The organism is Dinoroseobacter sp. S375, assembly GCF_049800775.1.
Classification (GTDB): domain Bacteria; phylum Pseudomonadota; class Alphaproteobacteria; order Rhodobacterales; family Rhodobacteraceae; genus Dinoroseobacter.
Genome location: NZ_JBNAFR010000007.1, coordinates 168,766 through 225,629 on the forward strand (window position 1 = coordinate 168,766; position 56,864 = coordinate 225,629).

Consider the following 56,864-nt stretch of genomic DNA (forward strand, 5'->3'; position numbering starts at 1 on the left):
GCAAGCCCTGCCTGAGGGCCTCGCGGTGTGGCGGGGCTCAGCCCGCGCGCCGCCGTCCGCCGCGCCGCCCGCCGCGCGCGCCGCCCCCGGCCGCCGCCGCCTTGGCAGCATCGGGGAACGGAGTGCCCGCCTTATGGGCCTCAAGCACCCGGGCGAAATTGATCCACTGGCCGCCATTGGGGTCGTGGTTCATCAGGAAATTCGCGGCGTGGATCGCCTCCATCTCCTGGGCGCGGATCGGGTTCATGATCGCGCTGGTCATGCCCGCGGCAATCGCCATGGGCAAGAAGGCCGCCCCAAGACCGTGCCGGTTCGGCAGGCCGAAGCTGATATTGGAGGCCCCGCAGGTGGTGTTCACGCCCAGCTCGTCGCGCAGCCGCGCCACCAGCGTGAAGACCTGCCGCCCGGCCGTCGCCATGGCACCGACGGGCATGACCAGCGGGTCGACCACGATGTCATGGGCGGGGATGCCGAAATCCGCCGCGCGCTCGACGATCTTCTTGGCGACGGCAAAGCGGACATCCGGATCCTCGGAGATGCCCGTATCATCGTTGGAGATCGCCACCACCGGCACATTGTACTTCTTCACCAGCGGCAGGATCACCTCGAGCCGCTCTTCCTCGCCGGTCACCGAATTCAGGAGCGGTCGCCCCTCGGCCATTTCCAGCCCGTTTTCCAGCGCGCCGGGCACCGAGCTGTCGATGCAGAGCGGCACATCAACCAGGGCCTGCACCCGGCTGACCAGCTCTTTCATCAGCATGGGCTCGACGAAATTGTTGTCCGCATAGCGCGGGTCCTCGGCCATCTTGTTGGTAAAGACCGCGCCGGAATTCACATCCAGCACCATGGCCCCGCAGGCAACCTGTTCCAGCGCGTCCTTCTCGACCGTGCTGAAATCGCCGGCCTCAAGCTCGGCGGCGAGCTTCTTGCGGCCCGTGGGATTGATCCGCTCGCCGATCACGCAGAAGGGCTCGTCAAAGCCGATGGTGACAGTCTTGGATTTGGATTCGATGACAGTGCGCGTCATGCGGCGGCTCCTGATTGGCGGTCGAGCAGGGGCCCGAGCGCAGGGTCTGTGAAATCGGCGAGGGTCGCGGTGGCCCCGGCGGCGCGCAAGGTCGCGTCATCGAGGGTGGAGCGGAGGCCGAGCGTCGGAATGCCCGCCGCGACCGCGGCGCGGATGCCCGAGGGGCTGTCCTCGAAGGCGAGGGCGGTATCGGGCTGCGCGCCGACGCGGCGCAACCCTTCGAGATAGGGGGCGGGGTCGGGCTTGCCCGCGCTGCATTCGTCGCTGACCACCAGCGTGTCAAAGCGTGCGGCGACCCCGATGGACGAGAGCATAAACTCTGCATTCACCCGGGGCGCATTGGTCACCACGGCCTTGGCCCAGCCCGCCCGATCCGCCCGGTCGAGCAGGGCGAGCAGCCCCGGCATGGGCGGCGCGTCATGGCCCAGAAGGTCGCGAAAGGCGGCCTCCTTTTCCTCGGCCATGGCGGCACCATCGGCGCTCGGAAAGAACTCGGCAAAGATCTCGGCATTCAGGCGACCATGGATCCGCGTGTTATAGAACGCCTCGTCGATCTCGCGCCCATGGGCGGCGAACTGGTCCATGAAGGCCCGCGCATGGAGCGGGTCCGACGCGAGCAGGGTCCCGTCGAGATCGAAAAGCAACGCCTGTATCATTCCGGTGGTCTATCCTTGCTGGCTGGCGCTGGCCGCGCCGCCTGACTGTTCGGCGATCCAGGTCGCGGAGGTCTTGATCCCGCCCAGCGGGAAGACATGGACCTGACTGATCAGGCTGGCGGGATTGGCCGCCTTGTAGGCCACCAGATCGCGCAGCACCTCGTCGGGCGTGTAAGGCAGCACAAGCTTGGTCACATCCATGGCGCGCTTTTGCAGCACCTTGAGCGAGGGTCCCACGCCGCAGGCAATGGCGAACTTGATCAGGGTCTGCAGCTTGGCAGGTCCGGCAATCCCGAGATGCACGGGCATCGTGATCCCCTGATCCTGCAACCGCTCGGCCCAGGCGGCAATCGGGTCCATCTCGAAGGCAAACTGCGTGGCAATGGCCATTCGGGCGTCGGTCTGCTCGGCAAATCCCTGCTTCCAAGCGAGGGCCGCGTCCACCTCGGCGGTGCCGCCCTTGGGGTCGATATCGCGGTTGCCCTCGGGGTGGCCGGCCACATGCAGATGGGAGAACCCGGCCTTGTCAAAGAGGCCCGTATCCAGCAGCTGCATCGAGCTGTCATAAGCGCCCACCGGATCGGGACGCCCGCCGGCCAAGATCAGGCCCTGCCGGATATCCGCCTCGCCCTGATAGCGCGCGATCCAGTCGCCCAGCGTGGCCGCATCCGCAATCGAGCGGGCCGGGAAATGGGGCATGACCTCGAAACCGTCGGCGGCCAGACGGGCGGCGGTGCGCACCATGTCCTCAATCGGCGTGCTGTCGATATGGGCGATATAGACCCGGGTCGACCGGGGCAGGAGGGCGGTGAAATCCGCGACCTTCTCGGCGGTGCGCGGCATCACCTCGATGGAGAACCCCGCGAGGATATCCGCCAGCGATCCGTCCGGTCCGGCGGGGCGGCCGGGGCGTTTGAACTGCAAAAGTGCCATCACGGCCTCCGATATGCGGCGGGGAATCAGGCCCAACCGTCCTTGTCGATCAGCGCCTTGATCGCGGCGGTGTCGAATTCGGCCTCGAGCCGGGCCGCTTCGGCCTCGGCGATCTCGGCCTGATCACCATCCACGGGATAGGGCGCTGCTTTCCTCCACTCAGCCAGATAGGCATCGGTTCCCGCGGCGCCCACCTTCATCGCACAGCGATCGATCGCTTGCTCGAAGCGCTCGCTCAGTTGCTTCTTGGCGCCGCGGCGTCCCTTGCCCACGATGACCTGGGCCGGGATGTCGCGCCAATAGACGATGGTCACATCGGGCATACCCGACCTCCTCTGTGGCTATGTCCTGTATGACGCGGGTGCCGCGCCGGGTGCGGTGCATTTTCGACATGCGCCGCGACAAGACCGACCATTTGCAGTGTTCCCATCTTCTAGGAGGCCCGGGGCCCGCGGGCCAGAGCAACGCATCGGAAAAATTCTCATGGTTTTTATGAGGCGCGGGCTCTGCGCGGCCGCCTTGCTCTAAACCCTGCGATTCTATATGATTTTAAACAACCAAGGATTGAACTGATGTCGAAACGATCCCGGAGACGGGCCAGCTCCCATCTTCGTGCCGTGCCCGATCCCGCCGAGCCGGTTCAGGGGATCGTGCCTGCCTCCGCGCGCCGCCCGGGCAAGGGCCCGGCCGCGACCGCCGGATCGAGCCCGGCCATGGACGGGAAACCGGATCCGGCGGATCTCTATGCGGCACTCGATCTGGGGACGAATTCCTGCCGGATGCTGATCGCGCAGCCCAAGGGCAACCAGTTCCACGTGGTCGACAGTTTCTCGAAATCGGTGCAGCTCGGCCATGGGTTGGAAGCGTCGGGTCGGCTCAGCCGGTCGTCCATGGCGCGTACCGTGGGCGCGCTCAAGATCTGTCAACGCAAGCTGACCACCCATAATGTGCAACGCATGCGGCTCGTGGCGACCGAGGCTTGCCGCCGGGCGACCAATGCGCCGGAATTTATCTCGCTGGTCCAGCGCGATACCGGCCTTGCGCTGGAGATCATCGAGCCTGAGCAGGAGGCGCGCCTTGCGGTGGTGTCCTGTGCGCCGCTGGTCTCGACCAAGACCGAGCAGCTTTTGGTCGTGGATATCGGCGGCGGCTCGACGGAGCTGGTCTGGATCGACCTGAGCGGCGTGCCCCGGCTGGAACGCCCCAGCGCGATCATGCGGCTCCATGCGGGGTTCGACGAGGTGACACCGGGGCTCGCGCCCGCGCGGGTGGTGGACTGGATTTCGGTGCCGCTCGGGGTGGCCACGCTCAAGGATCAGTTCCGTGATGTCGATGACGACGCCGCGCGCTTTGCCCTGATGAGCTGGTTCTTCGAGGAAAACCTCGCCGAGTTCTCGCCCTATAACGAGACCGATCAGGTGCGCGAGGGGTTCCAGATCATCGGCACCTCGGGCACGGTCACCACCGTGGCGGCGAGCCATCTGAACCTGCGTCGCTATGATCGCAACAAGGTGGACGGGTTGCGCATGACCTCGGACCAGATCGACACGGTGATCCAGACCTATCTCGCCATGGGCCCCGAGGGTCGCCGCAAGGATCCGCGGATCGGACGCGATCGGCACTCGCTCATCATGTCGGGATCTGCCATTCTGCAGGCGCTCTTGCGGGTCTGGCCCACGGACCGTCTCTCGGTCGCGGATCGGGGCCTGCGCGAGGGGTTGCTCTATGCCCAGATGAGCGCGGATGGCGTGCTCGAAGACGGACCCTACTGACGGATCGTACCAGATGCCAAAGAAAGCCGGAAATTCAGGCCGCGGACAGCGGGACCTGCGCGTGCGGGTCAAGAGCGCGCGGGGCCGCAAGCTGAGCTCGACCCTCTGGCTCGAGCGCCAGCTCAACGACCCCTATGTCCAGCGCGCCAAGCGCGAGGGCTATCGCGGGCGCGCGGCCTTCAAGATCCTCGAGATTGATGACAAGTACCGGTTCCTCCTGCCGGGCGCGCGGATCGTGGATCTCGGCTGTGCCCCGGGCGGCTGGTGCCAGGTGGCGGTCAAACGCACCAACGCGCTGGGGGAGCGGGCCGGCAAGGCGCAGGGGCAGGTCCTCGGCGTCGACCTGCAGGAGGTGGAACCCATCCCCGGGGCCGAGACCCATGTGCTCGACTTCATGGCCGAGGGGGCCGACGAACAGGTCAAGACCTGGCTCGGCGGGCGCGCGGATGTGGTGATGTCGGATATGGCTGCCGCCAGTTCGGGCCATAAACAGACCGATCACTTGCGGATCATGGCTTTGTGCGAGGCAGCGGCCTATCTCGCCTTCGACGTGCTCGAAGAAGGGGGCACCTTCGTCGCCAAGGTTCTGGCGGGCGGGGCGGAGGCGGATCTGCAACGGCTCCTGAAGCAATCCTTCAAGAAGGTCGCGAATGTGAAACCGGGCGCGAGCCGCTCGGACAGTTCCGAGAAATTTGTGGTCGCCACCGGGTTCAAGGGCGTCAACCCGATCCGCCAGGGCGCGGAGGACTAGCTCGCCACGCGCAGGCCCGGCGCCGCAGCGGCCTCGGATTTAGGGTTCCGGACAAAGAGGATCGCCGGGTTCGAGATCCCGGCGCTGGCCAGATCGTCCTCGAGCGTGCCGAGGGTGCTTTGCAGGCAGGTTTCGCTGGCATGGCCAACACTCGCCACCACATCCACCGCGCAGCTGTCACGATGGCCATGGGCGAGCAGGTTGTCCCGGATCTCCGGTGCGCTGCCGACGCCCATATAGATCGCGATGGCGGTCCCAAGCTTGAGGTGGCTGCCCCAATCGGGGCTGCGGTCGCCCTCGCGCAGCTGGCCTGACACGAAGGTCACGCTGTCGATCTCGCCGCGCTGGGTCAGCCCGGTCTCGAGCCGCGCCGAGGCCGCCGAGGCCGCGGTGATGCCCGGCACGATCTCGACCTCGAGCCCGGCGCCCTTGATCGCGGCGACTTCCTCTTCGAGGCGGCCAAAGACCACCGGGTCGCCGCATTTCAGACGGACCACGGTCTTGCCCTCTTTCGCGGCCTGAACCATGACCTGATTGATCCGGTCCTGCGGCCAGCTTTCGGCGCCGGGGGTCTTGCCCACGAGCACCCGTTCCGCGTCGCGGCGGGCCAGTTCCAGCACGCCCGGATCCACCAGCCGGTCGTAGAAGATGATGTCGGCCTCCTGCAGGCGCTGCACTCCGCGCAGGGTCATCAGATCCGCGCCGCCGGGGCCTGCGCCCACCAGGGCGATCCGACCGGGATCAGCGGCGGGGGGGCCCCCTTGGGCGATGGCATCCTTGATCAGGCGCGCGGCCTCCCGCTCGGCCCCGGATTTATGGGCCGCGCGCGGCGCGCCATTGAAAACCCAGCGCCACAAGTCGCGCCGCTTGCGCGGTTGCAGCCGTGCCGCCGCCGCCGGGCGCAGCCGCCCCGCAAGCGCCGCGAGCCCCCCGAGCCCGGGCTCCAGCAGCTCCTCCATCCGCGATTTGATCTGGCGGGCGAGCACCGGGGCCGTGCCCTCGGTTCCGATGGCCACCACAACCGGGTCGCGATCCACGATCGACGGGGTATAGGCCTCGCAAAGATCCGGTTGATCGACCACATTCACCAGCACGCGCGCGGCCTCGGCCAGTCCGTGCAGACTGGCATCGGTGCCCGGGCAGCCCGTGGCGATGAAGCAGAGCGACACGCCCTCCAACGCGGCAACGCTCGGGATCTGGCGGTTCCAGGTGATCCTGCCGCTTTTGGCGAGCTCGGCCAGCTCCGGGTCGAGCTCGGGCCAATAAAGCGTCACCCGGGCTTCGGATTTCAGGATCAGTCGGCATTTCTGCGCGGCCTGCTCACCACCGCCGAGGATCGCCACATCGCGATCGCGCATCCGGACGAACATGGGGAAGGTCTTCATGGTCGTGTCTCCTGTCGGTCGCCGGTCAGGCCGCGTGACGGGTTTGCCGCGCGCTCCAGAGGGTTGCTGCCCGGGCTTCCGCCTCGGGCAGGGTTTGGGTCGCGCCAAGGGACCAGAGCGCCAGCGCGGCGGTCCCCAGAACGGTGGCCGTGGCGAAGGGATGGTGCCAGCTGCCCTCCCACAGACCAGTGAGATGGGCCGGATCGTCCGTCACCTCGGTCAGCCGCCGCGTGTCGTCGAGAATGGCGGGCGCGTCGGGCCATGCGCCTGCGGGACCGAAGCCGTGGCAGACCACGGGCTTGCCGGGATAGCGCTCGAACTCGCCGCCGCCGCCCTTGATGATCATGGCCGAATTGTCCCCGAGCCGTTCGCAGGCGGCCTCCTGCAGCTCGCGATAGGGCGGGTGGAACACGCCCTGCACCGTGACCGGCGCTGCCGCCGGGTTGGCCACGCGCAGGCAGGTATTCACGCAAGACCGCAGGCCCAGATGGTCCCGCAAGGCCAGCAGATCCGTCGCCCGGGCCGAGAGCGCCTCCAGCGGGACATAGGCGATGCCCACATCCTCCAAGGCGGTGGCCGCCTCGGTCGGGGTCAGGGACATGGACAGTCCCAGCGGTCCGAGATGGGCGCGCAGGGCCGCATCCGATCCGTTCCGCCCGTGGATCATGATCCGGTAGCCCGCCGCCGCCACCAGCCGCGCGCTGAGCAGGAACCAGGGCAGGCCCCGGGTGCGCCCGGCCGAATAGCTCGGCCAGTCCAGATCCGCCTCAAGCTTGGACCAGCGGCGCAGATGCGCACGAAAGGCGGCCGAGAACCCGGTGATCTCATCCGCCGTCTCTCCGCGCAGCCGCAGGGTCATCAAGAGCGCGCCCACCGCCTCGGGCGCGCCGGTTCCGTCCAGCGCGTGGGTCATCGCCTCTTGCGCCTCGGTCTGGGTCAGCGGGCGCGCGCGGCCGGGACCCCGCGCAACCGTCGCGATATAAGGCGCGAGGCTCATTATTCCGCCGCGAGTTTCAGGGCGGGCGTGCCGGCGATCAGCGCCTGCAGCTCGGGCCGGCAGGAGCCGCAATTGGTGCCGGCCTGGGTGCAGGCTCCAAGCGCCTCGACCGTGCGCGCCCCGCCTTCGATGGCGCGCCGCAGGTCGTTCACGCCGACATCGAAACAGGCGCAGACCGTGGCCCCGGCATCGGGCCGGTCCGCCCCGGGGATGCCCGCCAGCGCGCGGAACGGATCCTCGGTCGCGCCGATCAGCGCCACCGCGTGGCTGCGCGACAGCGCGACGGGGGTCGGGGCCGCGAAGAAGAGGCCGATGATCACGTCCCCCTCGGTGATCGCGACGCGCGCCGTGCCCCGGGCTGGGTCCTCGATCACGCTGGCCGTGCCCCGGGTCAGGCCCAGAACGGCGCGGGCCTCGGCCTCCCAATCGCCGGGGCGCTTGATCCCGGCCACCTCGGCGCGGGTGCCGGATCTTGTCCGGGCGATGGCCGCATAAGGACGGGTCGGGGTCATGGTTTCGGTGCTGGCGGCAAAGCCGTACCAGCCTGCAGCGAACCGGCTCAGCGCAACCGGCGTGCCCTTGGAGGCGGGCTGGCCGGAAACCGGGTCGGTCACCGGTGCGATCACCGCGTTGATCCGTCCGGTGGACGAGACGATATCGGTCCAGTGCATGGGCACAAACACCGCGCCGGTCTGACCGCGATCGGTTACCAGCACCCGCAGGGTCGCCGCGCCATAGGGCGACGAGACCGTGACCAGCTCCGCATCACCCAGCCCGGCCTCTTCGGCGTCCTGAGGATGGATCTCCAGATAGGGCTCAGCCATATGCGCCCCGAGGCGCGGTGCCTTGCCCGTGCGCGTCATGGTGTGCCAGTGATCTCGCACCCGACCGGTATTGAGCCGCACCGGAAAACCGACCTGTGCCACGGGGGCGGCGGGCGGCGTGATGGGCAGCATCTTGGCCCTGCCATCGGCGTGATAGAACCCGCCTTGCGCAAAGAACCGACCGCCGGACGCGCCGGTGGCAGGCACGGGCCAGACGGTAGGGGACAGCGTGTCATAGGCACTGTCGGTGAGGGTCGCGAGGCCAGAAATGTCGAAATCCTTGCCAAAGCGCGGCGCCAGCGCCGAGAGCGCTGCGTATTCCCGGAACACCTCCGCCTCGGAGCGGTAGTCAAAGGCCTTGGTCCAGCCCATGCGACGGCCGACATCGGAAATGATGTCCCAGTCGGGCCGGGCCTCCCCAGGGGCGGCGAGGAACTTGCGCTGCCGCGAGATGCAGCGCTCGGAATTCGTGACCGTGCCGGATTTCTCGCCCCAGCCCGTGGCGGGCAGCAGGACATCGACACAGCGCCCGGTATCGGTGTCGGCCATAATGTCGGTCATGACCGTGAAGGGCACCGCGCGGATCGCAGCGGCGACCTTGTCCGCATCGGGCAGCGAGACCACGGGGTTCGTCGACATGATCCAGAGCGCCTTGATCCGCCCCTCGGCGCAGGCGTCGAACAGATCCACCGCCTTGAGGCCCGGTTTCGGCGCCATGGTGGGCGACGACCACATCTCCTGCACAGCGGCGCGGTGATCCGGGTTTTCGATGTCCAGATGGCAGGCGAGCATATTGGCCAGACCGCCCACCTCGCGCCCGCCCATGGCATTGGGCTGCCCGGTCATGGAAAACGGTCCCATCCCTTCGCGTCCGATCCGCCCGGTGGCCAGATGGCAGTTGAGGATGGCATTGACCTTGTCGGTCCCGCAGGAGGACTGGTTCACCCCCTGGGAATAAAGGGTGACGACTTTTTCGGTGCTGCACCACATCTCGAGAAAGCTGGCGAGCTCTGACGGTGTCAGCCCGGTCTCGGCGGTCTCGGTCTGCCGCGCGGTGTTCAGCGCTGCGTCGTAACCCGCGACGGAGTTGGCGACGAAGGCGGCATCGGTCAGCCCCCGTTTGGCGATCTCCGCCAGCAGCAGGTTGAAGACGGCCGCATCCCCGTCCGGTCGGATCGACAGATGCAAATCCGCGATGTTCGAGGTGGCGGTGCGACGGGGGTCGATGACAACAACCTTCAATCCGGGGCGGGCCTGCTTGGCGGCCTGCAGGCGCTGGAACAGCACCGGATGACACCATGCGAGGTTCGATCCCACCAGCACGACCAGATCGGCTGCCTCGAAATCCGTGTACTGACCCGGGACGGTGTCAGTGCCGAAAGCGCGCTTGTGACCCGCCACCGAGGAGGCCATGCAAAGCCTTGAATTCGTGTCGATATTCGCCGAGCCCATATAGCCTTTCATGAGCTTGTTGGCGACGTAATAGTCCTCGGTCAGCAGCTGACCCGAGACATAAAAGGCCACGCTGTCGGGTCCGTGTTCGGCGATGGCGGCCTTGAACCGGTCGGCAACCAGATCGAGCGCTTCGTCCCAACCCGCGCGCCGTTCGCCGATCTGCGGGGCGAGAAGACGACCCTCGAGATCGAGGGTCTCGCCGAGCGCCGAGCCCTTGGAGCACAGCCGCCCCAGATTGGCCGGATGGGCCGGATCACCGGCAATACTGCCATCCGCCCCGGCCAGAACGCCGCAGCCGACGCCGCAATAGGGGCAGGTGGTGCAGGTCGGGCGCGGGGCTGGGTCTGTCATTCGGCGGCCATCCGGGATTGCAGGAATTGCGTCTCCAGCAGAATCCGACCGGCCTCGACCCGCGCCGGATAGGTAGGCACCGTGCCTTCATCGGCCCCCTGCGCCTCGCCAGTCTCCAGGCTGAACACCCAGTTATGAAGCGGACAGGTCACCTTGTTGCCATGGACGATCCCCTCAGAGAGCGGGCCACCCTTGTGCGGGCAGGAGTTTTCTAGCGCATAGACCTCATCGGATCCGGTGCGGAACACCGCGACGCAGCCCATGGCGGTCTTGACCACCCGCGCGCCGCGGGTCGGAATATCCTCGAGGGCCCCAATATCAATCCAGTCGCTCATTCCGCGGCCTCCAGTTTGAAATCAGCGATCGGCTGATAGTTGTCCGCATTCTCGGCGGCCTCCGCGGCCCAGGGGTCTTTCTGATAGATGGTCTGGGAGAGCTCGAACCGCTCGATCAGCCCGTTGCGGGTGGCCTCGTCAAAGACCTGCTCCTTCACCCAGTCGAGCCCGACCTTCGCGACCCATTTATAGGGCCGGTCCAGATACTTGGCGTTCTCGCGGAAGAGCTGCATGAAGGCGGTGACGTAGTCGATCGCCTCCTCCTCGGTGGCGACATCGGCCAGACGCTCGGTCTCTTTCACATCCATGCCCGCGGCCCCGGCGACGCCGATCTGGTAGCCGCTATCGACACAGACGATCCCGATATCCTTGCAGGTCGCTTCGGCACAGTTGCGCGGGCAACCCGACACGCCGAGCTTGACCTTGTGCGGTGTCCAGGAGCCCCAGAGCTTCTTCTCGAGCTTGATGCCAAGCCCGGTGCTGTCCTGGGTGCCAAAGCGGCAGTGATCCTTGCCGACGCAGGTCTTTACCGTCCGCAGACCTTTGGCATAGGCATGGCCCGAGACCATCCCCGCATCGTTGAGATCCTTCCAGATCGCCGGGAGGTCCTCTCCCTTCACGCCCAGCAGGTCGATCCGCTGGCCGCCGGTCACATGGACCGTGGGCACATTGTACTTGTCGGCGGCATCGGCAATCGCGCGCAGCTCGTCCGGCGTGGTCATCCCGCCCCACATGCGCGGCACGACGGAATAGGTGCCGTCCTTCTGGATATTGGCGTGACGCCGTTCGTTGATGAAGCGGCTCTGCGGGTCATCCTGATATTCCACCGGCCAGTCGGCCAGCAGGTAGAAATTCAGAGCCGGGCGGCAGACATGGCACCCGCAGCTGGTCTTCCAGCCAAGCTCCTGCCAGACGGCGGCCATGGATTTGAGCTCCTGGCTCTTGATCATGCGCCGCACGTCTTCATGGGTCAGATCCGTGCAGCCGCACATGGAGGCCGCGGCGGGGATGACAAAATCGTCGCCGAGTGTGACGCCCAGAACCTGCTCGACCAGTCCCGTGCAGGTCCCGCAGGAGCCGGAGGCCTTGGTCACCGCGCGCACAGCGCCCAGATCGGTTGCACCCGCCTCGATGGCGGCCACGATGTCGCCCTTGGATACGCCGTTACAGCCACAGATTTCCGCATCAAGCGGTAAGGCTGCAACGGCCGCCATAGGGTCCAGCGCGGCCCCCCCCTGATAGGCCGGGCCAAAGATCAGCGTGTCGCGCATCTCGGAGATGTCTTCGCCCGACTGGATCAGGCCGAAAAACCAGTTGCTGTCTGCGGTATCGCCGTAAAACACAGCGCCCACGACCTTGTTCTCCTCGATGACAAGGCGCTTGTAGACGCCGCGCGCCGGGTCGCGGAACACGATATCCTCGCGGCCCTCGCCATCGGCGAAATCGCCTGCGGAGAAGAGATCACACCCCGTGACCTTGAGCTTGGTCGAGAGGGATTTCTGGACAAAGGTCGCCTCTTCGCCGAGCAGCGTCTTGGCCAGCACCTTCGCCTGATCATAGAGCGGGGCGACGAGGCCGAAGATCGCGCCATCATGCTCGACGCATTCGCCCACCGCGAAGATCGACGGATCCGAGGTCAGCATCTGGTCATCCACATGGATGCCCTTGCCAACGGCCAGGCCCGCCTCCTGCGCCAGCGCGGTATTGGGGCGGATGCCCACGGCCATGACCAGCAGATCGCAGGGCAGCTCGGTGCCGTCATCCAGCAGGAGCGCCTTCACATGCCCGTCCTCGCCGAGGATCTCCTTGGAGTTGGCCGAGCATTTCACGGTGATGTTCTTGTCGGTCAGCGCCTTGCGCAGCAGATAGCCGGCCGCCTCGTCGAGCTGCCGTTCCATCAGGTGACCCATGATATGCACCACGGTCACATCCACCCCGCGCGCCGCCATCCCGGCCGCAGCTTCGAGGCCGAGCAGACCGCCGCCGATCACCACGACCTTGTTGTCCGGGCCCATGGACATCATCCGCTCGGTGTCCTCGAGATCGCGATAGGCGATCACGCCTTCGAGGTCATGACCGGGCAGGGGGATGATGAAGGGGTTCGATCCGGTGCCGAAGATCAGTTTGTCATAGGCCACCTCGTCGCCATTCTCGGCGATGACCACCTTGCGCGCCCGGTCGATCCCGGCGACCCGCTCGCCAAAGCGGCATGTGACGCCGTTCTCTTCATACCACTCGGCAGTGTGGGTGACGATCTCGTCATAGGTCTTCTCGCCCGACAGGACGGGGCTGAGCATGATGCGGTTGTAGTTGCCACGGGGCTCTGCATTGAAGAGCGTGACCTCATAGGCGTTCGGGTCTGCGTCCAGCAGGCTCTCAAGGGCACGGCCCGAGGCCATACCTGCGCCAATGATGACGAGTTTTTGCGTCATGGGCTCCCTCCAATCAGGAAGGTCGGTGGGCGCCCCGACGCACGGGGTCAGCCGACCAACAAGGGTTTCAGGTCGTTAACTCCACCCCCGGAGACGCTCCGGCGGCGGCATTGATCATGGTGCGGGAGAGGCGGTCATAGGCCTTGCGCCAGGCCGCCTCCGTGGGCGCGTCGAACGCGTCCCCAAGTGTTTCTGCCAAGCTCCAGAGCAGGGCGTCGCCCATGGTCTGGTAATGCGCTTCGGTCACCCCGTAGCGCCCGTGCCGCGCGGCCATTTCCATGGCTTTGGGTGGCAGGGCCCCGTCGGTGCGCAGCCCGCGCACCACGAGGGCCAGCGCCTGCATGAGCATCTCGGATTGCCGGGCCATGCTCGTCGAGAACATGCCCTTGATCGCGGGCTCCATTTCAAACAGGCGGGTGTAGAACATCATTCCAAACTTGGCTTTTTGCGGGAAAACCTGGGCGAAGGTGGTTTGGATCAGACGGATGTCTTCAGGGGTCATGGCGAGCTCTCCAGATTGAATGAATTGCTCGTCAGAAGATCAGAAATCCGTCTATATCCAGTTGGTGCGATCCTTCGCTTTTGTGACATTTCCCGAGGGTTTTAGGCGTTAACCTTAGGCCCAGATCTTCCACCACGGCTTTTTCGGGGTGTTGGCCGGAGCGGCTGTCTCGATCTTTTCGGACGGGTAGGCCGCATCGATCATCACGCCGGACAAGGTGGTATAGGCACCGAGCCATGCATCCTTGAGTTCGGGGGTGAACTCGTCGCCGAGACCCTTGTCGAGGGTATAGATCAGCGCCTCGCCCACGGGGGCGTAATGCTCGGGTTTGACCCCGTAATCCACATGCTTGACCGCAAGCTGCTGGGCCACGGGCACAATCTTGTCGAGATCGCGCAGACCGTTCACGACCACACCGAGCGTCGCCATGAGCTTGCTGCCCTGGGCCTTCATGTCGCCCTTGAAGAAGGGCTTCACCTGGGGGGCAATCTCGAACAGGCGCGTGTAGAAAATCTCGGCGGCCGCGTCAGAGATCGGCGCAACTTTCTTGAAGCTGTCTTGGATGAGGGTGATTTGATCCGGGGTCATTGTGGCTCACTCCGCTGCAATGGGTTTCGGGGCCGGCGCGGGCTTTTTGGGCTTCGCGCCATGTTCATACTCTTCAAGGAAATCAAGAACTTCTTGGCGGTATGTGTAGTAATCCGGGTGCTCGAGAAGGGCCTTGCGCGTGCGCGGGCGCGGCAGATCCACATTGGTGATCTTGCCGATCGTGGCGCGCGGGCCGTTGGTCATCATGACCACGCGGTCGGCCAGAAGGATCGCTTCGTCCACGTCATGGGTCACGCAGATCGCGGTCACCTTGGTACGCGACCAGACCTCCATCAGCACTTCCTGCAGCTCCCAGCGGGTCAGGCTGTCGAGCATCCCGAAGGGCTCATCGAGCAGCAGAAGCTTGGGGCTGAGGGCAAAGGCCCGGGCGATGCCGACCCGCTGCTTCATGCCGTTGGACAGATCCGAGGCGGCCTTGTCCATGCTGTCGGCCAGACCCACACGCTCGAGGTAATACTCGACCACATCCTGACGCTCGGCCGCAGAGGCGCGGGGGTAAACCCGGTCCACGCCGACGCTGACATTCTCCTTGGCGGTGAGCCACGGGAAGAGGCTGGGCGACTGGAACACCACGGCGCGTTCGGGATCGGCGCCTTCCACATGGCGGCCATCGAGCTTGATCGCGCCCTTGGAGATCTCGTTGAGACCCGCGGCCATGGTCAGCACGGTCGATTTGCCGCAACCGGAATGCCCGATCAGCGAGATGAACTCGCCCTTATTGAGCTTGAGGTTGAAATCCTCGACCACGGTCAACGGACCCTTGGGCGTCGGATAGATCTTGTGGAGCTGGCTGAAATCGAGGAAGCGCTCTTCGATCATGCCGGCCTGGGCCTTGGCTACGGCGGCGGGCACCCCGTGGATCGGCGTGACATCCGGCAGGATCTTGGTGCCTTCGGTCTTGGCGTCGATGCCCACATCCATCAGGTACTTGGTCACATCCGCGCGCAGCTTCTTGAAGCCCGCATGGTGGTTCATCTCGACCCGGTCGCGGGGGCGGGGGATGTTCACGGTGAACTCCTCGCCCAGGGTTCCGTCGGGGTTCAGGGCGATGATGCGGTCGGCGAGCACGATGGCCTCGTCCACGTCATTGGTGATCAGGACGCAGGTCTTCTTCTCTTCTTCCCAGATCCCCTCGATCTCGTCGGCGAGATTGGCGCGGGTCAGGGCGTCGAGCGCTGAGAGCGGCTCGTCAAGCAGCAGCACCTCGGGGTTCATGGCCAGCGCGCGGGCCACGTTGACCCGCTGGCGCATCCCGCCCGACAGCTCTGCGGGGCGGCGCGTGGTGGCGTGGCTCAGCCCGACCATCTTGACGTAGTGATCGACCTTGGCCTGACGCTCCGCCTTGCTGAGGCTGGGGAACATGGTGTCCACTGCGAGGCGCACATTGCCGTTCACCGTCAGCCAGGGCATCAGCGAGTAGTTCTGAAAGATCACGCCGCGCTCGGGGCCGGGGCCGGTGATTGGCTTGCCCTTGTAGCTGACCGTGCCCTTGGTGGGCTGCTCCAGCCCGGCCATGAGGTTGATCAGGGTGGTCTTGCCGGTGCCGGAGAAGCCGAGGAGCACGAGGAACTCGCCCTCCCTGACCGTCAGGTTGATGTCCTTGAGCACGTCCGCGCGGTTTGCGCCTTCGCCGAAGCTCTTGGAGACGTTCTTGAATTCAATCGCGGTCATGTCTGATCACCGGTTATTCGTGAAGGTGAAGAGCGACTGGATGGTGAACATCAGGCGGTCGAGCAGGAAGCCGATGATGCCGATGGTCAGAACCGCAACCATGATCTTGGCCAGCGAGTTGGACGAGCCGTTCTGGAATTCATCCCAGACGAATTTGCCGAGTCCGGGGTTCTGGGCGAGCATCTCGGCCGCGATCAGCACCATCCATCCCACACCGAGCGACAGGCGCAGACCGGTGAAGATCAGGGGCAGGGCCGAGGGCAGAACAAGCTTGGTGATCTTGGTATAGGTGTTCATCTTCAATACCTTGGAGACGTTGACCAGATCCTTATCGATCGAAGCCACACCCAGCGAGGTGTTGATCAGGGTCGGCCAGAGCGAGCAGAGCGTCACGGTGATGGCGGAGACCAGGAAGGACTTGGCAAAGAGCCCGTCATTCGTGGTGTAGACCGCCGAGACCACCATGGTGACGATGGGAAGCCATGCGAGCGGCGAGACCGGCTTGAAGATCTGGATGATCGGGTTCAGCGCGGCATTGGCGGTGACTGACAGACCGGCGGAGATCCCCAGCGGCACGGCAAAGACCGTCGCGATCAGGAAGCCGAAGAACACGGTTTTGATCGAGGTCCAGATCTGGTCGTAATAGGAGGGGGCGCCGGTATAGGCGATGTCCTTGACCTCGTCGGCGCGACCCGCATCGATCAGGCGCTGGTTGCGCTGGTCCACACGTTCGTTGAAGACGCGCTCGCTCTCGGCCTTGGCGGCGGCATCCTGGTGCAGGGCAACAGCCTGCTCCCAGACCTGGGCGGGGCCGGGCACGGCGCCGAGCGAGGTCTGAACCTTGGGCGCCAGCGTGCCCCAGGCCAGCAGGAACAGGGTGATGGCGAGGATCGGCACGCAGAAGAGCTGCCAGATGTCTTTCATCTGCGCCTTGGGGTTGTCCCCGGCCGCGGCCTTGACCATCGGAGTGATCCAGCCGAGGCCAAGCACCTTGAGCCAGGCGTCGGCCTTGTTGATGCGGGTGAACAAGCGCTCGCGGCGGGCCTCTTTGGCCTCTTTCGCAGCGAAATCAGGATCGACGGTTGTCATCGGGTCTGCTCCGGATAGGGGCGGCGCATTCTGCTGAGGGGGGCGCACGCGGGAAGGGCGGGTCGGTTGTGTCTTTTGGGGTGCCCTCCGCGGTCACGAGTGGCGCGGAGGGCGGGGGCGCGCCCGGGAGAAGGGCGCGCGGTCTGTTTGGGGATCAGCCCTGGATTTCGCTGCCCACGACGACCTGTTCGCCTTTCAGGCCGATGGACAGGCTTTCGAGATAGGCGTTGGGCTGCTTGCCATCATAGGCGATGCCGTCGATGATATCCTCGGCCGGGGTCGGGGCCTTGTAGCCATCGCTGTCCCAGGGGAAGTCCGCTTCGTTGGCGAGACCTTCGTCCACCAGCAGGCGGGCCGCTTCGAGATAGATCTCGGGCTTGTAGACCATCTTGGCGACTTCATCATACCAGCTGTCGGATTTCGGCTCGGCGATCTGACCCCAGCGGCGCATCTGGGTCAGGTACCACACGGCGTCCGAATAGAAGGGGTAGGTGGCGTTATAGCGGAAGAACACGTTGAAATCCGGGATCTCGCGCTTGTCGCCCTTCTCGAATTCGAAGGTGCCGGTCATGGAGTTCGCGATCACGTCGTAATCCGCACCCACATAGTTCGGGCGGCTCAGGATCTCGACTGCCGCCGGACGGTTGGCGTTGTCGTTCTCATCCAGCCAGATCGCGGCGCGGATCAGGGCCTTGGTGATGGCCAGCGTGGTGTTCGGGTTCTGCTCGGTGAACTCGGCGGTCAGGCCAAAGACCTTCTCGGGGTTGTTCTTCCAGATCTGGTAATCGGTGATCACCGGAACGCCGATGCCCTTGAACACGGCCTGCTGGTTCCACGGCTCACCGACGCAGTAGCCATAGATGGTGCCGGCCTCGAGGGTTGCGGGCATCTGCGGCGGCGGCGTCACCGAGAGGAACGCCTCGGCGTTGATCTGACCGGAGACATCCTCGGGGGAGTAGAAGCCCGGGTGAATGCCACCCGCGGCGAGCCAGTAGCGCAGCTCGTAGTTGTGGGTCGAGACCGGGAAGACCATGCCCATGTTGAAGGGGCGGCCCGAGGCGTTGTACTCGTCCACGATCGGCTTGAGCGCAGAGGCCGAGACCGGATGCTGCGGACGCCCGTCATCCATGGTCGGAATATTCGGCTTCATCTGCTCCCAGATCTCGTTCGACACGGTGATGCCGTTGCCGTTCAGGTCCATGGAGAAGGGGGTCACGATATGCGCTTCGGTGCCGAAGCCAATGGTCGCTGCCAGGGGCTGACCGGCCAGCATGTGCGCGCCGTCGAGCTGACCCGAGATCACGCCGTCCAGCAGCACCTTCCAGTTGGCCTGAGCTTCGAGCGTCACGAACAGGCCTTCGTCGAAGAAATAGCCGTTCTCATAGGCCACGGCGAGGGGCGCCATGTCGGTCAGCTTGATGAAGCCGAACTTCAGCTCGTCCTTTTCCAGCGGCAGCATCTCGGCCATGGCCGGCGACAGCATCGCGGAGGTTGCAAGCAGGGCAGCAAACGTTTTTCTCATCTCGTTTCCTTAGGTTGATCCCCGGGGAGGATGTCGGGGGTAAAACGCAAAAAAGCCGCGCGAACCTGCCTTGAGACGTCAGTCACAAGTGGTCGAGCGGCTTTGCTCCGGAAGGTCCCCATCCGCGGGGCAAGTGCAGGGCGCGGACGTCCTTGTCCGGCGCGGCTGATCTTTTATTGCGGCGAGTCGCCTCTCAATTGAACTGTTATTTCTGTCGCACCCGGCGAAAATCGCGGCTCATGCTGCAGTTGCACAAGAATTGATCAGCCTTGCGGCGAAGGATCAAAAACAGTGCCGTCAAAAAACGCATCCGGGCCCAGAATGATCGATCCCTTGGCCGAGGCGACGGCGGTCGGCTCGCTCAGGGCGCCCTCCATCTTGGCCGAGGCGCCGGGCATGTCGATGCCCAGATCGGCCAGATTGGCGCGGTAGAGATCGCTGCGGAAACAGCCCATCGCGGTCCGCATCGCCTCGGTTCGGTCCAGCCCCACGCGGGAGGCGATATTGCTCGCGATCCAGGCGGCCTGACTGCGCCATGGGAAGTTCGCGGCGCTCGCATGGAATTCCAGGAATCGCGGCGTGTGCAGGGACAGGGCCCGGGGCTTCGTGATCAGATGACCTGAGAGCGCGCGGTCGAGCACCCCGTCCGGCACATCGATCAGACCCGGTTCGGCCAGCACTTCCGACGCCATGAGCCGGTTTTCCTCGGCGCCCAGCCACTGGGCCGCGCTCACCACCGCCCGCATGAGCGACCGGGTTTCGCCAGGATGCTCCTCAATCCAGTCGCGCCGCGCGCCGAGCACCTTCTCAGGCGCGAAAGCCCAGATCGCCGAGGCGGGCAGGACCAGCTCGCCCGTCCCGTTCTCCACCGCGATGGACCCCCAGGGCTCGCCCACGCAGAAGGCGTCGATCTCATCGGCGGCAATCGCGTCGGACATGAGCGGGGGCGGAATGGTGTGCACGTCCAGCTCGCCGGGCGTCTTGAGACCCAGCGCACCCAGCCAGTAAAACACAAGCTCCGCATGCATGGAAAAGGGGAAGGGCACACCGATGCGCAAACGCCGCCCCGTGGCCCGGATCAGGTGGTTCCCGGTGCCGAGCGGGTCGCGAAAGCTCTCTTGCCAGCCGCCGGCCCGCATCTTGGCCGCGATCTCGTTGGACACGCCGATCACATTGCCATTCACGGACATCACCATCAGCGCGTCCATGGGCGTCGGCAACCCGCCAAGGCCCAGGGACATGGCTACGGGCAGGGGGCTCAGCATCTGGGCCGCGTCCAACGTCCCCAGCGCCACGCCATCCCGCAGCGCCGACCAGGAGGGCTGCTTGTGCAGGTTGAGCGACAGGCCCTCGGCCTCGGCAAACCCCATTTTCTGGGCCACGAGCAGGGGGGCGGCGTCCACCAGCGGCACATAGCCGATATCGAGGATGCTCCGGCTCATCGCAGCAAATCCGAGGCTGTGACCAGGGCTTCGGCGACTTCCGAGACCTTGCGGCCCTGATCCATCGCGGTCTTGCGCAGGATGGCATAGGCCTGATCCTCGCTGATCCCCTTGGCCGTCATCAACAGACCCTTGGCCCGCTCGATCGTCTTGCGCTCGGCAAGCGCGGTCTTGGCCGCGGCCAGTTCCGTGCGCAGCTTGGCGAACATGTTGAACCGGGCAATCGCCGCGTCGAGCACCGGCTTGATCCGGTCCTTGTGCAGACCGTCCACCACATAGGCGCTGACCCCGGCTTCGATGGCGGCACGGGTGGTGGCGTCATCGGTCTGATCCACGAACATCGCGACGGGGCGGTCATTGAACCCCGAGGCCACGCTCAGCGCCTCCAGCGTGTCGCGGGACGGGTTCGACATGGCGATCAGCACCACATCCGGCGCGATCTCGGACATGCGCCGTGCGAGGCCAGTTGCACTGCCCAACACGGTCACGTCGACATTCCCGGCCTCGGCCAGCCCGTCCATGATCATGCGCGCGCGGGGTTCGTCGGGTTCAACGACCAGAATCTTCAAAGCGTCGGCCATGGCGCAGATGTCTTGCCTTTTTCGCGGCTCGGCAAGCCTCGGGCCGTGGGTCGCGGCCAAAAACCACATTTCTGCCGGATATTTAGGCAAAACGCGAAAAGCGTGGCAAGTGGTCTTCTCATTTTGCAAAATGTGAGGCCATTCCGGGCGCGATGCCCTTATTCGCTTGCGGCAAATCGGCTTGCCGCTGCGCTGTGCTTGATCCAAGTCAAAGACAGGTCCTACACTCCACTTAACCCTCGCCTGAGTGCGAATGCCCCGGAAAGGACCTCGGTTCCATGCGCCTGACGACCCGAACCAACCTAGCCATGCGAACCTTGATGTATTGCGCGGTGAATACCGGCCGCAACATCCGGACTTCGGAAGTGGCCAAAGCAACCAACGCCTCCGAGAACCATCTCGGACAGGTGATCAATATGCTCGGCCAGACCGGCTTCATCGAAACCGTGCGCGGGCGCGGGGGCGGTATCCGACTGGCCCGGGGGGCCGAGGACATCACCGTGGGCGGTGTCTTTCGCGTGTTCGAGGCCGGCGCCCCATTTGCCGAGTGCTTCAACGCCGAGGAATGCACCTGTCCGCTGGTCTCCGTCTGCCGGTTGAAGGGCGCCCTGGGGGAGGCTCTGGCCGCCTTCTATCGCTCCCTCGACACGATCACGCTGGAGAGCCTGGTGAAGGACAATACCGGTCTTGAGAAGCTTCTGGGCAATGCACCGGTCAATGCCTGACATCTAAAAGCGTTCTATAACAACGGTCTAGGCCGTTGTTCGAATTTCTGCGTTTACTTTTTGCAAATCATTCTCATATTCATTCCAAACAACTCAATCTCTCGGGGGAGATGATAGATGCTTGGAAGATCTGCGTGTGTACTGGCCCTTGTGGCAACGGTGGCACTGCCCGGCGGGGCGATGGCCGACAAGCTCAAGGCCGTGACCACCTTCACTGTCATAGCCGACATGGCGCAGAATGTTGCGGGCGAGGCGGCCGAAGTCGTCTCGATCACCAAGCCCGGGGCCGAGATCCATGGCTATCAGCCGACGCCCCGCGACCTGTTGCGGGCGCAGGGGGCGGATCTGATCCTGTGGAACGGTCTGAACCTCGAATTGTGGTTCGAGCAGTTCCTCTCGAACCTGCGCGACGTACCGGCCGTGACCTTGACCGACGGGATCGACCCGGTGTCGATCGGTTCGGGCAGCTATGAGGGCAAGCCGAACCCACATGCCTGGATGTCGCTCGATAACGCGTTGATCTACGTTGACAATATCCGGGATGCCTTTGCCGCGCAGGACCCCGAGAATGCCGAGATCTACGCCGCCAATGCCGAGCGCTACAAGGCGGAGATCAGTGCGACCATCGCGCCCCTGCGCGCCCGCGTGCAAGAGGTCCCCGCCGCCCAGCGTTGGCTCGTCTCCTGCGAAGGCGCGTTCAGCTATCTCGCCCGGGATTTCGGGATGAAGGAGCTGTATCTCTGGCCCATGAATGCCGACCAGACCGGCACGCCGCAGCAGGTGCGCAAGGTCATCGACGGCGTGCGCGAGAACAACATCCCCGCGGTCTTCTGCGAAAGCACGGTGAACAACGATCCGGCCGAGCAGGTGGCGCGCGAAACCGGCGCGACTTTTGGCGGGGTGCTCTATGTAGACAGCCTGACCGAGGCGGATGGCCCGGTGCCCACCTATCTCGACCTGCTCAGGGTCACCTCCGAAACTCTGGCCGAGGGCCTGACCACGCCTCTGAACTGAGGCACCGCCCCGAAGGATACGACAATGCGCCCATCGGCCCCGGATGGACAAACGAACACCCCCGGCCTCTGTGCCCGGAACGTCACGGTGACCTATCGCAATGGGATGACGGCGCTCAATGATGCGAGCTTCGACATCCCGCGCGGTACGATCACCGCGCTGGTCGGCGTGAACGGGGCGGGAAAATCCACGCTGTTCAAGGCGATCATGGGATTCGTGCCCACGGCGCGGGGCGAGATCGAAGTGCTGGGCGGCACGGTCGCCGAGGCGCTCAAGGGCAACAAGATCGCCTATGTCCCCCAGAACGAGGAGGTCGACTGGTCCTTCCCGGTGCTGGTCGAGGATGTGGTGATGATGGGCCGTTATGGCCATATGGGGTTTTTGCGGATGCCCGGGGCAAAGGATCGGCAGGCGGTTTCCGAAGCGCTTGAGCGGGTCGGCATGGCCGAATTCCGTCACCGGCAGATTGGCGAGCTGTCGGGCGGGCAGCGCAAGCGGGTCTTCCTGGCGCGGGCGCTGGCGCAGAACGGGCAGGTTATCCTGCTCGATGAGCCCTTCACCGGGGTCGATGTGCAGACCGAGGACGCGATCATCGCGCTTCTGCGGGATCTGCGCGACGAGGGAAGGGTGATGCTGGTTTCGACCCATAACCTTGGCTCGGTGCCGGAATTCTGCGACCGGACCATTCTCGTAAAGGGCACGGTGCTGGGCTTTGGCCCGACCGAGACGACCTTTACCCAGGCCATTCTGGAACGCGCCTTTGGCGGCGTGCTGCGCCATTTCGTGCTCGAGGGCGAAGATCTGCATGACGATGACGACGCCCGCAAGGTCATGATCTTTACCGATGATGAGCGCCCGCTCGTTACCTATGACGAAAAGACCCGGACCCTGGGGACGCCCGAGGCCGAGCCCGAAGAGGAGAAGGCAAGGTGATCGAAACGCTCCTGTCGCCCTTTGCCTATGGCTACATGACCAATGCGATCTGGGTGAGCGCGCTGGTCGGGGCGGTCTGCGCGTTTCTGTCGGCCTATCTGATGCTCAAGGGCTGGTCGCTGATCGGGGACGCCCTGAGCCATGCCATCGTGCCGGGGGTCGCCGGGGCCTATATGCTCGGGCTGCCCTTCGCGCTCGGTGCGTTTCTGTCAGGCGGGTTGGCGGCGGGAGCGATGTTGTTCCTCAACCAGCGGTCCGGCCTGAAAGAGGACGCGATCATCGGTCTGATCTTCACCTCTTTCTTCGGGCTGGGGCTCTTCATGATCTCGATCTCGCCGACCTCGGTGGACATCCAGACCATCATGCTGGGCAATATTCTCGCCATCACGCCCACGGACACGTTGCAACTGGTCCTGATCGGGGGAGTGTCCCTGACGCTGTTGCTGCTCAAATGGAAGGACCTGATGGTCACCTTCTTTGACGAGAGCCATGCTCGGTCTATCGGGCTGCATCCGGTGCGGCTCAAATTCATGTTCTTCGTGCTGCTCTCGGCCTGTACCGTCGCGGCCCTGCAGACTGTGGGCGCTTTTCTCGTCATCGCCATGGTGGTGACCCCGGGGGCGACGGCCTATCTTTTGACGGACCGGTTCCAGAGGCTGCTGATGATCTCGGTGGGGATTGGCGCGGGGACCGCTGCGGTCGGCGCCTACGCGAGCTATTTCCTCGACGGTGCCACGGGCGGGATCATCATCACGCTGCAAACCCTGTTGTTCCTGCTGGCATTTTTCCTTGCACCGAAACATGGCTACCGGGCGGCGCGGCGCCGGGCGGCGGCGGCTTTGCAGGCGAGCGAGAGCCGGGGCGCCCCCCCGGTGAACCCGCTGGAGCCGGCGGAATGATCGAGACCATCCTCGCGCCCTTCCTCTTTCCGTTCATGCAGAGCGCCTTCCTGATCGCGGCGATCATCGCGGTGCCGACGGCGATCCTGTCCTGTTTCGTGGTCCTCAAGGGCTGGAGCCTGATGGGCGATGCGATCAGCCATGCGGTGCTGCCGGGCATCGTGCTGGCCTATGTGGCGGGCATCCCGCTTATCGTCGGCGCCTTCGTGGCGGGCATGGTCTGCGCCCTTGCCACGGGCTACCTGCAGGCCAACAGCCGGATCAAGCAGGACACGGTGATGGGCGTCGTCTTCTCGGGCATGTTCGGGATCGGGCTGGTGATCTACACCAAGATCGAGACGGAGATGCATCTCGACCATATCCTGTTTGGCAACATGCTGGGGATCGGGGCGGCGGATCTCTGGACGGCAGGGGTGATCTCGTTGCTGGTGGCCGGGGTGCTTCTGGTCAAGTGGCGGGACTTCCTGCTCCATGCGTTCGATCCGGCGCAGGCGCGGGCGGTTGGCCTGCCGGTATCGTGGCTCCATTACGGGATGCTGGCGCTGATCTCGCTGACCATCGTGGCGGTGCTCAAGGCGGTGGGGATCATCCTCGCCATCGGCCTTCTGATCGCGCCCGGAGCGATCGCGTTTCTAATCACCAACCGGTTCGACCGAATGCTCTGGATCGCGGTGACGGTGACGGTGCTGGCCTCGGTGGCCGGGGTCTATGCGAGCTTCTGGCTCGACAGCGCGCCCGCGCCGACGATCATCCTGATCCTGACGGGTGTGTTCCTTGTGGCCTTTTGCGTCCGGCTCTGGCGTAACGCGCGGACCGCCCGCCGTATGGGCGAGACGGCGACGGGCTAGGCCGCGCCGCGTTCCTGCAGGTAGCTCGCGCAGCCGATCAGCGCGGCGAAGTCATCCTCGACCAGCCAGATCGGGAAATCGCGCATGAAATCTGCAAATCGTCCTTTGTTCGCAAAGGCTTCGGTAAAGCCCATGGGGCCGAGATAGGGCGCGATATGGCGCGCGACGCCGCCCACCAGATAGACCCCGCCAAAGGGCAGATGGATCAGGCTGAGATTGCCCGCCACCGTGCCCAGCATACCGACAAAAAGTTCCAGCGCGTCGAGCGCCTGACGCTCGCCAGCCTCGGCCGCGGCCATCACCTCGGCCGCCGAGAGACGCGGGGTCTGGTCCGGTGTGGGACCGAGGAAGGTATAGACCCGCTCGAGCCCGCGGCCCGACAGCACATCCTCGACCGCCGGGAAACCATGGGCGGTCTCGACGAAGCGGCACAGGCGCAGCTCCTGATCCGTGCGCACGGGCAAGTTGGAATGGCCCGCCTCGGACGGGGTGACCAGCCGTCCGCCTGGCGCATGCAGTACGCTGGCCGCGTTAAACCCGGTGCCCAGCCCGATCATCAGGCAGGTCTCGGTGTCAGCCACCGCGGGCCGCGTCACGATCGGACGGATCAGGTTCGGATCCATATGGGGCAGGGCATAGCCTTGCGCCACCAGATCATTCAGCAGCGCCACGCGCGGCGCGCCGGTTGCTGCGGTCAACAGCGCCTCGTCCATCCGCCAGTCGAGATTGGTCAGCCCGCCGACCCCGTTGCGCACCGGACCCGCCAGCGCGACGCAGGCACCGCTGCATTCCGGCTGACCCCGCTCGGCGAGATAGAGCCGCAGCACCTCGTCCAGCGAGCCATGGTCCGCGTTGCGAAACTTCTTCACCGTGTCAGCGCGCAGGATCGCGCCATCCGCAAGGGCAACGCGCGTATTGGTGCCTCCGATATCGGCGACGAGGGCGGGACCAGGGGCGGTCGTGGACATGGATTTCAAGCTCCACAGATTCGGTGAAACGGAATGGTAGCGCTAACGCCTTAACCCAGATGCCAGCGCGCGGTAAGAGTCTTTCGGGGTGCGGGTGAGGGTTTCGAAGTCCACATGGACCAATCCAAAGCGCTTTTCATAGCCCAAAGCCCACTCGTAATTGTCCATCAGGGACCAGATGAAGTAGCCCTTCAGGGGCACGCCCTCGGCAATCGCGCGGCGAGCCTGTGCCAGATGCGTCTCGAGATAGGCGATGCGATCCGCATCCTGAAACGGGATCTCCGAGGCCATCCCGTTCTCGGTAACATAGAGCGGCAGGTCGCCGGTATAGCGCTCTTTCATCATCGTCAGGAGCTGGTAGAGGCCCTCGGGATAGATCTCCCAGCCCATCTGGGTCTTGGGCAAGGGGCCGTCGATCTCTTGGTGGTGGGGCCAGGGACCGTCATCGGGGGTAAGGATCTTGCGGGTGTAGTAGTTCAGCCCGACCCAATCGAGCGGCGCGCTGATCACATCGAAATCGTCCTGCCAGCCATCGGGCAGGTGCGGTTCGATCCCCGCCAGAACCGCGTCCGGGTAGCGTTTGTGGAACATGCCGGACAGGAAGAACTGGTTGTAGATCGCATCATAGAGATCGGCGTCGGAGCCATCCGTGCCCGGCGCGGGCTCGGCATATTCCATGTTGCACACCGCCCCGAGGTTCGACATGCCCAGACCGCGCATCACCGAGATCGCGGTGCCATGGGCGAGCAGGATATGGTGCATCGCCCGGGCGGCCGCGCGAATGTCGCGCAGACCCGGGGCGTGATGGCCCTGAAAATGGCTCAGCCAGCCGACGCACCACGGCTCGTTGATCGGCGCGGTCGACCAGACGCGGTCGCCGATCCGGCCCATGATGGTCTCGGTGAACTCCCCGAACCAGGCGGCGATATCGCGGTTCCGCCAGCCGCCCAGATCGGCAAGCGGCGAGGGCAATTCCCAATGATAGAGGGTGGCGGCGGGCTTGATCCCGCGCTTCAGCAGACCGTCCACCAGACGGTCGTAGAAATCGAGCCCTTCAGCATTCGGCGCACCGCGTCCCTCGGGGAGGACTCGCGCCCAACTGGTTGAAAACCGGTAGCTATCCACACCCAGATCGCGGATCAGGTCGAGATCTTCGTCCATCCGGTCATAGTGATCGCAGGCCACGCCCCCATGCTCGGCCCGCACCACATTGCCGGGACCGGCGGCGAAATCATCCCAATGGGTGCGCCCCGCGCCGCCCTTGGCATGGCCCTCGATCTGATAGGCGGAGGTGGCCACCCCAAACAGGAAATCCTCGGGGTAGTCGGAACGGATGAGGGACATGGCGCAGCTCTTTCGCGGATCAGGTGGGGGCGGGGCCTGTGGACTGGCCCAGGGTCAGCTCCACATCCCAGAGCTCCTGTATCGGAGGGGTCGTCGGTTGCGCAATCCGTTGCAGCAGGATTTCCGCCGCCCGCCGCCCGGCGGCCCGCACCGAGGATCGGGTGGCGGTGAACAGGGGCTCGCGGTCGCCGTTGCGCAGATAGCTGATCTCGTCATCATGGATCACGACCGAGACATCGCGGCCCAGCACCAGCCCCCGTGTGCCGATGGCCCGGCGAACCCCGATGGCGGTGATGATCGATGACACGAGGAAGGCCGTGGGCGGGTTCGGCCCATCGAGCATCCGCGTCGCGGCCTGAAACCCGACGCCCTCGGTCATGTCATCGGCCACCATGTGATCCGGGCGCAGGGGCAGGCCCGCCGCCTCCATCGCGGCGGAATAGCCTGTGCGGCGGCGCTGTGCGAAATCCATGGATTCCTGGCCGTTGATCAGGGCGATCCGGCTATGGCCGAGATCGATCAGAAGCTGGGCCGCCCGTTGAAAGGCGCGGCGATTGTTGATGTCGAGCCAGGAGTAGCTGTCATCGGAAACCGGCGCGCGGCCATGGACGACAAAGGGCAGGTTCAGCTCCTTGAGCAGGGCGATGCGCGGATCGTCCGTGCGGGGCCCGTGAACGATCACCCCGTCCACGCTGCGCTTGGCGGCAAAATCGCGGTAGCATTGCAGCTCGTTCTCGGCCTGAACCGCCGAGAGCATGATGTCATAGCCCGACGCGCTGTAGGTCTCGCCCGCGCCGGCGAGGAAATCCCCGAAGATCGGGTTCACCATCTCGGAATTTGCATCGGTTGGGATCACGTGACCGATGGCCATGGACCGCCCGGTTGCAAGCGATTTGGCCCGTGTGCTGGGGTAGTAATTATACTGCTTGGCCGCGGCCTGGATCCGTTGACGCGTGGTCTCAGAGACCTCGGGATAGCCGTTCAACGCCCGGCTGACCGTGGTCGGTGAGAGGCCCAGTTTCTCGGAAAGCTGTTTTAGATTCATGGTCTGAATGTCGTCTCACATAGCCGGTTCCTGCACCGTAAGCGTGTAAACGGACATTCGTCAAAAGCTTAAATTTCAATCTTGCTTTTCAAAACCCGCTGCGCTCAGGATGAAATTATTCGCGTGTTCAGGTTTTCAAAGATTGACAGAATTGGAACAACGCGAGATGTCTGGCGCATTCAAAGCGCTTTGGGTGCGATTCTAGCGCTAAAATAAGCATGGGGCGTGTCGCTGGCACGCTGGTCTGGGAGGACTGACATGAAATTCACCTTGTACGCGAGTGCTGCGGCGCTTGCTCTGTCGACGGGTATCGCCGGAGCCGGCGGGCATCTGGCCTTCACGCCGGGTGAGGGCGAGTTCAACTGGGAAAGCTACGAGGCGTTCGCGGCGGGCACGGATCTCGCCGGGCAGGACCTGTCGATCTTCGGGCCGTGGCTTGCGGGCGAGGCGGATGCGTTTTCGAACCTCGTGGCGTTTTTCAACGAGGCAACCGGGGCCAACGCGACCTATGTGGGCTCCGACAGCCTTGAGCAGCAGATCATGATCGATGCCGAGGCGGGCTCCGCCCCCGATCTGACGGTCTTCCCGCAGCCGGGTCTGGCCACCACCATGGCCGAGCGCGGGTTCCTGACGCCGCTGCCTGCGGGCTCCGACGAGTGGATCCGCGAAAACTACGCTGCCGGGCAGTCCTGGATCGATCTGGGGACCTATGCGGACGGCTCGGGCGCCGATCAGCTGTACGGGTTTTTCTTCAATGTGAACGTGAAGTCGCTGGTCTGGTACATCCCCGAGAACTTCGAGGATTTCGAATATGATGTCCCCGAGACCATGGAAGAGTTCAAGGCGCTGATGGACCAGATGGTGTCCGACGGCCAGACGCCGCTCTGCGTCGGGCTGGGGTCGGGCGGGGCCACGGGCTGGCCTGCGACCGACTGGGTCGAGGACCTGATGCTGCGCACCCAGACGCCCGAGACCTATGACGCCTGGGTCTCCAACGAGATGCCCTTCGACGACCCGAAGGTGGTCGCGGCGATCGAGGAATATGGCAGTTTCACCCGCAATGACGACTATGTGGTAGGCAATGCGAATGACACCGCCTCGGTCGATTTCCGCGAGAGCCCGCTGGGCCTCTTTGCCTCGCCGCCCTCCTGCATGATGCACCGCCAGGCGAGCTTCATTCCGGCCTATTTCCCCGAAGGCACCGAGCTGGGTGAGGATGCGGATTTCTTCTACTTCCCGGCATTTGAGGAAAAAGACCTTGGCCGCCCGGTTTTGGGGGCAGGGACGCTCTTTGCGATCACCAACGAGAACCCGGCCGCGGGCGCGTTCATCGAATTCCTGAAAACGCCCTTCGCCCATGAGGTGATGATGGCGCAGGACGGCTTCCTGACCCCGTTCAAGGCGGCCAATCCCGCAGCCTATGCCAGCGACACCCTGCGCGGGCAGGGCGAGATCCTGACCAACGCCACGACCTTCCGCTTTGACGGCTCTGACCTGATGCCGGGCGGCGTGGGGGCAGGCACCTTCTGGACCGGCATGGTGGATTACTCCTCCGGTGCGAAAACGGCGGCCGAAGTGGCCTCCGAGATCCAGTCCTCCTGGGACGCGCTCAAGTAAGCGCAGGCAAGACAGGCGGGCCGTCCCACGGGGCGGCCTGCAACCCCACGGCATTCAGGAACAGGGGGAGCGGCCATGCATCCGGCCATTCAGGGAATTTTCACGATCATCATCGGCGTTGGCGGCTGTGTCGGCTATTTCTACTTTGCCAATCAGTTCCTCGACAGAGTGCTCTACCCGGCCAAGGGGCCGAATGCGGGGCGCAACATCAATCGCGCCAACCAGATCCGACCCTGGATCTTCCTTTTCCCGGCGCTCTTCGTGCTGGCGCTCTATCTGGGCTATCCGGTGATCGAGACCCTGCGGCTCTCGCTGCTGGAGCGGGTCCCGGGCGGCGGCTACCAATGGGTCGGACTCGACAATTACGCGCAGATGGCCTCGGAGCCGAAATTCTGGGAAGCCATGCGCAACAACATGTTCTGGCTGATCGTGGTGCCGGCGCTCTCCACCGCTTTTGGCCTCATCGCGGCCCAGCTCACCGACCGGATCAAATGGGGCAATATCGCCAAGTCGATCATCTTCATGCCCATGGCGATCAGCTTTGTCGGCGCCTCGGTGATCTGGAAACTGGTCTATGACGGCCGCCCGATCGAGCAGGAGCAGATCGGCATCCTGAACGCCTTCATCGTCTGGCTCGGCGGCGATCCGGTGACCTTCCTGACGATCCCGTTCTGGAACAACTTCTTCCTGATGATCGTGCTGGTCTGGGTGCAGACGGGGTTTGCCATGGTGATCCTCTCGGCGGCCCTGCGCGGCATCCCCGAAGAGACCATCGAGGCGGCCATCATCGACGGCGCCTCACCTTGGCAAATCTTCTTCAAAATCAAGGTGCCGCAGATCATGCCCACGGTGGTGGTGGTCTGGACGACGATCACGCTCGTGGTGCTCAAGGTCTTCGACATCGTCTTTGCCATGACCAACGGGCAATGGGAGACGCAGGTTCTGGCCAATTACATGTTCGACAAGCTGTTCCGCGCCAATGACTGGGGCGTCGGCTCGGCCAGTGCGATGGTGATCATGCTTCTGGTGACACCGATCCTGGTCTGGAACATCCACAGCGCGCGCAAGGAAATGCGCTGAGGCGCGGGGGGAGATCATGGACAATATCGCTGGAACCAAATCTTCGCTCACCTGGGCCGTGCATATCTCGGTCGTGGCCCTGGTGGTCCTGTGGCTGCTGCCGACCTTCGGGCTGTTCGTGTCGTCCTTCCGGACGGTGGAACAGATCTCCTCGAGCGGCTGGTGGAAATCCATGTTCCCGTCCGAGCAGAACATCACCCTGCGCGCGGCGGATCCGGATGACTTCCGGGTCCAGCAGGGGGATCTCTACGTGGTCGAGGGAAATCTCTTTGCCGATGAGGGCATCACCGATGCCGTGATCAGCGTCTGGGGCACCTCAAGCCGCAATATCGCCGCCTATACGGCCGGCGAGACGGCGGATCTGGGCGATGGCGAGACCATCACCGTGCAGTCGGATGGCGCCTATCTCTGGTCGGGCAATGACGACCAGATGGGCGGGCGCGGGCAGCGGGTCTTCGTGACCGCCACGACCCCGCCCGAATTCACGCTCGACAATTATCACAACATGCTGCTGGACCCGAGCAATTCCGAGGGCATGGCGCGGGCGTTTTTCAACACCCTGACCGTGACCATTCCGGCGACGATCATCCCGATCCTCGTGGCGGCCTTTGCGGCCTATGCCCTGGCCTGGATGGAGTTTCCGGGACGCGCGCTGTTGATCGCGGTCATCGTCGGTCTCTTGGTGGTGCCGCTGCAACTGGCGCTCATTCCGCTGCTGACGCTGCACAACAATATCGGGATCGGCAAAGGGTATCTGGGGACATGGCTCGCCCATACGGGCTTTGGCATGCCGCTCGCGATCTATCTCTTGCGCAATTACATGGTGGGCCTGCCACGAGACATCATCGAGAACGCCAAGGTGGACGGGGCGACGGATTTCCAGATCTTCACCAAGATCGTCCTGCCGCTCAGCTTCCCGGCGCTGGCCTCTTTCGCGATCTTCCAGTTCCTCTGGACTTGGAATGACCTCCTGGTCGCCAAGGTGTTCCTGATCGACGCCACGGGCCAGACCACGGTCATGACCAACCAGATCGTCGAGCTTCTGGGCACCCGCGGCGGCAATTGGGAAATCCTCGCGACGGCGGCCTTCGTGTCGATCGCGGTGCCGCTTCTGGTCTTCTTCTCCATGCAACGTTTCCTCGTGCGCGGCCTGTTGGCCGGCTCGGTCAAGTAAGGAACCCCTTTCGATGAATGCAGTGGCACAAATGCGCGCGGCCAAGGGCCTTGCCGCCGACGCCGACTGGTGGCGCGGGGCTGTCATCTATCAGATCTATCCCCGCAGCTTTCAGGACAGCAATGGCGACGGGATTGGCGACCTTCTGGGGATCGTCGAGCGGATGCCCTATATCGCCTCGCTCGGGGTGGACGCGATCTGGATCAGCCCGTTCTTCACCTCGCCGATGAAGGATTTCGGCTATGATGTGAGCGATTACTGCGACGTGGACCCGATGTTCGGCACGCTCGCGGATTTCGACGCGGTGATCGAGACGGCCCATATCTATGGGCTGCGTGTGATGATCGATCTGGTGCTGAGCCATACGAGCGACCAGCATCCGTGGTTCGCCGAAAGCCGCACGAGCCGCGACAATGACAAGGCCGACTGGTATGTCTGGGCGGATCCCAAGCCCGATGGCACGCCCCCGAACAACTGGCTGTCGATCTTTGGCGGGTCGGGCTGGCAATGGGATGCGCGGCGCTGCCAGTATTACCTGCACAACTTCCTGACCTCGCAGCCGGACCTGAACTTCCACTGCCGGGCTGTGCAGGACGCGCTTCTGGATGTGGGGCGGTTCTGGCTTGATCGCGGGGTGGACGGGTTCCGTCTCGACACGATCAACTTCTACACCCATGACGCAGAGCTGCGGGACAATCCGGCCCTGCCGCCCGAAGATCGTAACGACACGATCGCGCCGGCGGTGAACCCCTATAACCACCAGCGTCACCTCTATTCCAAGAACCAGCCCGAGAACCTCGATTTCCTCGCGCGCTTCCGCGGCATGATGGAGGAATACCCGGCCATTGCCGCCGTGGGCGAGGTGGGCGATGCGCAATACGGGCTGGAGATCCTCGGTCAGTACACCTCTGGCACCGAGGGCGTGCATATGTGTTACGCCTTTGAATTCCTCTCCAAGGAGGCCCTGACCGCGCCCCGTGTCGAGGAAGTGCTCAGCAAGGTTGCGGATGTGGCATCCGAAGGCTGGGCCTGCTGGGCGTTTTCCAACCATGACGTGATGCGCCATGTGACCCGCTGGGACCTAACCCCGGGCGCGCAACGTGGGATCCTGACACTGCTCATGTGTCTGCGCGGCTCGGTCTGCCTGTACCAGGGCGAAGAGCTCGGCCTGCCCGAGGCGGACGTGGCCTTCGACGATCTGCAGGACCCGTACGGGATCGAGTTCTGGCCGGAATTCAAGGGCCGCGACGGTTGCCGCACGCCGATGGTCTGGCAGTCTGACAATCAGACGGGCGGCTTTTCCGCCACGCGGCCCTGGCTGCCGGTCTCGTCCGAGCATCTGAACATGGCCGTCTCGGCGCAGGAACATGCGCCTGACGCTGTGCTGCACCATTACCGCAAGGCGCTGGCTTTCCGACGGAGCCACAAGGTGCTGGCCAAGGGCGCGCTTTCGGGTCTGAACGCCGAGGGGGATGTCCTGAGCTTCCTGCGTGAAAGCGCCGAAGAGACGATTTTCTATGCGCTCAACATGAGCGACACGCCCGGTGTGGTCGATCTGCCTGCGGGCAACTGGACCCAGATCGGGGCGGAACTGAATTCGGCGGGCACCAGCCCGGATGGCCGTGTGCATCTGGGGCCGTGGCAGCCCTGCATCGCGCTGAAAACAGCATAAACCAGCGCGGCTGGAATTTGAGAGGGAGGGGAGAATGGCAGATTTGAAGCTGACGGACGTGGCCAAGGCTTACGGCGACGTCAAGGTTCTGAGCAACATCAATCTGGACGTGCAGCAGGGCGAGCTGATCGTCTTTGTCGGGCCCTCGGGCTGCGGGAAGTCGACGCTGCTGCGGATGATTGCGGGGTTGGAGAAGATCTCGGGCGGCACGCTGGAGATCGACAACACCGTGGTCAACGATGTGCCGCCCGCCCAGCGGGGCATCGCCATGGTGTTCCAGTCCTACGCGCTCTATCCCCATATGACCGTGCGCGAGAACATGTCCTTCGCGCTCAAGATCGCGAAGAAATCCCAGGAAGAGATCGACAGCGCTGTCGAGGCCGCTGCCGATAAGCTGCAATTGGGCCAGTATCTCGACCGACTGCCCAAGGCCCTGTCCGGTGGTCAGCGGCAGCGGGTCGCCATTGGCCGCTCGATCGTCCGGGATCCCAAGGTCTATCTCTTTGACGAGCCGCTCTCGAACCTTGACGCAGCCCTGCGGGTGGCGACACGGCTCGAGATCGCGCAGCTCAAGGAAGCGATGCCCGAGAGCACGATGATCTATGTGACCCATGACCAGGTGGAGGCCATGACGCTCGCCACCCGGATCGTGGTGCTCGCCGGGGGGGGGATCGCGCAGGTGGGCTCACCGCTGGAGCTTTATGAGAAGCCCGAGAACGAGTTCGTGGCGCAGTTCATTGGCAGCCCCAAGATGAACCTGCTGCCGGGCAGGATCACCGGGACGGGTGCGCAGACCACCATCGAGATGACCGGGGGCGGTGTGGCCGTGTCCAACTATCCGTCCGATGCGAGCCTGATGGGCGCCAGCGTGAATGTCGGCGTGCGCCCCGAGGACATGGTGGAGGCGACGGAGGCGTATCTTTTCGAGGGCAAGGTGGCGATCACCGAAGCGCTCGGTGAGGTGACGCTGCTCTATTTCGAAGCGCCCGCCGGGCAAGAGGCGAGCATCGCCAAGCTGCAGGGGATCCATAAAGACCTCAAGGGGCAGGTGACGCGGATGACGGCGGATCCTGCCAAGGTCCATGTGTTCAAGGATGGCGTCTCGCTGCTCTATCCCGACGGGCATCACGTCACCTTCGCGCCGCACTGAACCGGCCGGCCCCGCATTGGCGGGGCCATTCGATTTGACGGAGTTCGTCGCCTGAGGGCGCGGTTGCTGCCCCATTCCTGCCACAGCCCCCTTACAACCTGATCCGGTGCAGTTTTGACGCGAGGGGTCGGGCATGAAACAGGGGATTATGGCACTGGCTTGCGCGGCGCTTGTCGTCAGTGGTTGCGCGACGCCGCCCGAGAAGGTGCAGCGGAGTTTCATCTCGCCCAGCGTCTATGCCGGGTATAGCTGCCACGCGCTGACCGCCGAACGCGCGGCGATCGAGGGCCATGTGCAAGAGCTTACGGCCCATCAGCGGAGCAAGGCGAATACGGACACGGCGGTGATGACCGTGGGGCTCGTGCTCTTCTGGCCTGCGCTTTTCGCGCTTTCTGCGGGGAAGGATTACGAAGCCGACCTGTCCATAGCCAAGGGCAAGCATGACGCGGTGCTGGAGGCGGGGCAGAGCCTTGGGTGTTTCTCCGGCTATGGCGCGCAGTCCGAGATGCCGCCCACGCTGATGCAGCGCTTGCCGGAACGCGCCGGGGGCTTCCCGCCGCTCTGAGCCCATCGGGACGGTGATCCAAAGGAAAAGCCCCGCTCGCGCGGGGCTTTGTTGTCTTTGTTCAGGGGGCGATGCCCCCACCGCGCCCTTGGGGCGCGGCCCCCCGACCCAGCGGCGCGGTCAGAGCAGGCTGGGCAACCAGAGCACGATGCCCGGGAAGGCGATCAGCACGGCCACGGTGATCACGTCCGCCACAAAGAAGGGGGAGGCGCCGCGGAACACATCCTGCACCGAGATGGGCAGTTTGTTGTCCTGTGCGACACCGGCCACCACGAAGCAGTTCAATCCGATGGGCGGCGTGATCAGACAGAGCTCGGCCATTTTCACCACGATGATCCCGAACCAGATCGCGCATTCCTCGGCGGTCATGCCAAGGGCCGCGGCCTCTCGGGTGACATCCGGGCCGCCGTTCAGGGCGATCACCGCCGGGAAGGTCACCGGCAGGGTCAGGATCAGCATCCCGATGGCATCCATGAACATCCCGAGGATCACATAGGCGCCGAGGATCATCAGAAGGATCAGGTAGGGCGATTGATCGAGCGACCCGATCCAATCGGCAAAGGTCTCGGGCAGCTTGGCAAAGCCGAGGAAGCGGACATAGATCAGCACGCCCCAGATCATGGTGAAGATCATCACCGTCAGCTTGGCGGCCTCCATCAGCGCGCCCTTCAGCTGCCCCCAGCGCAGGCCCTGCCAGAGCGCCATGAGCAGGACGACAAAGGCCCCGAGGGCCCCGGCCTCGGTGGGTGTCGCCCAGCCGAAATAGATCGAATAGACGATGATGAAGACGACAAACAGGATGGGCAGCGCGCCGGGCAGGGCCGAGAAGCGTTCGCCCCAGGTAAAGCCTCCAACCGGCGGGCCCAGATCCTTGCGGTAGCGAGCGAGGCCAATCACCAGCCCGGCATAGATGATTGCTGAGACCGCACCGGGCAAAAAGCCCGCCAGCAGCAGCTTGCCCACGGATTGTTCGACGATGATCGCGTAGATGACGAGGATGGCCGAGGGCGGGATGAGCGAGGCGAGGGTGCCGCCTGCGGCCACCACGCCCGCGGCAAAGCGCTTGTCATAGCCGAGCTTGAGCATTTCCGGGATGGCGATCCGGGCAAACACAGCCGAGGTGGCGACCGAGGCGCCGGATACCGCTGCGAAACCCGCTGTCGCAAAGACCGTCGCGACTCCCAGCCCGCCCGGGAGCCAGCCGACCCAGCGCTTGGCCGCCTCGAACAGGAAGCGGGTCAGTCCCGCATAATAGGCCAGGTACCCGATCAGGATGAATGTCGGGATGAGCGACAGGCTGTAGGTTGTTGATTTCGAATGAGGAACCTGTCCGGCAAGTTTCATCGCCGTCACGAGGCCCCGGTCGAAGCCCTGTTTCTCCATGAAGAAGATGCACAGGCCCACGAACCCGATAAACGCGGTGGCAAACGCGACGCGCACGCCGATCAGCACCAGTACGATCAGGAGACCGCTCAGCCACAGAGAGACATTAAAGATATCAATGCCATTCAGCAGGGCTTTCATGTCAATGAGATCATCCATCGACGGTTTTCGCTTCTTTATTGGCCTGGGTGAAGGCGTCTTCGATCAGGGGCACTGCCACCGGGTGTGTTTCGTTCCGGCGGAAGGCCCGTGCGAAGCCCCAGATCTGCAGCACCAGACGACACCAGAGCAGTGCCAGCGAGATCGGCACGATCAACTTGGCGGGCCAGAGTGGCAGGGCAATGTCGATCGAGCTGTCCCGGCTCCAGAGCGGCGCGGCAAAATCGAAGCTGCGCTCGAAGTGAAACCAAGTGCCATAGATCAGCGCAGTGGTGAGCAGCAGCATGAAGATGCAGGACAAACATTCGGCAAACCAAAGGGTTCGCCCGCGCAGTTGACCCACGACGATATCCATGCGGATATGGCCGCCCTCCCGTTGGCAGAAGGCCAGGCCGAGAAAGGCGAAGGTGGCCATGAACTGTTCGGTCCAGTCCACATAGCCGGGCACGGGCGCGCTGAAAAATTTACGGCCCAGCACGTTATAGACGGCGAGCACCACGAGGGCGAAGATCACGACACCGCCGAGCAGGTTCATCACGGATTCCAGGCGCAAGAGCGCACGATCCGCACGGGACAGGCCGGTCTCGTCGGTTAAGACGGAACTTGAAGACATGGGGGCAACTTTCGAAAAAGGCTCCGGAAATTCCGGAGCCTTTCAGGTTGAGCGGAGGTCAGTTGGACATCCGCTGCTTCTCGAGGGTGCTCAGGACCAGATCATAAAGCTCCTGACCCGGGATGCCCTGATCGGTCATGGTCTGGATCCATTCCTCATGCAGCGGCAGGGCGACATCGCGGAACTTCGCGATTTCGGCCTCATCCACGGTGACCTTCTGGACGTTCTTCTCGGCCAGAACCTCTTCCCACTTGTTCAGAAGCTCGCCGTAATTCGCCAGATAGTGGTCGATGGCGCCCGCGACGGACTCGTCGAGGATCGCACGGTGCTCATCGCTCAGGTCGTCATAGGCGTCGGTGTTCACCACAACCGGGCAGTTGACCGTGCCGGGGTTCAGGTTCTCGGTCCACCAATCGGCAATGTCGATGGTGCGGAAGGACAGATGCGCGTGCTGCGCAAAGGCCACCGTGTCCACCACGCCGGATTCCATCGCATTATAAGCTTCCGACGAGGTTACCGAGGTCGGCACCGCGCCCACCTTTTCGAAGGCCTGGCCGAGACCACCCGTGGCGCGGACCCGCATACCGTCGAAATCGGCGAGCTTGTCGCGCGCATTGCCGGTGCCGGCAATGTTGTATTGCGGCATGGGCGAGGTCATCAGCAGCTTGGCGTTCCAGCGTCCGAGATCGGCCTGCACCGCCGGATGGTCATAGACCGCGTGGCTGACTGCCACCTCCTCTTCGAGGTTGGCCACCCCGAGGAAGGGCAGCTCCAGAACTGTGATCGTCGGGTTCTTGTCCCGGTGATAGCCCGCGCAGAACTGCGCCATCTCGAACGCACCGATCGAGATCCCGTCGAGGTTCTCGCGGTTCTTGGACAGACCGCCATAGCTGATATTCATGGTGAACTCGCCGCCGGACTTCTCTTCGACCAGCTCGGCAAGCTTGTGGATATGCTCGGTAAAGGCACGCCGGGTGCCCCAGACGGATACGTTCCACTCGGTGGCCAGTGCCTCGCCCACAAAGGTCAAAGACAGCCCCGCGATCACGGTGCTCTTCAAAAGCGTTTTCATGTTTTCTCTCCCTGGGTGCAAATCTAAGGTTTGCTGGCACAGACCGTAGCTGTCCACGCGGCGAGGTCCAACACAAAAAACAGGGAGGTCCCATGGCAGCGCCAGAGAACAGATTGAAGAGCGCATTGTTGCGGGGCGAGACGCAAATCGGGCTCTGGCTCGGCTTTGGCTCGCCGACCGTGGCGGAACTCGCCGCGGGCTGCGGATTCGACTGGTGCCTTGTGGATGGGGAGCATTCGCCAAATGACCCCGGCGACATGATCGCCCAGTTCCGCGCCTTGGCCAGTGGCGGCGACAGCCATGCCATCGCCCGGGTGCCCGTGGGCGAGACATGGGTGCTCAAGCGCGTGCTCGATCTCGGGGTGCAGACGGTCATGGTGCCCATGGTCGAAAGCGCGGCTCAGGCCCGGCAGGTGGCCGAGGCCATGCGCTATCCGCCCGAGGGCGTGCGGGGCAATGGCGCGGCGCTGGCGCGCGCTTCGGGCTATTCCCTGAACCAGGAGTACGTGGAGACCGCGAACGCGCAGATCTGCACCATCGCTCAGATCGAGAGCCGCGATGCGGTGGCGGCGATCCCGGAGATTGCGGCCGTGGACGGGATCGATGTGCTGTTCATCGGCCCCGCGGATCTTGCGGCGGATATGGGGTATACCGGTCAGTCCGGCGTGCCGGAGGTCGAAGCGGTCATGGCCGAGGCGCTGGCCGCCATCGATGCGGCGGGCAAAGTGCCGGGCATCCTGTCCTTCTCCGCCGAAGGGGTTGCGCGCTATGCCGCCCTGGGGGCGCGTTTTATCGGGGTGGGGGCGGATGTGACCGCACTGGCCGGGGCGCTGCGCAGCCTGTCGGCGGATACGCGCGCGCTTTTGCCCAAAGCCTAGTCGCTCCGGCATCTTCGGGGCGACGTCCCCCTGCGACAGGGCGCGCCCCTTGTCCCTCGGGCCGATCCATGCGAGGGGGACGTGCCTAACGAAGACCCCGACAGGAGTGCGTGATGGAGATTCGCGAGGCCCTCACTTTCGACGATGTGCTGCTGGTACCCGGCGCCAGCTCCGTGCTGCCCTCCGAGGCGGACACCCGCACCATGGTGACCAAGTCGATTGCCCTGAACATTCCCCTGCTGAGCTCGGCCATGGATACGGTGACCGAGGCGCGGATGGCGATCGCCATGGCGCAGGTCGGTGGCATGGGAGTGCTGCACCGCAATCTGAGCGTGGATGAGCAGCAAAACCAGGTCCGGCAGGTCAAACGCTTTGAATCCGGGGTGGTCTATAACCCGGTGACCCTGCGCCCGGATCAGACGCTGGCCGATGCCAAGGCACTGATGGATCGCTACAAGATCACCGGTTTCCCGGTTGTGGATGAGCGTCGCCGCGTGCTGGGGATCGTGACCAATCGCGACATGCGGTTTGCCAGCGATGACAACACGCCGGTCTCTGTGATGATGACGTCGGACAATCTGGCCATCCTGCGCGAGCCTGCGGATCTGGCCGAGGCCAAATCGCTGATGCATGCGCGGCGGATCGAGAAGCTTCTGGTGCTGGACGGCGATGGCACGCTGACCGGGCTGCTGACGATCAAGGATATCGAACAGGCCGTGCTGAACCCCAATGCCTGCAAGGATGAGCTGGGCCGCTTGCGCGTGGCGGCCGCCACGACCGTGGGCGATGCCGGGTTCGAGCGCTCGCAGGCGCTGGTCGAGGCGGGCGTGGATCTGATCATTATCGACACGGCCCATGGTCATTCCGCGGGCGTGGCCAAGGCGGTGGAGCGGGCCAAGACCCTGTCGAACTCCGTGCAGGTTGTCGCCGGCAACGTGGCCACGGGCGAAGCGACCCGGGCTCTGATCGATGCGGGTGCTGACGCGGTCAAGGTCGGGATCGGCCCGGGCTCGATCTGCACCACGCGGATCGTGGCGGGTGTCGGTGTGCCGCAGCTCACCGCGATCATGGATTGCGCCAAGGCGGCCGAGGCCACGGGCACGCCGGTGATCGCCGATGGCGGTATCAAATTTTCGGGCGACTTCGCCAAGGCCATCGCCGCAGGCGCCCATTGCGCCATGGTCGGCAGCATGATCGCCGGGACGGATGAAAGCCCGGGCGAAGTGATCCTCTATCAGGGACGCTCTTTCAAATCCTATCGCGGCATGGGCTCTCTTGGGGCCATGGCGCGCGGCTCGGCGGATCGGTATTTCCAGAAGGACGCGGCCTCCGACAAGCTTGTGCCCGAGGGCATCGAGGGGCAGGTGCCCTACAAGGGTTCTGCTGGCGCGGTTGTGCATCAGCTGGTCGGCGGTCTGCGCGCGGCCATGGGCTATACCGGGGCGGCGACCGTGGCCGAGATGCGCACGCAAGCGCAATTCGTGCGGATCACCGGCTCGGGTCTCAAGGAGAGCCATGTCCATGATGTGCAGATCACTCGCGAGAGCCCGAATTACCGGATGGGTTGACCCATGACGCCCGCTGCGCGCGTCGCGGCTGCGATCGAGGTGCTCGACGCGGTGCTGGAGGGCCAGCCCGCCGAGCAGGCACTCAGCCAATGGGGCCGGGCGCACCGCTTCGCCGGGTCCAAGGATCGGGCCGCGATCCGCGATCTGGTCTTCGCCGCTCTCCGGCGGCGGTCGAGCTACGGGGCGCTTGGCGGGGCGCTGACCGGACGCGGCCTGATGATCGGGCATTGCGTGGCGGGACACGCCTCTCTGGACGCGGTCTTCAGTGGCGAGGGGTATGCGCCCGCGCCGCTCTCTGAGCTGGAGCAGGGAAGGGCGCGCGCTGAGCAGGACGTGTCCCGGAGCGATCTGTGCGACATGCCCGATTGGATCCTGTCGCAGCTCGATGCGGCTTATGGGGCCGAGGCGGATCAGATCTGTCGTGCGCTGCGGGATCGCGCACCGCTCGACCTGCGGGTCAACGGGCGCAAGGGGGATGTGGCGGATGCGCAGGAGCGGCTCGCCGCAGAGGGCATCACCGCCGAGCCGGTCAGCGGCGTTCCCGGGGCTCTGCGGGTTGGCGACGGCGCGCGCCGTGTCGCCCAAAGTGCTGCGTATCGGGACGGTCTGGTGGAGATCCAGGATGCCGCGTCCCAAGCGGCCGTGTTGGAGACACCGGTGCCCGATGCGGGCCGCGTTCTGGATTATTGCGCTGGCGGCGGCGGCAAGGCCCTCGCGCTTGCCGCACGCAGCGACGCCGAGGTCCATGTCCATGACATCGCGCCCGCGCGGATGAAGGACATTCCGGCGCGCGCTGCGCGGGCGGGGGTTGACCTGCCGGTCTGGCAGGCGGGGCAGGGCGGGTTCGACCTTGTCTTTTGCGATGCGCCCTGCAGTGGCAGCGGCACCTGGCGTCGCGCGCCCGAGGCCAAATGGGCGCTGACGCCGGAACGGCTCGAGGGCTATGTCGCGGCCCAAAAGGAGGTGCTGCGCAACGCGCTTCCTCTGGTGCGTCCCGGCGGCGTGCTGGTCTATGCGACCTGCTCGATTTTGCCGGTCGAAAATGCCGATCAGGTGGGCTGGATGGCCGAAACCTGTCCAAAAGCGCGGCTGCGCGGACAGGCGCAACTGCTGCCCAATGCCCCGGGAGACGGGTTTTTCTACGCCATATTCGATGTTTGAGTCATGGTTGAAACAACCAAAGGTTGAAACTGTTACGGTGTTAAGCCAAGCTTAAGTCCAGGCGATCAAGACTGCGCGTACAGGTGATCCGGAGGACAGGGTGAGCGATCAGACGCTGGAAAGTCAGAGATTTGCGGGCGAGACGTCGTCGGCGATCCGCGAGGCTGCTGTACTTCTCGGGGCGGCGGTCGTGACCTCCGGTCTCGCGGTCATCCTGCAGGATCCGACGGTCAAGCTGTCCCTTGCGGTGTCGGCGGTCACGCTCGTGGCGCTGCTGATCCTGCTGCAGATCCGGCGACGGATGAACCGGGCGCGCCTCGATCCGAAGCTTGTGGGGCTGTTCACCTTTCTGGAAGGGGATTCAAGCCCGTCGGTCGTGCTCGACACGCATCAGCAGGTGCTGTGGATGAACGCTGCGGCCAAGGCGTATTTTCCGAACGCGCAGGAACTTGGACTGGTCTCAGCCCTTCAGGCCACTGTTCCCGAAAGCGCGGCGTTGCTGCGTCGGTTGCGGCGGGGGCTCGATCAGGCCGCCATGAGTGTCGAGGACGCGGTCACCCGGCGTGGTCATGCGCGGTTCGTGCTGCGGAAATATGCCTATGGCCAGATGCTCTTCCGGGTGGAGGCGCTGGCTTCCCGCGATGGTGCGAGTTCCGGTTCCGTGTCGATCCCTGTGCTGTCAGTTTCGAAATCAGGCACGGTTCTGTCGATGAACGAAGCGCTGCGCCGGATGATTGGCGGGCGGGCCCGCGATTTGAATGCGGTCTTCGTTGTGCCGCCCGCCGCTGAGGTCAGCACGGCCGAGGTGATTACACCCGATGGTCATGTCCCGGTCTATCTGCACCAGACGGAGCTTACGGCCGGGCGGCGCGAGATTGCGCTTCTGCCGATGCAACGTCTGACCAGCACCCATGACATGAATATGGGGCTTGAGGAACTGCCCGTGGCGGTGATGAAGCTCGGCCCCCAGGGGGAGGTTTTGCAGGCCAATGCCCATGCGCGGGCCTTGCTCAACATAGAAGGTCAGGTGGACGACATCAATTTCGTCGATCTGGTCACCGGGCTTGGGCGTTCCGTCCGCAGCTGGATCGAGGAGGCGCTGCATGCGCCCCTGTCGCTGCAACCCGAAGTCCTGCGCGTCAAGGAAGGCACCGAGGAAAGCTTTCTGCAGGTGACCCTGATGCGGTCACAAAGCGCCGAAGGTCCCATCCTGACTGCGGTTTTGCATGACGCAACCGAGCTCAAAACGCTCGAGGCGCAATTCGTGCAAAGCCAGAAGATGCAGGCCATCGGCCAGCTCGCGGGCGGTGTCGCCCATGACTTCAACAACCTTCTCACGGCGATTTCAGGGCATTGCGACCTGCTGTTGCTGCGTCATGATCAGGGGGATCCTGAATATGGCGATCTCGTGCAGATCAACCAGAATGCGAACCGCGCGGCGAGCCTTGTCGGCCAGTTGCTGGCCTTTTCCCGCAAGCAGACATTGCAACCGGAACTGATCGATCTGCGCGATACGCTCTCGGACCTCACGCACTTGCTCAACCGGCTTGTGGGCGAGAAAGTGACTCTGACCTTGATGAACGAGCCGGATCTCAGCCCGATGCGGGCCGATAAACGGCAGCTTGAGCAGGTTTTGATGAACCTTGTGGTCAATGCTCGGGATGCGATGCCGGATGGGGGTGAGATTACCATCGAGGCCCGCGCGGTCGAGCTGGATGCGCCCATGATGCGCGGTCGGGTGACCTTGCCCGCCGGGGACTACGCCTGTGTGACCGTGACGGATCAGGGCATCGGCATCCCGCAAGACAAGCTCAGCAAGATCTTTGAGCCTTTCTACACCACCAAGCGCACGGGGGAGGGCACGGGGCTCGGTCTCTCGACGGCCTACGGGATCGTAAAGCAGTCCGGCGGCTTCATCTTCGCCGAAAGCGTGGTGGGCAAAGGCACGGCGTTCGAGATCTATTTCCCGGCCTATCACGGCCAGAGCCTTCCGGTTGCAGAGACTGCGACCGTGGCGCCCGATCGACCCTCTGCGACGGGGGACGGCATCGTGCTTCTCGTGGAGGATGAGGCACCGGTGCGTGCCTTCGCGGCCAGAGCGCTGCGTCTCAACGGGTTCACCGTACTCGAAGCGGAATGCGCGGAAACAGCATTGGAGCTGCTTGAGAACCCCGCGCTCGAAGTGGACCTCTTCGTGACGGATGTGATCATGCCGGGGCTGGATGGCCCAAGTTGGGTGCGGCGCGCCCTGATCGACCGCCCGGGCATTCCCGTCGTCTTCGTGTCCGGCTATGCCGAAGACCTGTTGTCTGACGATGAAGAGCGGATCCCGAATTCGGTGTTCCTGCCCAAGCCGTTCTCTCTCAAACAGCTGATTGCCACGGTGCAAGCCCAGTTTGATGCGCCATCGATCTCAGCTCCACTGAAGGATGCCGTTTAAGGGGGGGCTGTGACCTCCCGTCACCCGATCGGGAAACCCTTTCTTAACCAAATTCCGAAATTCTTGGATGGTTAAGATTTGCCTTGAAATGTTCCTACTTCGGTCTCATATTGCGAGAACAAGGCAAGAACAAAGCAGCGATTGCCGCCCTTCTGGCGGTATGTGATAAGGGGCGACACCATGGCCACCGCGAGTCTTCTGGACGTGACCGACAAACGAGAATCCGAAAAGAAAAAAGCGCTGGATAGCGCTCTGGCCCAGATCGAACGACAGTTCGGCAAGGGCTCTATTATGAAACTGGGCGCCGACAGCCCTGTCGCTGAGATCGAGGCGACGTCGACCGGCTCCATCGGTCTCGACATCGCGCTTGGGATCGGCGGCATCCCCAAGGGGCGGATCATCGAAATCTATGGGCCCGAGAGCTCGGGCAAGACAACCCTGACCCTGCATTGCATCGCCGAGGAGCAGAAAAAGGGCGGTGTTTGTGCCTTCGTCGATGCTGAGCATGCGCTGGACCCGCAATATGCGCGTCGGCTTGGCGTTGACCTTGATGAACTGCTGATTTCGCAGCCGGATACGGGCGAGCAAGCGCTTGAGATCACCGAAACCCTTGTGCGCTCCGGGGCTGTCAGCATGGTGGTTGTGGATTCCGTTGCCGCGCTGACCCCGAAATCCGAGCTCGAAGGCGATATGGGCGACGCACAGGTCGGTGCCCAGGCGCGCCTCATGAGCCAGGCCATGCGCAAATTGACCGGCGCCATCTCGCGCTCCAATTGCACCGTGATCTTTATTAACCAGATCCGGATGAAGATCGGTGTGATGTTCGGCTCGCCGGAGACCACGACGGGGGGCAATGCGCTCAAGTTCTATTCCTCCGTACGGCTCGATATTCGCCGCATCGGGTCGATCAAGGACCGGGATGAGGTTGTGGGCAACACTACCAAGGTCAAGGTGGTCAAGAACAAGGTCGCGCCGCCCTTCAAGCAGGTGGAATTCGACATCATGTATGGCGAAGGCATCTCCAAGATGGGTGAGCTGATCGATCTCGGCGTGAAGGCCGGCGTGGTGCAGAAATCCGGGTCCTGGTTCTCTTACGGCGATGAGCGCATCGGTCAGGGACGGGAAAACGCCAAGCAGTTCCTGCGCGACAACCGCTCCATGGCGCTGTCGATCGAGGACAAGATCCGCGCAGCCCACGGGCTGGATTTCGAAATGCCCGCAGAAGAGACCGCCGTTCTGGACGAGTGATCTCGTCCACATCGCGCGAAACGAGGGCGGCCCGCAACGGCCGCCTTTTTTCTTGGGCGATCTGGCTTTTTCCGATGGTGGACAGGCTTGGGTCGCAGCGCTACACCTGCGGGACCATTCCAATCCGGGACGCCCAGATGCCTAGCCTGAACGACATTCGCAGTACTTTTCTCAACTATTTCGGCGCGCAGGATCACGCGATCATCGACAGCTCACCTCTGGTGCCGCGCAATGATCCGACCCTGATGTTCACCAATGCGGGGATGGTTCAGTTCAAGAATGTGTTCACCGGGCTCGAGCAGCGGGATTACTCCCGCGCCACCACGAGCCAGAAATGTGTGCGCGCCGGGGGCAAGCACAATGATCTGGACAATGTGGGCTACACGGCGCGCCACCATACCTTCTTTGAAATGCTGGGAAATTTCAGCTTCGGGGATTACTTCAAATCGGATGCCATTCCCTTTGCCTGGGACCTGATCACCAAGGAATTCGGGATCGACAAGTCGCGGCTGCTCGTCACGGTCTACCATACCGATGACGAGGCTGCCGAGATCTGGAAAAAACATGCGGGTCTGAGCGATGACCGTATCATCCGCATTCCGACCAATGACAATTTCTGGATGATGGGTCCGACGGGGCCGTGCGGACCCTGCACCGAGATTTTCTACGACCATGGCGATCACATCTGGGGCGGGCCTCCGGGCAGCCCCGAGGAAGATGGCGACCGTTTCATCGAGATCTGGAACCTCGTCTTCATGCAGTTCGAACAGTTCGAGGATGGCTCCCGGCAGGACCTGCCGTCGCCCTCCATCGATACGGGCATGGGACTGGAACGGATCGCCGCGCTCTTGCAGGGCAGTCACGACAATTACGACACGGATCTCTTCAAGGCGCTGATCGAGGCCTCGGCCCATGCCACGGGCGTGGATCCCTATGGCGATCGCAATGTGCATCACCGGGTCATCGCGGATCATTTGCGTTCGACATCGTTTCTGATCGCGGATGGGGTGATGCCCTCCAATGAAGGGCGCGGTTACGTCCTGCGCCGGATCATGCGGCGGGCCATGCGCCATGCGCATCTGCTCGGTGCTCAGGATCCCGTGATGCACCGGCTGGTGCCCGCGCTTGTGGCCCAGATGGGGCAGGCCTTCCCCGAACTGGGCCGGGCGCAGGCCCTGATCGAAGAGACGCTGAACCTCGAGGAAACCCGCTTCCGTCAGACCCTGGATCGCGGCCTTCGCCTGCTGGATGATGCGGTCGAGGGGCTGGATGATGGCGCGGCCCTGCCGGGCGAGACGGCGTTCAAGCTCTATGACACCTATGGCTTCCCGCTGGACCTGACGCAGGATGCGCTGCGCGAGAAGGGCCGCGAGGTAGAGACCGATGGCTTCGATGCCGCCATGGCCGAGCAGAAGGCGAAGGCCCGCGCGGCATGGTCCGGGTCGGGCGAGACCGCCGATGAGAGCGTTTGGTTCGATCTGGCCGAGATCCATGGCAGCACAGAGTTCCTGGGCTATGACACCGAGATCGCCGAGGGGCAGGTTCTTGCCCTCGTGCGGGAGGGCGCGCCGGTCGAGACGATCGCGGCGGGCAGCACGGGCTGGGCCATCCTGAACCAGACCCCGTTCTACGCGGAATCCGGGGGGCAGGTCGGCGATAGCGGCAGTTACCTGAAGACCGACGGGGCGGGTGCGATCACGGACACGCAGAAAAAGAACGGTCTCTTCGTCCATAAGGTCACGCCCGAGAAGGTTGCCCTATCCGTGGGCGACGTGCTGGAGATGCGGGTGGATCCCGCGCGGCGGAGCTCGATCCGCGCGAACCACTCGGCGACGCACCTGCTCCATGAGGCGCTCCGCCAGGCGTTGGGCGATCACGTGGCCCAGCGTGGGTCGCTGAACGCGGCCGACCGGTTGCGGTTCGATTTCAGCCATTCCAAGGCCCTCAGCACCGAAGAGCTGGCCAAGGTCGAGACGGATGTGAACGCCTATATCCGCCAGAACGCGCCGGTCGAGACCCGGATCATGACGCCGGATGATGCGCGCGGCCTCGGGGCGCAGGCGCTGTTTGGCGAGAAATACGGTGACGAGGTGCGCGTGGTGTCCATGGGACGGCAGGCGGGCTCCGGCAAGGGCGTGACCGGCGAGACCTATTCGCTGGAGCTTTGTGGCGGCACCCATGTGCGCCAGACCGGCGATATCGGTGTCTTCGTGGCGCTTGGCGATACGGCGTCCTCGTCCGGGGTGCGCCGGATCGAGGCACTGACCGGGGAAGAGGCCTTCGCCTATCTCAGCGCTCAGGATCGCAGGGTGGCCGAGACCGCGCTGGCGCTCAAGGCGCAGGCGGCGGATGTGCCGGACCGTGTCCGTGCCCTGCTGGATGAACGCAAGGCCCTGCAGAACGAGGTGGCGCAACTGCGCCGCGATCTCGCCATGGCCGGGGGCGCGCAGGCCGATGCGCCGGCCAAGCCCAAGGAGATTGCCGGCGTGCCTTTCCTTGCGCAGGTGCTGCAGGGGGTGTCGGGCCGGGATCTGCCGCCGTTGATCGATGAACACAAGGCGCGGATTGGCTCTGGCGCGATCCTTCTGATCGCGGATGCGGATGGCAAGGCGGCCGTCGCGGCAGGTGTCACGCCCGATATGACCGACACGGTCTCGGCCGTGGACCTGGTCAAGGCGGCTGTGGCGGCCCTGGGCGGCAAGGGCGGTGGTGGCCGTCCGGACATGGCGCAGGGCGGTGGTAAGGACCCGAGCCAAGCCGATGCCGCCATCGCGGCGGTCGAAGCCCTGATTGGAGGAGAGTAAGATGGCCGCATTCTGGATTGCCCATGTGCATGTGACCGATCCTGACCGCTATGGCGAATATGCCAAGCGCGCAACGGTGGCGATTGCCGATCATGGCGGCGTGTTCCTCGCCCGCGGCGGGGGCTGCACCCAGCTGGAGGGGCCCGAGCGGGCCCGCAACGTGGTCGTGCGGTTCGAAAGCCGCGCGCGCGCGGTCGAATGCTACAACTCGCCCGCCTATCAAGAGGCGCTCAGCTATGCGCGGGGCGCCTCCCAACGGGAACTTGTGGTCGTCGACGCGCTGGACGACGTCTGAGCCGGGCTAGCGTGCGCGCGGCCGCGACGGGCGCGCGGGCAGGGGCTTGGGCTTGTGGATCGGCGGCCGTACTTGCGGCGGCTTGGCCACGGGCGGACGGTTGGGCCGGTCCGGGCGGTTGATGTCGACATCCACATCCACATCGCGGTCATGGTAATAGTGGTTCCAGTAGAACGGATCCGAGTAGCCATACCCGTAGCTGACGCCGACGGCGGTCTGACACCCGGCGAGGCCCCCGATCAGTCCGAGGCAAAGTGCGGTGCGCACAATAAAACGAGGCGTCATGATCCGGCCCTCACGCTGGCGAACACGCGGTTAATTTCATCGATCAACGCAGGCGCGGCGGTGCTCTCGGCGACGGCGGCCGCAATGGCCACCCGCGCACCGGGTAGGTCGAGAACGGCGATGGTGAAGACGATGTCAGCCCCATCGCGCCGTCCGGTCCCCTTGATGACCCGCGCTGGCAGGCCCGCCACGCGCTCTTTCGAGATCGAAATGATCTCGGGATCCGACGACATGAACTTCTCGATCTCGTCCAGATAATCCAGCCCGCCTTCGAGCGTGCTGATCCCTGGTGGCGAGAAGAATCCCATCCACACATCCGGCTCAACCGTTGGGCGCAGGGTCACGATCTGTGGGACCGGCACGGCTGCCGCCTCGTCGGGGGGAGAGATCTCGCGCGCGCCGCCGGTCTGGATCGACCAGAAGTCCGGAACAGCCACGGAAAACAGGGGGCGGTCTCCATCAGCATAGCTGATCCGGAGATCCGCGCTGGCCGGTGAGGCCAGGGCGAGGGCGGCGCAAAGCAGGGCGTGTTTCATCATGACCCGAGTGTCTGGGCAAAGGGCCCGGCAGGTCAAGCGCCGAAGCGCCGCCCGTCAAGGGTTTGCGATCAATGCGTTGCCGTCTCGGAGAACAGGTTGATGATCAGGATCCCGGCTAGGATCAGGACCAGCCCGAGGACCGCCGGAAGGTCCAGCCGTTGTCCGAAGATGAGCCAGCCGATCCCCGCCACCATCATCAGGCCCATGCCCGACCAGAGCGCATAGACGATGCCCAGCGGCATCACTTTGAGGGTGAGGGACAGCAGGTAGAAGCTGATCCCGTAGCCGATCACCACCGTGATCGACGGGCCGATCCGGGTGAACTGCTGGCTGGCCTGCAGGGCGGAGGTTGCGACCACCTCGGCAAATATGGCTCCGATGAGGAGGATGTAATGCATGACGGCTCCTGTGGCGCGTGGATCAGGTAGCGATGTAGCGTCGCTTGTTGTGATTGAACGCGATCACACCGTTGAGCACCAGCGCGCCGAGCAGGGAATAGGCCACGATGGACAGGGGAAAGAGCAGGGCGGCCACCGCAAAGAGCACCAGATCGAAGAGGATCTGCACATAGCCCGCCTTGAACCCGGTCTTGTCCTGCACGATCAGCGCGATCACCCCGAGCCCGCCGAGGCTGCCGCCATGACGGAACACGGCCAGCAGGCCAAGCCCGGTGGCGGCGCCGAAGATCACCACGCCGAGGGCGGGGTTGAGGGTCTCGATCCGGAACCCCATAGGCATGAACTCGGTCGAGAGCGACAGGGCCGTGACACAACCGATGGACTTGAGGGTGAATTCCAGTCCGAGCTTGCGATAGGCAACCCAGTAGAACGGCAGGTTGACGACAAAGAACACCGCCCCGAAGGACAGGCCGGTGACATAGGACAGGATCAGCGCAAGCCCGGCGGTCTGGCCCGTCACCAACCCGAGATGGCTGAGAAAGGTCAGCCCCACCGCGCAGAGCAGCACGCCGAGCGAGAGGCCCTGGGCGTCATCCAGAGCTGTGTGTTTGAGGTCTTCGGGACGGGGAATGGGCAGCGGTGCGGGCATGGGTCTTGCTACCGCGCGGGCCGGGGGCCGGGCCAGCCGAAAACGCCGCCCCGGTCCGAGTTTTTCCGCGCGGCAGCGCCCGGTGCCTAACCGGCAAGCGCCGCGTTCAAACGTTCATCAAGCGTGTTGAGAAAACCCATGGTGGTCAGCCATTTCTGGTCCGGTCCCACCAGCAGGGCGAGGTCCTTGGTCATGTGCCCCGCCTCCACGGTTTCGACGATCACCCGCTCCAGCGTTTCGGCGAAATTGGCGAGGGCGGTGTTGTCGTCGAGCTTGGCGCGGTGCTTGAGCCCCCCGGTCCAGGCATAGATCGAGGCGATGGAGTTGGTCGAGGTCTCCTTGCCCTCCTGATGCTGGCGGTAATGGCGGGTCACGGTGCCATGGGCGGCCTCGGCCTCCACGATCTCGCCGTCGGGCGTCATGAGCTGCGAGGTCATCAGGCCAAGGGAGCCGAACCCTTGGGCCACGGTGTCGGATTGCACATCGCCATCATAGTTCTTGCAGGCCCAGACAAAGCCGCCATTCCACTTCATCGCGCAGGCCACCATGTCGTCGATCAGCCGGTGCTCGTACCAGATGCCCGCCTCTTTGAATGCCTCGGCGAACTCGTCCTCATAAACCTTCTGAAAGAGCTCGAGAAAGCGGCCATCATACTGTTTCAGAATGGTATTCTTGGTGGACAGGTAAACCGGCCAGCCGAGTTTCAGCCCGTAATTCAGCGAGGCGCGGGCAAAATCGATGATCGAGGCATCGAGGTTGTACATCCCCATGAACACGCCGGCGGAGGGGGCGTCGAACACCTCGCGTTCGTCCACCGTGCCATCCTCGCCGACAAACTTCATGGTCAGCTTGCCCGGCCCGGGGAATTTCATATCCGTCGCCTTGTACTGGTCGCCAAAGGCGTGGCGACCGATCACGATGGGCTGGGTCCAGCCGGGCACGAGCCTCGGCACGTTCCGGCAGATGATCGGCTGGCGAAAGACCACCCCGCCGAGGATATTGCGGATCGTACCATTGGGGCTGCGCCACATCTTCTTGAGGCCGAACTCCTCCACCCGGGCTTCATCCGGCGTGATCGTGGCGCATTTGACCGCGACGCCGACCTCCTTGGTCTTTTCGGCGGCTTCGATGGTGATCTGATCCTCGGTGCGGTCCCGCTCTTCGATGCCGAGATCGTAATAGAGCAGATCGATATCCAGATAGGGCAGGATCAGCTTGGTCTTGATGAAATCCCAGATGATCCGGGTCATCTCGTCTCCGTCCATTTCGACGATCGGGTTCTCGACTTTGATTTTGCTCATGGGGGCCTCGCATGATGGAAAGGGGCGTTGGCGTTGCGCAACTCATGGCATTGTATGCGAAAGTATACAATTACGGATCCGCCCAGTGCGACACCCTGCAACAGGTCGCTGCCCGGGCTGCCGACCTATGCGGCGCATGGGCCATTCCATGAGCAGTCGAAGAAGGGGACGGGGTTAGTCCCCCGGCAGCTGAGACTCAAGGAACCGGCGCGCCCGGGCTTCCGCCTGCCGGACCCGGATATAGGTCTGATAGGCCTCTTCCATGGTCGAAGAGCTGGCGCCCAGTTGTTTGCCGACTTCGGTGATTAGCTGGTCATTGTCGAGCCGCGCCGCTGCCTCCAGCGCGTCGCGCGCGAGGGCATCCGCGAGGGTTTCGATGATTTGGCTCATGGGCGCAGGTCCTGCCGGGTCAAGATCGCCCCAGACTAGCGCCGAAGGGTTTGCAGAACCTTTCCCGCGCGCGAGATTGTCCGTCTGTTGCGCAAGATGCGGGGATCCGCGCGCATCAGGGCCGCGGTGGCCGCGACAAGCGGCACGAGGATGAACAACCGTTGATGCAGGATGTTTGCGAAATCCGCGTGTTTGGCGCGCTACCACCGGCCAGGCGGCGGTCGCGGGCCCAGCTTAGCGGGTGGTTTCGGTCAAACGCCGCCGCACATAGCCATCGACCGAGTCGATCATGGTTTCCATGTGCGGATCCTCAAAGAAGTGGCCCGCCTCCGGGACTTCCTCATGGGTGATGGTGATACCCTTCTGCTCATGCAGCTTGTTCACCAGCGAGACCGTATCGGCGGGCGCGGCCACGCGGTCGGCCGAGCCGTTGATGATCAGCCCAGAGGAGGGGCAGGGCGCGAGGAAGCTGAAATCATAGGTATTGGCCGGCGGGGCCACCGAGATGAAGCCGGTGATCTCGGGCCGCCGCATCAGAAGCTGCATCCCGATCCACGCGCCAAAGGAGAAGCCCGCGACCCAGCAATGCTTGGAATTCGGGTTCATCGATTGCAGGTAATCGAGCGCGCTGGCGGCATCGGATAGCTCGCCCACCCCCTGATCATACTCGCCCTGGCTGCGCCCGACGCCGCGGAAATTGAACCGCAGCACGGTGAAGCCCATGTTGTAGAACGCGTAATGCAGGTTGTAGACCACGCGATTGTTCATCGTCCCGCCAAATTGCGGGTGCGGATGAAGCACGATGGCGATCGGAGCGTCTTTTTCTTTTTGCGGATGATATCGGCCTTCCAGTCGCCCTTCGGGTCCCGGAAAAATCACTTCGGGCATTCGTGCCTGTCCTCTCGCCGCCTCAGAGCCCGGGACAGGCCGTCATGAACTTGACGACTTCGCTCGGGCATTCTAGAACCATTCTAAACCAAATGTGTGCACACTGGTTCTGTGCAATTAAGGAAAGCCGGCGCGCAGGTCAATGTGCCCGGTGCCATCAGGGGGCGCGAGATCCGTGAAACTGAGCACCAAGGGCCGTTATGCCATGGTCGCCATGGCCGATCTGGCCGAAGCGCCGGACAACAAGCTGGTGACGCTGTCTGAAATCTCGGAGCGGCAGAACATCTCGCTGACCTATCTCGAGCAGCTTTTTGTCAAGCTGCGCCGGGCCGAGCTCGTGACCTCGGTGCGCGGGCCGGGCGGTGGTTACCGGCTGGCGCGTTCGCCGGACTCGATCCGGGTGGCGGATGTGCTGCAGGCAGTCGATGAGACCGTGAGCGCGATGCATACCGGGGCCGGGGCCTCGGGCGCGAAATCGGGCTCGCGCGCGCAATCCATGACCAACCGGCTCTGGGAAGGGCTGAGTGCCCATGTCTATGTGTTTCTGCATCAGACGCGGCTGTCGGATGTGGTTGGAAACCAGCTGACCCCGTGCCCGGCCGTGCCGACGCTCTTCACCGTGGTGGATGACGGCGAGACCGTATCGTGAAGGAACTGCAGCGTGGCTGACCGGGTATACCTTGATCACAACGCGACCGCCCCCCTGCGCCCCGAGGCGCGGGCGGCGATGGGCGCAGCCATGGATCTTGTGGGGAACCCGTCTTCGGTCCATGCGGAGGGGCGGGCCGCCAAGGGGATGATGGAGCGCGCCCGGGCCGAGATCCTGACGGCGCTTGGCGCTGAGGATTGCGATCTGGTCTTCGTGTCGGGCGCGACCGAGGGCGCCGCACTGGCCTGCGCCGGGCAGGACCTGCATTGCGCCCCGGTGGAGCATGACGCGATCACCGCCTGGTGCCAGAGCGATCTGCCGGTTGATGCGTGCGGCGCGGTTCATGTGGCGGATCCCGGGCATACGGCGCTGCAATCGGCCAACTCTGAAACCGGGGTGTTGCAGGATCTGCCCGAAGGGCTGGCGCTGGTCGATCTGACCCAGAGCTTCGGCAAAATGCCCGTCGCATTTTCCTGGACAGGTGCCCGGGTCGGGCTCGTCTCGGCCCACAAGATCGGCGGTCCCAAGGGCATCGGCGCAATCGTGATGCGCCGTGGCACAGATCTGGCCGCGCAGATCAAGGGCGGGGGCCAAGAGATGGGCTGGCGTTCCGGGACGGAAAATCTCTTGGGAATCTCGGGGTTTGCCGCTGCCGCCACCGCCGCGCAACGGGATCTGGAGGCAGGGCGTTGGGAGCGGGTTGCAGAAATTAGAAATATTCTAGAAACAAGTCTTCACTCTGGCGCATCGGAGACTATTTTTGTCGGGAAAGAGACTGCGCGACTCGCCAACACCGTCTGCGCCGTCTCGCCCGGGTGGAAAGGCGAAACCCAGGTGATGCAGATGGATTTGGCCGGCTACGCGGTGAGCGCGGGTTCGGCCTGCTCCAGCGGCAAGGTGAAGCCCAGCCGGGTTTTGCGCGCCATGGGGTTCGACGAGAACGATGCGGCCTGCGCCCTGCGCGTGTCCATCGGGCTCGAGACGACAGAAGAGGATGTGCTGCGCTTTTCCGAGGCGTGGCTGAAAGCAAGAAACCGGCATATGGCCCGCGCGGCATGACCGGTTCGACAGAAAACCGCCCCACGGGGCCGAAGAGGATGACCAGATGAACGCACTGACAGAAGTAGAAGTCCGTGAAGGCGTAGACCGGGAAACGGTCGAGGCAGTGCAGTCGGTCGGCGAACGCTACAAATACGGCTGGGAAACCGAGATCGAGATGGAGTACGCGCCGAAGGGCCTCAGCGAGGACATCGTGCGTCTCATCTCGGAAAAGAACGAAGAGCCGGAATGGATGACCGAGTGGCGTCTGGCCGCCTATGCGCGCTGGAAAGAGCTCAGCGAGCCGAAATGGGCCATGGTCGACTATCCGGAAATCGACTTCCAGGACCAGTACTACTACGCCCGTCCCAAGAGCATGGTGGAAAAGCCCAAATCCCTGGACGAAGTCGATCCCAAGCTGCTGGAGACCTATAACAAGCTCGGCATTCCGCTCAAGGAGCAGGCGCTGCTGGCTGGCGTCGAAGCCCCCGAAGAGGACCGCAAGGTCGCCGTGGATGCGGTCTTTGACAGCGTGTCCGTGGGCACGACCTTTCAGGAAGAGCTGAAGAAAGCGGGCGTGATCTTCTGCTCGATCTCGGAAGCGATCAAAGAGCATCCGGAGCTGGTGAAGAAGTACCTGGGCTCGGTCGTGCCGGTCTCGGACAACTATTATGCGACGCTGAACTCTGCAGTGTTCTCGGATGGCTCCTTTGTCTACGTGCCGCCGGGCGTGAAATGCCCGATGGAGCTGAGCACCTATTTTCGCATCAACGCGGAAAATACCGGCCAGTTCGAGCGAACGCTGATCATCGCGGACAAGGGCTCGTATGTGTCCTATCTCGAGGGCTGCACCGCGCCCCAGCGCGACATCGCCCAGCTGCACGCGGCTGTGGTCGAGATCGTCCTGCTGGAGGATGCCGAGGTGAAGTATTCGACGGTCCAGAACTGGTATCCGGGCGACGAAGACGGCAAGGGCGGCATCTATAACTTCGTGACCAAGCGCGCCGATTGTCGTGGGGATCGCTCCAAGGTGATGTGGACCCAGGTCGAGACCGGCTCTGCCGTGACCTGGAAATACCCGTCCTGCATCCTGCGCGGCGATGACACGCAAGGCGAGTTCTATTCGATCGCCATCGCCAACAACATGCAGCAGGCCGATACCGGCACCAAGATGGTCCATCTGGGCAAGAACACCAAGTCGCGCATCGTCTCCAAGGGGATCAGCGCGGGCAAGGCCCAGAACACCTATCGCGGGCTGGTGTCCATGCACCCGAAGGCCAAGAATGGCCGGAACTACACCCAATGCGACAGCCTCCTGATCGGCGATAAATGCGGCGCCCACACGGTCCCCTATATCGAGGTGAAGAACAACTCGAGCCGGGTGGAGCATGAGGCGACCACGTCGAAAGTGGATGATGATCAGCTCTTCTACTGCCGCCAGCGCGGCATGGACGAGGAAGAGGCCGTCGCCCTCGTGGTCAACGGGTTCTGCAAGGACGTGCTGCAGGCGCTGCCCATGGAGTTCGCCATGGAAGCGCAGCAGCTGGTCGCGATCTCGCTCGAAGGGTCGGTGGGCTAAGCCCTGCCGCACGACCGGACAGATCCGATGACAGAGCATCCTGACAAGCGACCCGGTTCCGGGTCGTCCCGCCCCAAATGGTTCGCGCCGGGTGTCTTCGCGGTGGCGTTCATCCTGTCCTATCTGGGCTCCGAGGGCTACGGGCCCGTGGGCGCGGTT

General features: G+C 64.1%; 53 protein-coding genes (1 of these 53 running past the window's edge). 24 read left to right on the forward strand and 29 right to left on the reverse strand.

The window, feature by feature from the left end; translation table 11 throughout:
* Nucleotides 1-37: 37 nt before the first annotated feature.
* Genes ACP150_RS15940 through ACP150_RS15955 form a run of 4 tightly spaced genes read right to left on the reverse strand, consistent with a single transcriptional unit; the run spans nt 38 to nt 2,939 of the window.
* Entirely contained in the window at nt 38-1,027 is a 990-nt protein-coding gene (locus ACP150_RS15940; protein ID WP_424967653.1) for a methyltetrahydrofolate cobalamin methyltransferase, read from the reverse strand.
* Nucleotides 1,024-1,683, reverse strand: a complete 660-nt coding sequence (locus ACP150_RS15945) for an HAD family hydrolase (protein ID WP_424967654.1) — start codon at nt 1,681-1,683, stop codon at nt 1,024-1,026. Before ACP150_RS15945 ends, ACP150_RS15940 begins: the two co-directional genes overlap by 4 nt.
* Nucleotides 1,684-1,692: 9 nt before the next feature.
* A complete protein-coding gene (locus ACP150_RS15950) occupies nt 1,693-2,616 on the reverse strand; it encodes a methylenetetrahydrofolate reductase (protein WP_424967655.1) in 924 nt (307 codons plus the stop codon).
* Between the two features lie 26 nt (nt 2,617-2,642).
* Complete coding sequence (locus tag ACP150_RS15955) at nt 2,643-2,939, reverse strand: virulence factor (RefSeq protein WP_424967656.1); 297 nt, start codon at nt 2,937-2,939, stop codon at nt 2,643-2,645.
* A gap of 390 nt (nt 2,940-3,329) precedes the next feature.
* On the opposite strand from ACP150_RS15955, the gene ACP150_RS15960 reads away from it, so the two are divergent.
* Together ACP150_RS15960 and ACP150_RS15965 are read left to right on the forward strand one after the other, a co-directional pair.
* Nucleotides 3,330-4,388, forward strand: coding sequence for a Ppx/GppA phosphatase family protein (locus tag ACP150_RS15960; RefSeq protein WP_424967734.1), 1,059 nt, complete (start codon nt 3,330-3,332; stop codon nt 4,386-4,388).
* A 13-nt stretch (nt 4,389-4,401) separates the two neighbouring features.
* Complete coding sequence (locus ACP150_RS15965; protein WP_424967657.1) at nt 4,402-5,139, forward strand: RlmE family RNA methyltransferase; 738 nt, start codon at nt 4,402-4,404, stop codon at nt 5,137-5,139.
* Here ACP150_RS15965 and cysG read toward each other — a convergent pair.
* The 12 genes from cysG to ACP150_RS16025 form a co-directional block, all read right to left on the reverse strand.
* Nucleotides 5,136-6,524, reverse strand: coding sequence for a siroheme synthase CysG (gene cysG / locus ACP150_RS15970; protein WP_424967658.1), 1,389 nt, complete (start codon nt 6,522-6,524; stop codon nt 5,136-5,138). The genes ACP150_RS15965 and cysG overlap by 4 nt on opposite strands.
* Before the next feature lie 25 nt (nt 6,525-6,549).
* A complete protein-coding gene (locus ACP150_RS15975; RefSeq protein ID WP_424967659.1) occupies nt 6,550-7,521 on the reverse strand; it encodes a glycosyl transferase family protein in 972 nt (323 codons plus the stop codon).
* Nucleotides 7,521-10,151, reverse strand: coding sequence for a molybdopterin-dependent oxidoreductase (locus ACP150_RS15980; protein ID WP_424967660.1), 2,631 nt, complete (start codon nt 10,149-10,151; stop codon nt 7,521-7,523). The genes ACP150_RS15975 and ACP150_RS15980 overlap by 1 nt, the downstream gene beginning before the upstream one ends.
* Nucleotides 10,148-10,486, reverse strand: coding sequence for a nitrite reductase small subunit NirD (gene nirD, locus ACP150_RS15985; RefSeq protein ID WP_424967661.1), 339 nt, complete (start codon nt 10,484-10,486; stop codon nt 10,148-10,150). Before nirD ends, ACP150_RS15980 begins: the two co-directional genes overlap by 4 nt.
* Nucleotides 10,483-12,918, reverse strand: a complete 2,436-nt coding sequence (gene nirB / locus ACP150_RS15990; protein ID WP_424967662.1) for a nitrite reductase large subunit NirB — start codon at nt 12,916-12,918, stop codon at nt 10,483-10,485. The genes nirD and nirB overlap by 4 nt, the downstream gene beginning before the upstream one ends.
* A 67-nt stretch (nt 12,919-12,985) precedes the next feature.
* Complete coding sequence (locus ACP150_RS15995) at nt 12,986-13,420, reverse strand: globin domain-containing protein (RefSeq protein WP_424967663.1); 435 nt, start codon at nt 13,418-13,420, stop codon at nt 12,986-12,988.
* A 114-nt stretch (nt 13,421-13,534) separates the two neighbouring features.
* Nucleotides 13,535-14,008 (reverse strand): globin family protein, encoded by a 474-nt coding sequence (locus tag ACP150_RS16000; protein WP_424967664.1) that lies wholly within the window; start codon nt 14,006-14,008, stop codon nt 13,535-13,537.
* Nucleotides 14,009-14,014: 6 nt separating this feature from the next.
* A complete protein-coding gene (locus ACP150_RS16005) occupies nt 14,015-15,700 on the reverse strand; it encodes an ABC transporter ATP-binding protein (protein ID WP_424967665.1) in 1,686 nt (561 codons plus the stop codon).
* A gap of 6 nt (nt 15,701-15,706) precedes the next feature.
* On the reverse strand, nt 15,707-16,789 hold the full coding sequence (locus tag ACP150_RS16010; protein ID WP_424967666.1) for an ABC transporter permease: 1,083 nt from the start codon (nt 16,787-16,789) through the stop codon (nt 15,707-15,709).
* Nucleotides 16,790-16,943: 154 nt separating this feature from the next.
* Nucleotides 16,944-18,311, reverse strand: a complete 1,368-nt coding sequence (locus ACP150_RS16015; protein ID WP_424967667.1) for a CmpA/NrtA family ABC transporter substrate-binding protein — start codon at nt 18,309-18,311, stop codon at nt 16,944-16,946.
* A gap of 263 nt (nt 18,312-18,574) precedes the next feature.
* Nucleotides 18,575-19,753 (reverse strand): CmpA/NrtA family ABC transporter substrate-binding protein, encoded by a 1,179-nt coding sequence (locus ACP150_RS16020; RefSeq protein WP_424967668.1) that lies wholly within the window; start codon nt 19,751-19,753, stop codon nt 18,575-18,577.
* Nucleotides 19,750-20,334: an ANTAR domain-containing response regulator gene (locus tag ACP150_RS16025; protein WP_424967669.1), complete on the reverse strand. Its 585-nt coding sequence runs from the start codon at nt 20,332-20,334 to the stop codon at nt 19,750-19,752. The genes ACP150_RS16020 and ACP150_RS16025 overlap by 4 nt, the downstream gene beginning before the upstream one ends.
* A gap of 278 nt (nt 20,335-20,612) precedes the next feature.
* On the opposite strand from ACP150_RS16025, the gene ACP150_RS16030 reads away from it, so the two are divergent.
* The 5 genes from ACP150_RS16030 to ACP150_RS16050 all read left to right on the forward strand — a co-directional run bounded on the left by ACP150_RS16030 (nt 20,613) and on the right by ACP150_RS16050 (nt 24,753).
* Complete coding sequence (locus tag ACP150_RS16030; RefSeq protein WP_424967670.1) at nt 20,613-21,059, forward strand: Rrf2 family transcriptional regulator; 447 nt, start codon at nt 20,613-20,615, stop codon at nt 21,057-21,059.
* 117 nt (nt 21,060-21,176) lie between these two features.
* Nucleotides 21,177-22,073 (forward strand): metal ABC transporter substrate-binding protein, encoded by an 897-nt coding sequence (locus ACP150_RS16035; RefSeq protein ID WP_424967671.1) that lies wholly within the window; start codon nt 21,177-21,179, stop codon nt 22,071-22,073.
* A 24-nt stretch (nt 22,074-22,097) separates the two neighbouring features.
* Nucleotides 22,098-23,006 carry a manganese/iron ABC transporter ATP-binding protein gene (locus ACP150_RS16040; RefSeq protein ID WP_424967672.1) on the forward strand — a complete coding sequence of 303 codons (909 nt, stop codon included), beginning with the start codon at nt 22,098-22,100 and terminating at the stop codon, nt 23,004-23,006.
* Nucleotides 23,003-23,905, forward strand: coding sequence for a metal ABC transporter permease (locus tag ACP150_RS16045; RefSeq protein ID WP_424967673.1), 903 nt, complete (start codon nt 23,003-23,005; stop codon nt 23,903-23,905). The genes ACP150_RS16040 and ACP150_RS16045 overlap by 4 nt, the downstream gene beginning before the upstream one ends.
* A complete protein-coding gene (locus ACP150_RS16050; protein ID WP_424967674.1) occupies nt 23,902-24,753 on the forward strand; it encodes a metal ABC transporter permease in 852 nt (283 codons plus the stop codon). Before ACP150_RS16045 ends, ACP150_RS16050 begins: the two co-directional genes overlap by 4 nt.
* On the opposite strand, the gene ACP150_RS16055 is transcribed toward ACP150_RS16050, so the two are convergent.
* Genes ACP150_RS16055 through ACP150_RS16065 form a run of 3 tightly spaced genes read right to left on the reverse strand, consistent with a single transcriptional unit; the run spans nt 24,750 to nt 28,110 of the window.
* The gene (locus ACP150_RS16055) at nt 24,750-25,721 is read right to left on the reverse strand and encodes an ROK family protein (protein ID WP_424967675.1); all 972 of its coding nucleotides are present in this window, start codon (nt 25,719-25,721) and stop codon (nt 24,750-24,752) included. The two genes, ACP150_RS16050 and ACP150_RS16055, sit on opposite strands and share 4 nt — an antisense overlap.
* Before the next feature lie 42 nt (nt 25,722-25,763).
* A complete protein-coding gene (locus ACP150_RS16060; protein ID WP_424967676.1) occupies nt 25,764-27,065 on the reverse strand; it encodes a GH1 family beta-glucosidase in 1,302 nt (433 codons plus the stop codon).
* Nucleotides 27,066-27,084: 19 nt separating this feature from the next.
* The gene (locus tag ACP150_RS16065) at nt 27,085-28,110 is read right to left on the reverse strand and encodes a substrate-binding domain-containing protein (protein WP_424967677.1); all 1,026 of its coding nucleotides are present in this window, start codon (nt 28,108-28,110) and stop codon (nt 27,085-27,087) included.
* Nucleotides 28,111-28,368: 258 nt separating this feature from the next.
* On the opposite strand from ACP150_RS16065, the gene ACP150_RS16070 reads away from it, so the two are divergent.
* From ACP150_RS16070 to ACP150_RS16095, 6 genes are all read left to right on the forward strand, one after another.
* Nucleotides 28,369-29,727, forward strand: a complete 1,359-nt coding sequence (locus ACP150_RS16070; RefSeq protein ID WP_424967678.1) for an ABC transporter substrate-binding protein — start codon at nt 28,369-28,371, stop codon at nt 29,725-29,727.
* 75 nt (nt 29,728-29,802) lie between these two features.
* A complete protein-coding gene (locus ACP150_RS16075) occupies nt 29,803-30,807 on the forward strand; it encodes a carbohydrate ABC transporter permease (protein ID WP_424967679.1) in 1,005 nt (334 codons plus the stop codon).
* A gap of 16 nt (nt 30,808-30,823) precedes the next feature.
* Nucleotides 30,824-31,981: a carbohydrate ABC transporter permease gene (locus tag ACP150_RS16080; RefSeq protein ID WP_424967680.1), complete on the forward strand. Its 1,158-nt coding sequence runs from the start codon at nt 30,824-30,826 to the stop codon at nt 31,979-31,981.
* A gap of 13 nt (nt 31,982-31,994) precedes the next feature.
* The gene (locus tag ACP150_RS16085) at nt 31,995-33,653 is read left to right on the forward strand and encodes an alpha-glucosidase (RefSeq protein WP_424967681.1); all 1,659 of its coding nucleotides are present in this window, start codon (nt 31,995-31,997) and stop codon (nt 33,651-33,653) included.
* Between the two features lie 34 nt (nt 33,654-33,687).
* Complete coding sequence (locus ACP150_RS16090; RefSeq protein WP_424967682.1) at nt 33,688-34,803, forward strand: ABC transporter ATP-binding protein; 1,116 nt, start codon at nt 33,688-33,690, stop codon at nt 34,801-34,803.
* Nucleotides 34,804-34,936: 133 nt separating this feature from the next.
* A complete protein-coding gene (locus ACP150_RS16095) occupies nt 34,937-35,368 on the forward strand; it encodes a hypothetical protein (RefSeq protein WP_424967683.1) in 432 nt (143 codons plus the stop codon).
* Nucleotides 35,369-35,488: 120 nt separating this feature from the next.
* On the opposite strand, the gene ACP150_RS16100 is transcribed toward ACP150_RS16095, so the two are convergent.
* From ACP150_RS16100 to ACP150_RS16110, 3 genes are read right to left on the reverse strand one after another with little or no spacing between them, the layout of a single operon-like run.
* Complete coding sequence (locus tag ACP150_RS16100; protein WP_424967735.1) at nt 35,489-36,871, reverse strand: TRAP transporter large permease; 1,383 nt, start codon at nt 36,869-36,871, stop codon at nt 35,489-35,491.
* Nucleotides 36,872-36,902: 31 nt separating this feature from the next.
* Nucleotides 36,903-37,523, reverse strand: coding sequence for a TRAP transporter small permease subunit (locus tag ACP150_RS16105; protein WP_424967684.1), 621 nt, complete (start codon nt 37,521-37,523; stop codon nt 36,903-36,905).
* Nucleotides 37,524-37,581: 58 nt separating this feature from the next.
* On the reverse strand, nt 37,582-38,595 hold the full coding sequence (locus ACP150_RS16110; protein WP_424967685.1) for a C4-dicarboxylate TRAP transporter substrate-binding protein: 1,014 nt from the start codon (nt 38,593-38,595) through the stop codon (nt 37,582-37,584).
* Nucleotides 38,596-38,687: 92 nt separating this feature from the next.
* Between ACP150_RS16110 and ACP150_RS16115 the strand changes: the two genes are divergently transcribed.
* From ACP150_RS16115 to ACP150_RS16145, 7 genes are all read left to right on the forward strand, one after another.
* Nucleotides 38,688-39,473 (forward strand): HpcH/HpaI aldolase family protein, encoded by a 786-nt coding sequence (locus tag ACP150_RS16115; protein ID WP_424967686.1) that lies wholly within the window; start codon nt 38,688-38,690, stop codon nt 39,471-39,473.
* 113 nt (nt 39,474-39,586) lie between these two features.
* Nucleotides 39,587-41,041, forward strand: a complete 1,455-nt coding sequence (gene guaB / locus ACP150_RS16120; RefSeq protein ID WP_424967687.1) for an IMP dehydrogenase — start codon at nt 39,587-39,589, stop codon at nt 41,039-41,041.
* A 3-nt stretch (nt 41,042-41,044) separates the two neighbouring features.
* Nucleotides 41,045-42,202 carry an RsmB/NOP family class I SAM-dependent RNA methyltransferase gene (locus ACP150_RS16125; RefSeq protein WP_424967688.1) on the forward strand — a complete coding sequence of 386 codons (1,158 nt, stop codon included), beginning with the start codon at nt 41,045-41,047 and terminating at the stop codon, nt 42,200-42,202.
* 100 nt (nt 42,203-42,302) lie between these two features.
* Nucleotides 42,303-44,642, forward strand: coding sequence for an ATP-binding protein (locus tag ACP150_RS16130; RefSeq protein ID WP_424967689.1), 2,340 nt, complete (start codon nt 42,303-42,305; stop codon nt 44,640-44,642).
* Between the two features lie 180 nt (nt 44,643-44,822).
* Nucleotides 44,823-45,890 (forward strand): recombinase RecA, encoded by a 1,068-nt coding sequence (gene recA / locus ACP150_RS16135; protein WP_424967690.1) that lies wholly within the window; start codon nt 44,823-44,825, stop codon nt 45,888-45,890.
* A gap of 137 nt (nt 45,891-46,027) precedes the next feature.
* The gene (alaS, locus tag ACP150_RS16140) at nt 46,028-48,694 is read left to right on the forward strand and encodes an alanine--tRNA ligase (RefSeq protein WP_424967691.1); all 2,667 of its coding nucleotides are present in this window, start codon (nt 46,028-46,030) and stop codon (nt 48,692-48,694) included.
* A 1-nt stretch (nt 48,695) separates the two neighbouring features.
* Nucleotides 48,696-48,989, forward strand: a complete 294-nt coding sequence (locus ACP150_RS16145) for a DUF1330 domain-containing protein (protein WP_424967692.1) — start codon at nt 48,696-48,698, stop codon at nt 48,987-48,989.
* A gap of 6 nt (nt 48,990-48,995) precedes the next feature.
* Here ACP150_RS16145 and ACP150_RS16150 read toward each other — a convergent pair whose 3' ends face one another.
* The 7 genes from ACP150_RS16150 to ACP150_RS16180 form a co-directional block, all read right to left on the reverse strand.
* Nucleotides 48,996-49,274: a hypothetical protein gene (locus ACP150_RS16150; protein WP_424967693.1), complete on the reverse strand. Its 279-nt coding sequence runs from the start codon at nt 49,272-49,274 to the stop codon at nt 48,996-48,998.
* Entirely contained in the window at nt 49,271-49,813 is a 543-nt protein-coding gene (locus ACP150_RS16155; protein WP_424967694.1) for a hypothetical protein, read from the reverse strand. Before ACP150_RS16155 ends, ACP150_RS16150 begins: the two co-directional genes overlap by 4 nt.
* A 68-nt stretch (nt 49,814-49,881) precedes the next feature.
* Complete coding sequence (locus ACP150_RS16160) at nt 49,882-50,211, reverse strand: DMT family transporter (protein ID WP_424967695.1); 330 nt, start codon at nt 50,209-50,211, stop codon at nt 49,882-49,884.
* Between the two features lie 22 nt (nt 50,212-50,233).
* Nucleotides 50,234-50,860 (reverse strand): YitT family protein, encoded by a 627-nt coding sequence (locus tag ACP150_RS16165; protein WP_424967696.1) that lies wholly within the window; start codon nt 50,858-50,860, stop codon nt 50,234-50,236.
* Nucleotides 50,861-50,946: 86 nt separating this feature from the next.
* Nucleotides 50,947-52,161, reverse strand: a complete 1,215-nt coding sequence (locus tag ACP150_RS16170) for an NADP-dependent isocitrate dehydrogenase (protein ID WP_424967697.1) — start codon at nt 52,159-52,161, stop codon at nt 50,947-50,949.
* A gap of 174 nt (nt 52,162-52,335) precedes the next feature.
* A complete protein-coding gene (locus tag ACP150_RS16175) occupies nt 52,336-52,551 on the reverse strand; it encodes a hypothetical protein (RefSeq protein WP_424967698.1) in 216 nt (71 codons plus the stop codon).
* A gap of 234 nt (nt 52,552-52,785) precedes the next feature.
* Complete coding sequence (locus ACP150_RS16180; RefSeq protein ID WP_424967699.1) at nt 52,786-53,439, reverse strand: alpha/beta hydrolase; 654 nt, start codon at nt 53,437-53,439, stop codon at nt 52,786-52,788.
* Nucleotides 53,440-53,614: 175 nt separating this feature from the next.
* Here ACP150_RS16180 and ACP150_RS16185 point away from each other — a divergent pair, with 175 nt between their 5' ends.
* The 4 genes in view from ACP150_RS16185 to ACP150_RS16200 are tightly spaced (at most 46 nt apart) and all read left to right on the forward strand, a layout consistent with a single transcriptional unit that may run on beyond the window.
* The gene (locus ACP150_RS16185) at nt 53,615-54,088 is read left to right on the forward strand and encodes an Rrf2 family transcriptional regulator (protein WP_424967700.1); all 474 of its coding nucleotides are present in this window, start codon (nt 53,615-53,617) and stop codon (nt 54,086-54,088) included.
* Nucleotides 54,089-54,100: 12 nt separating this feature from the next.
* Nucleotides 54,101-55,147: a cysteine desulfurase family protein gene (locus ACP150_RS16190; protein ID WP_424967701.1), complete on the forward strand. Its 1,047-nt coding sequence runs from the start codon at nt 54,101-54,103 to the stop codon at nt 55,145-55,147.
* A 46-nt stretch (nt 55,148-55,193) separates the two neighbouring features.
* Complete coding sequence (gene sufB, locus ACP150_RS16195; RefSeq protein WP_424967702.1) at nt 55,194-56,705, forward strand: Fe-S cluster assembly protein SufB; 1,512 nt, start codon at nt 55,194-55,196, stop codon at nt 56,703-56,705.
* 27 nt (nt 56,706-56,732) lie between these two features.
* On the forward strand, nt 56,733-56,864 hold the 5' portion of the coding sequence (locus ACP150_RS16200) for a hypothetical protein (protein ID WP_424967703.1). 90 nt of this gene lie beyond the right edge of the window; the window shows 132 of its 222 coding nt (coding positions 1-132); the start codon lies at nt 56,733-56,735; its stop codon lies beyond the right edge, outside the window.

Coding starts and splice junctions, on each gene's coding strand:
- ACP150_RS15940 (WP_424967653.1), bottom strand. CDS start 1,027: ATGACGCGCACTGTCATCGAATCCAAATCCAAGACTGTCACCATCGGC.
- ACP150_RS15945 (WP_424967654.1), bottom strand. CDS start 1,683: ATGATACAGGCGTTGCTTTTCGATCTCGACGGGACCCTGCTCGCGTCG.
- ACP150_RS15950 (WP_424967655.1), bottom strand. CDS start 2,616: ATGGCACTTTTGCAGTTCAAACGCCCCGGCCGCCCCGCCGGACCGGAC.
- ACP150_RS15955 (WP_424967656.1), bottom strand. CDS start 2,939: ATGCCCGATGTGACCATCGTCTATTGGCGCGACATCCCGGCCCAGGTC.
- ACP150_RS15960 (WP_424967734.1), top strand. CDS start 3,330: ATGGACGGGAAACCGGATCCGGCGGATCTCTATGCGGCACTCGATCTG.
- ACP150_RS15965 (WP_424967657.1), top strand. CDS start 4,402: ATGCCAAAGAAAGCCGGAAATTCAGGCCGCGGACAGCGGGACCTGCGC.
- cysG (WP_424967658.1), bottom strand. CDS start 6,524: ATGAAGACCTTCCCCATGTTCGTCCGGATGCGCGATCGCGATGTGGCG.
- ACP150_RS15975 (WP_424967659.1), bottom strand. CDS start 7,521: ATGAGCCTCGCGCCTTATATCGCGACGGTTGCGCGGGGTCCCGGCCGC.
- ACP150_RS15980 (WP_424967660.1), bottom strand. CDS start 10,151: ATGACAGACCCAGCCCCGCGCCCGACCTGCACCACCTGCCCCTATTGC.
- nirD (WP_424967661.1), bottom strand. CDS start 10,486: ATGAGCGACTGGATTGATATTGGGGCCCTCGAGGATATTCCGACCCGC.
- nirB (WP_424967662.1), bottom strand. CDS start 12,918: ATGACGCAAAAACTCGTCATCATTGGCGCAGGTATGGCCTCGGGCCGT.
- ACP150_RS15995 (WP_424967663.1), bottom strand. CDS start 13,420: ATGACCCCTGAAGACATCCGTCTGATCCAAACCACCTTCGCCCAGGTT.
- ACP150_RS16000 (WP_424967664.1), bottom strand. CDS start 14,008: ATGACCCCGGATCAAATCACCCTCATCCAAGACAGCTTCAAGAAAGTT.
- ACP150_RS16005 (WP_424967665.1), bottom strand. CDS start 15,700: ATGACCGCGATTGAATTCAAGAACGTCTCCAAGAGCTTCGGCGAAGGC.
- ACP150_RS16010 (WP_424967666.1), bottom strand. CDS start 16,789: ATGACAACCGTCGATCCTGATTTCGCTGCGAAAGAGGCCAAAGAGGCC.
- ACP150_RS16015 (WP_424967667.1), bottom strand. CDS start 18,311: ATGAGAAAAACGTTTGCTGCCCTGCTTGCAACCTCCGCGATGCTGTCG.
- ACP150_RS16020 (WP_424967668.1), bottom strand. CDS start 19,753: ATGAGCCGGAGCATCCTCGATATCGGCTATGTGCCGCTGGTGGACGCC.
- ACP150_RS16025 (WP_424967669.1), bottom strand. CDS start 20,334: ATGGCCGACGCTTTGAAGATTCTGGTCGTTGAACCCGACGAACCCCGC.
- ACP150_RS16030 (WP_424967670.1), top strand. CDS start 20,613: ATGCGCCTGACGACCCGAACCAACCTAGCCATGCGAACCTTGATGTAT.
- ACP150_RS16035 (WP_424967671.1), top strand. CDS start 21,177: ATGCTTGGAAGATCTGCGTGTGTACTGGCCCTTGTGGCAACGGTGGCA.
- ACP150_RS16040 (WP_424967672.1), top strand. CDS start 22,098: ATGCGCCCATCGGCCCCGGATGGACAAACGAACACCCCCGGCCTCTGT.
- ACP150_RS16050 (WP_424967674.1), top strand. CDS start 23,902: ATGATCGAGACCATCCTCGCGCCCTTCCTCTTTCCGTTCATGCAGAGC.
- ACP150_RS16055 (WP_424967675.1), bottom strand. CDS start 25,721: ATGTCCACGACCGCCCCTGGTCCCGCCCTCGTCGCCGATATCGGAGGC.
- ACP150_RS16060 (WP_424967676.1), bottom strand. CDS start 27,065: ATGTCCCTCATCCGTTCCGACTACCCCGAGGATTTCCTGTTTGGGGTG.
- ACP150_RS16065 (WP_424967677.1), bottom strand. CDS start 28,110: ATGAATCTAAAACAGCTTTCCGAGAAACTGGGCCTCTCACCGACCACG.
- ACP150_RS16070 (WP_424967678.1), top strand. CDS start 28,369: ATGAAATTCACCTTGTACGCGAGTGCTGCGGCGCTTGCTCTGTCGACG.
- ACP150_RS16075 (WP_424967679.1), top strand. CDS start 29,803: ATGCATCCGGCCATTCAGGGAATTTTCACGATCATCATCGGCGTTGGC.
- ACP150_RS16080 (WP_424967680.1), top strand. CDS start 30,824: ATGGACAATATCGCTGGAACCAAATCTTCGCTCACCTGGGCCGTGCAT.
- ACP150_RS16085 (WP_424967681.1), top strand. CDS start 31,995: ATGAATGCAGTGGCACAAATGCGCGCGGCCAAGGGCCTTGCCGCCGAC.
- ACP150_RS16090 (WP_424967682.1), top strand. CDS start 33,688: ATGGCAGATTTGAAGCTGACGGACGTGGCCAAGGCTTACGGCGACGTC.
- ACP150_RS16095 (WP_424967683.1), top strand. CDS start 34,937: ATGAAACAGGGGATTATGGCACTGGCTTGCGCGGCGCTTGTCGTCAGT.
- ACP150_RS16105 (WP_424967684.1), bottom strand. CDS start 37,523: ATGTCTTCAAGTTCCGTCTTAACCGACGAGACCGGCCTGTCCCGTGCG.
- ACP150_RS16110 (WP_424967685.1), bottom strand. CDS start 38,595: ATGAAAACGCTTTTGAAGAGCACCGTGATCGCGGGGCTGTCTTTGACC.
- ACP150_RS16115 (WP_424967686.1), top strand. CDS start 38,688: ATGGCAGCGCCAGAGAACAGATTGAAGAGCGCATTGTTGCGGGGCGAG.
- guaB (WP_424967687.1), top strand. CDS start 39,587: ATGGAGATTCGCGAGGCCCTCACTTTCGACGATGTGCTGCTGGTACCC.
- ACP150_RS16125 (WP_424967688.1), top strand. CDS start 41,045: ATGACGCCCGCTGCGCGCGTCGCGGCTGCGATCGAGGTGCTCGACGCG.
- recA (WP_424967690.1), top strand. CDS start 44,823: ATGGCCACCGCGAGTCTTCTGGACGTGACCGACAAACGAGAATCCGAA.
- alaS (WP_424967691.1), top strand. CDS start 46,028: ATGCCTAGCCTGAACGACATTCGCAGTACTTTTCTCAACTATTTCGGC.
- ACP150_RS16145 (WP_424967692.1), top strand. CDS start 48,696: ATGGCCGCATTCTGGATTGCCCATGTGCATGTGACCGATCCTGACCGC.
- ACP150_RS16150 (WP_424967693.1), bottom strand. CDS start 49,274: ATGACGCCTCGTTTTATTGTGCGCACCGCACTTTGCCTCGGACTGATC.
- ACP150_RS16155 (WP_424967694.1), bottom strand. CDS start 49,813: ATGATGAAACACGCCCTGCTTTGCGCCGCCCTCGCCCTGGCCTCACCG.
- ACP150_RS16160 (WP_424967695.1), bottom strand. CDS start 50,211: ATGCATTACATCCTCCTCATCGGAGCCATATTTGCCGAGGTGGTCGCA.
- ACP150_RS16165 (WP_424967696.1), bottom strand. CDS start 50,860: ATGCCCGCACCGCTGCCCATTCCCCGTCCCGAAGACCTCAAACACACA.
- ACP150_RS16170 (WP_424967697.1), bottom strand. CDS start 52,161: ATGAGCAAAATCAAAGTCGAGAACCCGATCGTCGAAATGGACGGAGAC.
- ACP150_RS16175 (WP_424967698.1), bottom strand. CDS start 52,551: ATGAGCCAAATCATCGAAACCCTCGCGGATGCCCTCGCGCGCGACGCG.
- ACP150_RS16180 (WP_424967699.1), bottom strand. CDS start 53,439: ATGCCCGAAGTGATTTTTCCGGGACCCGAAGGGCGACTGGAAGGCCGA.
- sufB (WP_424967702.1), top strand. CDS start 55,194: ATGAACGCACTGACAGAAGTAGAAGTCCGTGAAGGCGTAGACCGGGAA.